This is a genomic window from uncultured Halovibrio sp. (genome assembly GCF_913056445.1).
Lineage (GTDB): Bacteria > Pseudomonadota > Gammaproteobacteria > Pseudomonadales > Oleiphilaceae > Halospina > Halospina utahensis_B.
Map to the genome: position 1 here is coordinate 1 of NZ_CAJXMA010000012.1, position 50,862 is coordinate 50,862.

Sequence of the window (50,862 nt, forward strand, 5' to 3'; positions counted from 1 at the left end):
GGACCACATGTAACGCTCCATATTGCCGGTCAGGTGCAGTTCCACCTCGCGCTGGGGTTCACGCTCATCCGGCCAGGCGTGCAGCCCCCGGAGCTGGTCATAGGTCAACACCCTGTGCTCCACGTGTTCAAAGCCCACGCCGGGGTCATCGAGTCTCGGTCCCGGGTTCATTGCCACCATAGCGGCACCGGCGCCGTGGTTGTCCGGGCCATGCGAGATGTGGCGGTCCGCCACCGGAGGCTGGCCCCCGTTGCCGTGCATCATCCCATCCATGGAACCGTGATCCATGGCGCCATCACTGCCATGATCCGCCATGCCCATGGCTGCCATGCCACGCTCGGTACGCGGATAGAGTTCCGGCACCGGCGCCGTCATGCCCTCACGCACGGCCAGGGTGCCGCGAGTGAATCCGGAGCGGTCCTGGGACTGGGCAAACAGGGTATAGGCCTCGTCCTGCGGCTCGATGATGACATCGTAGGTCTCAGCCACACCGATGCGGAACTCATCCGTCTCCACAGGCTCGACCTTCTGGCCATCCGCCTCGACAACCGTCATCGGGAGCTCAGGAATGCGCACATCGAAAATGGACATGGCCGAGGCGTTGATCACGCGCAGACGTACCTTCTCGCCCGGCTCAAACAGACCGGTCCAGTTGTCATCCGGCGACATGCCATTCATCAGGTAGGTGTACTCGGCGCCGGTCACATCCAGTATGTCCCGGGGTGTCATGCGCATGCGGCCCCACATGCCCGCCTTCTCCCAGGCAGCACTCCACCCCATGGTCGCAACGTCCTCGAAGAAATCGGAAACCGTGCGCCGGTTGTAGTTGTAATAGCCTTCCGCCACCTTCAGGTTGCGCATGACCTCCGACGGGTCATTGAAGGTCCAGTCGGAGAGGACAACGGCATACTCCCGGTCGTATTCGAACGGCTCCGGTTCCTCCGGGTCCACGATCAGCGGCCCGTAGTGGCCCAGCTGCTCCTGCAAGCCGGAATGGCTGTGATACCAGTAGGTGCCGCTCTGGCGTACCGGGTAGCGGTATTCGAAGGTCTCACCCGGGGCGATCCCCGGGAAGCTCACGCCCGGCACCCCATCCATCTCGAACGGCAGCAGGATGCCGTGCCAGTGGATGGATGTGGGCTCGTCAAGCCGGTTGGCCACACGTAGCACCGCTTCGCGGCCCTCGCGCAGCCGGATCAACGGCGCCGGTACCGAACCATTCACCGTGATCGGCTGCACGCTCCGGCGGCCATCGATGGTCAGCGGGGTGCGATCAATGGTCAGCTCATAGATGTCCGAGTTGCCCTCTGTACGTCGTGTCAGCTCCCGGTTACCGGTCAGGCCCAGGGCATAGCCCGGCAGGAGGCTGCCAAGCCCAAGCATCAGGCCCATTGTGGAGCCCGTTCTGAGAATGTCACGGCGCGACAGGGGGCGTGGCTTCTGGTGGTTGCTCATGCTCAAACTCCCTCAATCTCCGGATCGTCGGCCCGGTCGACGAGAATGGAAGAATGAGCCTGGCACAAAAAGCTGACATGAAACTGACGGCCCGCAAAACGGCTCTGTCAGCCCCGGTTCAGCTTCTGTCATTATGGTCAGCAGGATAGTGTTCATACGCCGACCAGGGAGATTCCATGCCATCAGACCATGACCGAACCCCCAGGTACGCCCGGAACAGCCTGACACTGCCCGGCGCCGTGATGCTCGGCACCGGTGTAATGATCGGCGCCGGCATATTCGCGCTCACCGGCCAGATGGCGGAGATGACGGGCACCCTGTTCCCTCTTGCTTTCCTGTCGGCTGCCGTGATCGTGGCGTTCAGCGCCTACTCCTACATCAAGATGTCCAATACCTACCCCTCGGCCGGGGGGATCGGCATGTATCTGCACAAGGCCTATGGCAGCACCCTGCCCACGGCATTCAATGCCCTGCTGATGTACTTCTCGATGGTCATCGCCCAGAGTTTCCTGGCCCGGACATTCGGTGCCTATACCCTCCAGCTGTTCGAGATCGGCGACCAGAGCCAGCTGGTGCCGCTGCTGGGTGTCGGACTGCTCCTGCTGGCCTTTCTTATCAACCTGTCGGGGAATCGCCTGATTGAGGGCACGGCATCGGCCATCGGGGTGATCAAGATCGGCGGGATCATTGGGTTTTGACTCGTCGGCGTTGCACTCGCGGACAGCATCGCGGTGGACTTTGCGCGCTCCGAGCCACAACCGACCTACGCCGGCTTCCTGGGCGCCACTGCACTGGGCATACTTGCCTTCAAGGGCTTCACCACCATCACCAACAGTGGCTCCGAGCTCACGGACCCCCACCGCAATGTGGGCCGCGCCATCATCATTTCCATAGCGCTCTGTGTCGTGATCTACACGCTGGTGGGCTTCGCGGTGGCAAGCAACCTGTCACTGCCCGCGATCATCGAGACCCGGAACTATTCCCTGGCCGCGGCCGCCCGGCCAGCGCTCGGTGACTACGGCCTCTGGTTCACGGTCATCCTGGCGATGACGGCTACTGCCGGCGGCATCATCGCGAGCATTTTCGCCGTCTCGCGCATGCTTGCCATGCTCACCGAAATGAAGCTCGTTCCCCACAGCCATTTCGGAATGCCGGGCGACATCCAGAAGCATACCCTGGTCTATACCGTGGTTCTGGGCCTGATCCTGACCGCGTTTTTTGATCTGACCAGAATCGCCGCGCTGGGCATCATTTTCTATCTGATCATGGACATCGCCATTCACTGGGGCGTGCTGCGCTACCTCAGGCATACGGTCGGCGCCCATCCCGCCATCCTGGTGACGGCCATCCTGCTTGATGTCATAGTCCTGGGTGGTTTTATCTGGGTTAAGATCACCAGTGACCCCATTGTCATTGGCGTGGCGGCGCTGGCCATGGTTGTCATACTGTTCGTGGAGAGTGTCTTTCTCGCCAACAACCCTGTGCACTCCGGGAACAGCCACCATCATCACGGTAACTGAGCAAGGAGCATCCTATGGAACTCAAGACCTTCAAAGACCTGATCGACTGGACCCGCACCCTCCACCACCACATGGCCGCGTGCCTGGCACACTGCGCCAGCGAGCACCAGGAAGAGCGTGCGCGGATACTGCTCGACTACCTCGCAACCCACGAGACAGAACTGGAGAAACTGGTTACAGACTTTGAGAGGGAAGGTGACGCCCGGGCCCTGAAGACCTGGATCTATGACTTCCTCTCCCACAAACCGATCGAGACGCACCGGACCTGTGATCTCCCCTACACCCGTATGGGATTCGATGACATCTGCCACGAGATCTTTGATTTCCACGACCAGATCATCGATCTCTACCAGAACCTCAAGGATCGCGCCGAGATTCCAGAGGCCCGGGAAATGGTGGAAAACCTGCTGAACCTGGAACGTCACGAAGCCATGCGGATCGCCCGGGAAATCGGACGCATGCAGGACGTGTGAGAGGCGTGTTTCAGAAGATGGTCCGGGAGGTGGGACTCGAACCCACAAGGCACAAGGCCACTCGATTTTGAGTCGAGCGCGTCTACCAGTTCCGCCACTCCCGGTCAGGCTGGCTCACTGCAATGGGCAGTGACCGCCGGATTATACGCGCGGCCAGTGCCGCGTCAATCACAGAGCGTCGAACAGCGACAGACGTGAGATCCGGGCGAACGACTGCTGGGCCGCCTGGAGCGTGAAGTTCTGCTGGGTCAGACGGCTGATGGCCTCGGCATAATCCACATCTTCCAGGTCTGACAAAGTCTCCTGAGCCAGAAGATCGCTGTCCTTCAGGAACTCTTTGGTGCTTTCCACGGTATTCAGGCGTGTACCCACGCCGGCCTGGATTTCCGTGGCCCGGTCCTCGGCGTTCTGCAGGTTGGCCAGACCCTGGTCGATGGTATCCTCAAGCGCTTCGCGCCCTTCCGGGGTATTGGGGTGTGTCTCAAGCCCCTCGATCATCTTCTCCATGGTGCCGAAGATGCTCTGCTGGTCGCCACTGGTCACCGTAAAGCTATCATCCTTTTTCGGCTCACCGCTGACCTCAAACCGCATTCCATTCACTTCGATGGGATTGCCGCTCACATAGTCCTCACCCGAAATGAACTCCTCACCCGTTCTCTGGGATTTGACGGTGTATTCGGTGTTCCCGCTAACCTCGTCGAAAGTAACCACCAGGTCGTCTGGGTAGAATTGCTCGAACTCCTCCCGGTCGGTTACAACGCCGCTGCTGATCCGGCCGCTGCCCTCGTTATTCTGGGCCGCACGGGTATTGAACGTGGGCCGGTCGCTGGGAATGGCCTCGAACGTCTCCCGGCCATTGTCGTTCACCTTGATCGTGACCCCGTCATCGATCTGCACTGAACGCTCGCCGGAATCGCCCCGGTACTCAATGTTGCCGGACACATCCTCGCCAAACGGCTTTTCCCCGCCCTGGAAACCGGCAAACAGGAACTCGCCTTCCGGGCCCTTGGTGTTGGCCAGGCTGACCATCTGCCCCTTCACCTGCCGCAGCTCCTGGGCGATGGACTCACGATCCGACTCACTCAGAGAACCACTGCCCGCCTGGACCATCAGTTCGCGGGTGCGCGCCAGCGCATCCGTATAGCTGGACAGCGTCCCGTCTTCCCGTTCCAGGCGGGTCTGTGTCATGTCCAGAGTATCCTGGTACTGCTCGCTGCGCGCCAGGTCATCCTTGAGCTGAACGATACGGGTGGACGCCACCGGGTCATCAGAGGGGCTGAGCACCTCCTTGCCAGTGGCCACCTGCTCCTGGGTACGCGCCTGCTGGGCGTTAAGGTTCTGGAACTGCTGGATCCCCTGGTTGAAGATCTGGCTGGTGGAAACACGCATGATCCGCCTCCCTTAGTTGAAGGTGCCGAGCAGGGTATTGAACAGGTCCCGGGCTACGGAGACCACCTGCGATGAGGCGCTGTAGGCGTTCTGGAACTGGATGAGCCTGCCGGCTTCTTCGTCCAGATTAACGCCGGACTGCTCCTCCCACTGTTTCTGGGACTGCTCCATGAGCGTCCCCGCTGCTTCCTTGTCGACCTGGGCAGTCTGGGTGCGCGAGCCCACATCCTCGACCACGGAGCCATAGGCGTCCGTGAAGCTGAAATTGCCGTTATCGAGATAGTTCTTGGCGTTCAGGTCGCCCAGCGCCAGGCCGTTACGGTTGTCCGACGTGCCGCCCTCGTTGGTTTCAAGGCGGAAACTGTCGCCGGCCTCAGGGTTCCCGCTGAGTTCGAACTGGAAGCCTTTGTAGGCCGGGTCGCTGCTGGGAGCAGGATCAAAGAAATTCTCCGGAGATGGATTATCAGTCGCCGTTAGACGCACGCCATCGGCAAGCGTGGTATCCACATAGCCGCCAACGGTTGCCTGTTCACCATCGCTGAGCGTCTCCGATCCAGTAGTCCCCCCATCCCCATAGGGATTCGGTTTCCCAACACCGAGCTCAGCGCCATTGGTTGCGTCGAGCGAGATGCGGATATCTTCACCACGGTCCGACCGCAGCTTCACACTGTCTCCATCGTTTGTAACCGAGAGCCCCAGCGACTGGAAGTCTGAGTTCTCTTGAATAGCTTGGTTAAGGCTATCCGCCGTCAGCGGTCCATTGACATTCAGAGTTACATCTTTGACATCCCCACCTTCCACAAGAGCAACCTCGATATCAGGGTTGTTCCCCTGATTTGAAGGATCTGGAGTCAGCGTTGCTTCCGTGTAAGCCGTCGCCTCTACGCCACGCTGGTTATTGAGCTTGTCGGCAATCGACCGAGCTGATTCTTTATCACCGCCCTCGTTGATAGTGATTGGTGACTGGGTTGATACCACTCCTGTTTCGGGATCGCGGGTCCGTATGGTGATGTTTTGCTCGCCGTAAACAGAATCAGGATCAGCGGTAGGGCCATTTTCCGCTGGCCCTGAAGCCGTTAAGGTCCGACTACCCGGATCCCCACTGAACACGGTATTCGTCTTCCCCGGCTCAAACCGCACATTGTTCATGGGCGGATCCAGTGGCTTGGGGTTGGCAGGGTCGGAAACGTCCACCACCTCATAGCGGTTCTCCGAAAGGAACCGGATCTCCATGGGCGGATCAAGGTTGCCGTTCTCGTCCAGGGCATCCAGCCGGCGGCCGGTCTCCGGATCGCGGATGTTGAGCATGGTTCCCTGGGTGATCTGCCCGGTCCCCTGGTTGCCACTGCTGGCCTCGGCGCGGATGGGGGCTGCCAGGGCGATCTGTTCACCGGCCACAATTTCCGTCGCCATATCCCGGGCGCCATTGTAGGTGGGCCGGATGGTGAACTCATCGCCCTGCTGGAAATCGCCGGACTCCAGTTCGATCTCAAAGCCTTCCATGGAGATGGTCGAGGGCCGGCTGTCACTGATGCTGCCGGTTTTAACCAGTTCCCCGCTGGTGGCATCGCGGATGCGGTACTGCTGGTCATCCGGGCCGGTGAATTCCAGCGTGTAGGAGCGGGTATCCAGCTTGCTGCTGTCGGTGATGTTCACACGGGCCTGGCGGTCGCCGCTTTCGGCGGTTTCAGCGGAGGGCGTGATCCGCCCACGGGCCAGGCTTTCCGAGTTGATATCGCGAAAGAAGTTGCCCCCCAGGTTGCCATTAAGATCCTGGCCCAGCTGGTGCTGCTCGTTCATGCGCTCGGACAGCCCAATGGCGATCCGCCCGATCCCATTCAGGGTCGGCTCCAGGATCTCGTCCCGGAAGGTCAGGTTGCCACCCAAGGCACCACCCGTAATCTCATGGGTGATGGCCCGATCGCGACCAACGCCCTCCAGCAGCACTTCCCGACGGCCCGCCTGCTCGGTGCTGCCTGACAGACGCAGCGTGGCGCTGTTGCCCTTGCTGACAATGCCCTGGCCCTTGCCGATGCTCACATCAACGGTGCCGTCGTTGTTCTCATTGGTCTGGACCTGCACCAGCTCCGAAAGCTGCCGCAGCTTCTCGTCCCGCTTGTCCAGAAGCTCGTTGGCATCGCGCCCACTGGCACGCCCCGGTGACTCCGCGATCTTGAGATTGAGCTCCGCGATACCATCCGCTAGCGAGTTGATCTCGTTAAGATTCGCGGAAATGCGGTCATCCACGGTCTGCTCTCGGGAACGCAGCTGACTGTCCACGGACTTGAACCGTGCCACCAGATTATCAGCCTGGTTCAGCGCCTGCTCGCGCAGCGAGCTGGAGGCCGGGCTCTCTGCTGCATCCTGGAGGGTGCCGAAGAACTGGGTCAGGGCCTGGTTAAGACCGGTTTTCTCGTTCCCCAGGAGATCGTCCATGCCATTCAGGTTCTCGACCAGGGCGGTCTGTTCCGAGTGAAGGGTGGTGTCTGAACGCAGCTGGGTATTGATGAATTCATCGTTGAGGCGCTGTATGTCGGCAACGTTAACGCCCTGTCCAATGTAACCACTCCCCGTAGCCTGGGAGGGATTGGAGACGAAATCCGCCCGCTGCCGGCTGTAGCCGGGCGTATTGGCGTTGGTGATGTTGTTACTGGTGGTCTCCAGTGCCTTCTGGTTGGACAGGATCCCGGTCAGGCCCGTATTCAGCAGACTCATGGCAGCTTACTCCCCTTCCGTCCCGTCATCGATCACGGCACCCAGCGTGGGCCGCTCCATGATGTTCTGGATCTTGTCGGCATAGGCCGGGTCCGTGGCGTAACCGGCATCCTGGAGCGCCTGGGCGAAGGCCTGCGGGTCATCCGCCTGCTGCAGTACCTTCTGGTAGCGCGGGTTCTCGTTCAGGAAGCTGGCGTAGTCCTCGAAGCTGCTGGCGTAATCCGGATAGGCGCGGAAATCCGCCTTTTCCTTCAGCGGCAGCCCATCCCGGTATTCGGTGGTGGTGATCTCGACCTTATCCCCGTTCCAGCGCTCATCCGCCTTGATGCCGAACAGGTTGCGACTGGGTTCCTGCTCACCGCCGATCATGTTGCGCCCCCAGCCGGTTTCCAGCGCGGCCTGCGCGATCATCACCTGCGCCGGCACACCGGTCTGCTCACTGACATCACGGGCGATGGGGCTGAGCTCCTGAACGAAGTGCTCCGGCCCTTTAAACTGTTCCGGCAGCTCGTTGCCGCTGCCCGCAGCAGAGCCCGAGCTGGCATTCCCCTCTTCCGGCATCATCTGGCGGACTTCGTCCACACGCTCTGCCAGCTGCGGATCCGGAGCCGGCATCTGACGGCTGTAATCAGTGATGCTCGTCCTTGCATCCGGGCGGCCTGCGCCCTGCTGTCCTCCGCCCAGCTGGCGCACCAACTGATCGGCGATGCCGATGCTGCGCTCCTGGGTCAGGCTCAGGGTCAGCTGCTTGTCGAACATGTCCTGGTACTGCTCGGTCTCCTGGCTGTTCAGGTAGTTACCCTCGCTGAACACCTCGTTAGCCGAACGCATGGACTTCATCATCTGCTGCAGGAACAGCGCCTCGAACTGCTTGGCAACCTTTTCGAGCGCCTTGTCCCGATCGGTATCGGCCAGACGCTTGAGATCGCTCATGGCACTCATGTCGGTATAGATGTGCGCGTCGCTGGTGCCGCCTGCAGATGACTGGATCATAGCTTCAACCTCAGATGACGATCAGTTCCGCGCGCAGGGCGCCGGACTGTTTGAGAGCCTCGAGCACCGCCATGATGTCGCCCGGGGCCGCGCCCACCTGGTTCACGGACTGCACGATCTCGTTCAGCGTAACCGCCGGCCCGAACTTGAACATGCGGGCCTCCTCCTGCTCGATGGCCACATCCGTCTGCGGAACAACGACCGGGTCGCCCTCGCCGAAAAGGCCCGGAGCCACCGCTTCCGGGTTCTCGGTAATAGTCACGCTGAGATTGCCGTGCGTGACCGCTGCCGGGCTCACCTTGACGTTCTGACCCACCACGATGGTGCCGGTGCGTGAGTTGATCACCACCTTGGCGGCTTCCTCCGCCGGCGAGACCTCAATGTTCTCCACGATGGAGAGGAAGCTGACGCGCTGTGAGGCATCCCGGGGCGCCCGCACCCGCACGGACGAGGCATTCTTCGCATACGCCGTCTCCGCGCCGAGCTTGTTGTTGATCGCCTCAACCACCCGGCGCGCCGTGGTGAAATCCGGATTACGCAGGTTCAGGGTGATGGTGTCCCCTTCCGAAAAGGCGGTAGGTACGCGGCGTTCAACGGTCGCGCCCTGGGGAATACGCCCGACACTGGGAATGTTCACGGAAATCGAAGAGCCGTCCTGACCCTCGGCGCCGAAGCCCCCGACCACGAGACTTCCCTGGGCCATGGCATAGGTCTTTCCGTCCGCCCCCTGCAGCGGTGTCATCAGAAGCGTGCCGCCGCGCAGGCTGTCCGCATCGCCAACCGAGGAGACGGTGACGTCAATTTCCTGGCCGGGGCTGGCAAAGGGCTGCAGATCCGCCGTGACCATGACGGCCGCGACGTTGTCCGCACCGGGGTCAACGCCCGGCGGAATAGTGATGCCGAACTGATCCATCATGTTGCGCAGGCTCTGGTTCGTGAACGGCGCTCCATCCCCGCTGCCATCAAGTCCCACCACCAGGCCGTAACCGACCAGCTGGTTGTCGCGCACGCCCTTGACCGAGGTCAGGTCCTTGAGCCGGTCCGCCTGGACCGGTGTGGCGACCATCACTGCCAGCATCAATACCGCGGCAATCCGGTTCCACATGGCAAACCCTCCTGTACGAAACCTCAAAGCGGCCACCATTCACTGTTGAAGAAGCGGGTCAGCCAGCCCATGCGGTTGGCCTGATCAAAGTCGCCGGTCCCGCCATAGGAAATCCGCGCGTCCGCGATCCGGCGGGAACTCACCCGGTTATCCGAACCGATGTCCTGCTGGCGGATCAGACCGGACACCCGCACGTATTCCTTGCCCTGGGTCAGCTCCAGCCATTTCTCACCGCGCACCCGCAACACACCATTGGGCATGACCTCCACCACGGTGACCGTGATGCTGCCAGTGATCTGGTTGCTCTGATCTGCCTCGGCCTCGCCGTCGAACTGCCGGTCCTGCCCCACATCGGTCCCGATATCCAAACCGGTCTGACCCAGCACCGATGGCGCTTCAAGGCCTGTTTCACTGTCCTTCGCGATGCTCGTGTTGGATGTCTTGGAGGCCGATGTGCTTTCCTGTAGCTGCACCGTCACAACATCCCCGACATTCAGCGCCTTGCTGTCGCTGAACAGGTTATGCCTGCGGGAGTTCTGGTAAATGGAGCCGTTGACCGGCTGATCCGCCATCATGGCCTCTGGCTCCACCGGCGCGAACGCGGGATCACCTGGCTTGGCCCGCTCACGGGTCATCGCCTGGCAGCCCGCCAGCGTCACCATCAGGATCAGCAACGCGGCCCTTTTGAGCAGTATGGACGGCTTGGTCATAACGGTTCTCCCCCTACCCGACGCGTTACAGGTTCTGGGTAATGAACTGGAGCATCTGATCCGAGGAGGAGACGACCTTGGAGTTCATCTCGTAGGCCCGCTGGGTGGTGATCATGTTCACCATTTCCTCGACCACCTCCACATTGGAGCCCTCCAGCATGCCCTGCTCGATGGTGCCGATGCCGTCAATGCCGGCCTCCCCGATCAACGGGTCCCCGCTGGCCGCGGTCTCCTGATAGAGGTTGCTGCCTATGGCCTGAAGCCCCTGGGGGTTCACGAAATCCGCCAGCTCGATCTGGCCCAGCTGCTGCGGTTCCGGCTCGTTGGCAATCTTGGCGCTGACAGTGCCGTCACGTCCGATGGTCACGGAAGTGGCATCTTCGGGAACGTTGATGTTGGGTTCCAGCGGGTTGCCGTTGGGCGTGACAATATCGCCCTCGGAATTGAGCTGGAATTCACCATTGCGGGTGTAGGCGATCTCACCATCCGGCTTGAGCACCTGGAAGAAGCCATCGCCGTCAATGGCCAGGTCCAGGGACTGGTCCGTGACCTTCATGTCCCCCTGGGTATGCTCCTTGCTGGTGGCCGCAACGCGTACACCAGTACCCAGCTGCAGCCCGGAAGGCAATTCCGTATTCTGGGAAGACAGGCCGCCGGGCTGGCGCTCCGTCTGGTACATCAGATCCTGGAAATTGGCCCGGTCACGCTTGAATCCGGTGGTATTGACGTTCGCCAGGTTGTTGGAGATGGTGCTCAGCTGCTTGTCCTGAGCGGCGAGGCCGGTCTTGCTGACCCAAAGTGCTGGATGCATTGTTCTGTCCTCCGATCGCGTGGGTGAGGCGCCCTTCCGGGCGGGCGGCATCGGGTTGCCGCTTTTCCGTCACCCATGACGTTTCCATCAGAGGTCTTGCAACAAGCGTGCCACGCTCTGGCTGTTCTCGTCGGCGGTCTGCATGGCCTTGACCTGCATCTCGTACTGGCGGGAAAGCTGCAGGTTCTGGATCATGGATTCCACGGCGGAGACGTTGGAGCCCTCCAGAAACCCGCTGACCACCTGGACATCGCCGTCCGGCTGCAGGGGGCCCTGCTGGTCGGCATCCGGTTTAAGACGGAAAAGACCGTCATCCCCCTTCTGGATCTGGTCCTCCCCCGGGTCCACCAGCTTGAGCCGGTCCACTTCCACCAGCTGGTCACTGGGCGCCCCGGCCGGAACGACTGAAAGCGTGCCATCCGAGCCGATCTCGATCTTATCCGCCGGCGGCACGGCAACCGGGCCTCCGTTACCCATGACCGGCAGCCCTTCGCCGTTACGCAGAATGCCATTGGCATCAACCTGAAGGCTTCCGGCACGGGTATAGGCCTCATCACCGGGTTCCGGCTCCACCGCCAGCCAACCGTCACCCTTGATGGCGATATCCAGGGAGCGACCGGTCTGCTTCATGGGGCCATGGCTCAGGTCCGCCCCGGGGTTCTCCGTCATGGCATAGGCCCGGGACGGATGATGCTCGCCGTATACCGGCATGCTGCGGGCATTGGCGAAGTCCTGCTTGAACCCGGTAGTGTCCGCGTTCGCCAGGTTGTTGGCGTTGACCTGCTGCGCGTACATGTTCTGCTTGGCGCCGGTCATCGAAATGTAGAGCGAGCGGTCCATGGAACCCTCCTGTGCTCATTCAGCCTCAACCTGTGGGATTACCGCAGGTTGATGATGGTCTGGGTGATCTGGTCCGAGGTCTCAATGGTCTTGGAGTTGGCCTGGAAGTTCCGCTGGGCGGTAATCAGACCCACGAGCTGCTCGGAGAGATCGACGTTGGATTCCTCAACGGAGCTGGACTGGATTGCGCCCAGGGGACCGGTATTGGGGCGGCTGATCACCGCATCGCCGGAGTCGATGGTTTCAACCCAGGCGGTATCCCCAACCGGAGCAAGCCCTTCGTTGTTCCGGAAATTGGCCAGAGCGATCTGGCCCAGCGCCTCGGACTCGCCATTGCTGAAACGCGCCTGGATCACGCCTTCTTCGCTCACATCCAGGCCCGTCAGCCGGCCGGTCGCGAAGCCATTCTGCTGGAGGTCATTGACGGCGAATCCGGAGCCGACCTGGGTAGTGTTGCTGTAATCGATGACGAAGTTGGAGCTGTTCGAATCCGGGTCTAACGGAAGAGTATCTTCGGTCGTATCCGGTCTTTCAGCACCGTTATAGTTGCCGTCCTCATCCTTGGGCACCCAGTTATTGATCAGAACATCTTCCGATTCCGCAGTATCCAGGCTGCCATTTTCCTCAAAGACCAGTTCGAATCCGTCTTCTCCGTCAGGGCCATTCCCGTCTTTACCTACTCGCTCACCGTCAATCTCGACATAGCTTTTCCAGGCATTGTTTGCCGGATCCTCCTTCACGAAGTACTGGGTCATTTCATGAGGGTTGCCCAGGCTGTCGTAAATCGTTGTGGAGGTTGAATGATTATAGGTATTCGAATCATCACGGTTGAATGCATTCTGGGGGTCATCGGTTCCTGTCTCACTACCGCTCAGAACTTCAGTGCCGCCATTTTCGGTAAGATCATACCCCTCGCGCACGGTAAAGGTGAGATTGCCGAGTACCGAGTAGGAAGCATTATTACCGCTTTCGAGCGTTTGCGGGCCGGTGTTGTCGTCATCAGAATCGACTTCAAGCTGTGAACCGTTGCTGCCAGTTAGCCCAAATTCAAGATTGCGTCCTTCGTTGTCGTTGACCTTAAGGTTGCCGCCATTAATAGAAGCGTTCAGTGCGACTGAGCCATCCGCATTGATTGCGTCGGCCACGTTCTGAAGAGTGTCCCCCGCACCAATGGGGTAACCGAAGCTCTCTCCGTCAGAAAGAGTAATCTCAAACTGATCCCCATCCTGCAGGCCGACGCCCGTCTCAGAAACCGTAGCCGCAGAGCCTGCCGTTGCGTCGACTCCATCCACATTGGCGAAGCGCGCAGCAATACTGGCCCCGGATTCACCAGCGTTCGTCGGAATTGGCGTTGTACCCCCATCCGGGTCGGTAACCGTGAACTCGGTCGCATCAAAGCCGGCCGCCCCGTTGCGTAACGCGTCAATGCCGTCACCTGCAGCCTCGTAGACTGTCTGATCCACTCTAAGAACCGACTCCCTAGAATCCAGGTTCAGATTCGCCGCAACATTGGTGGTGGACTTGGGCGCCAGGTTCTCAGTGTTCACCTCAAGATCGCCACGAACATCACCAACCTGCCCGCTTTCATTGGCCTGGAACCCCTGAACCCGGGCCCCCTGGTTATTGGTGACAAAACCCTCCTCATCCACACCGAACTGGCCGGCCCGCGAGAACTGGCGTTCGCCATTGGCGCCCTCCAGAACGAAGAACCCCTCCCCATCAATGGCCATGTCCAGGCCATTACTGGTGGCGGTGATGTTGCCCTGCTGGAAAAGCTGCCGGGTGTTCTGAACGCTGACCCCGTCACCCGCGGACGTATCGCCCAGGTTCTGAAGGCCGGAGCTGTAGAGGTCACCAAACTCCGTCCGCGAGCGCTTGAAGCCCGTGGTGCTGGCGTTGGCGATGTTGTTGCCTTTCACGTCCAGATCCGTCTGGGCCGCATTGAGTCCGCTGAGTGCGATATTGAACGCCATGGTAAACCTCGCCCACTACTTGTTATCAGTTGATCTGTTTGACCTGGTCCAGCGGCACTGAGCCGCGCCCTGCCAAGTTCAGCGTCACGCCCCCGTTCTCCAGGTTGACGCTGTCCACGTTCGCATTGAGCCGGGTAGCCAGCTCCTGGGTCTCGCCGTCGTACTGGGCTTCCGCCTGGACCCGGTAATCGCCCGGCTCCATCAGATCGCCGTCGCCATTCTCACCGTCCCAGCTGAAATCCACTGTGCCGCTGCCCTGCTGGCCCATGTCCATCTGGCGAACCAGTTCCCCGGAAGGGTTGTACACGTTGACCCGCAGATTCGAGGTAGCCGAAGGCACTTCCACCGCTCCTTTCACCTCGCCCTCAGGGCCAAGGTTGGCGATGTTGCCCTCCACCTGAACCTGCTGCCCTACCATGGCGGAGGCCTGCAGCGCCTGGGTCGAGCGGAACTGACCCATGGCATCCTCAACCGAGGTATTCAGGCTCTGCATCTCCTCCAGGGAGGAGAACTGGGCCAGCTGGGCCACAAAATCCTCGTTCTTCTGCGGGTCCAGTGGGTTCTGGTTCTGCATCTGGGCCATCATGAGATCCATGAACTCATTGCGGCCCATATCCGAGGCCTTGTTGCCGCCCTCGCTCTTGCCGCCCTGATTCTGGTTCCGGTACTCCTTGAGGATGTCCGAAGCCGAATTGGTTGAGCTGTTAACGCCGTCCATCGTCGCTACCCCCGTTCCCGCTTACTGGCCCTGACCCAGCGTCATGACGCGCTGCATCATGCTCTTGGCCGTGTTCATCACCTCAACGTTGGTCTGGAAGGAGCGCGACGCCGACATCATGTCCGCCATCTCCTCCACCACGTTGACGTTCGGGTAATACACATAGCCGTTGTCATCCGCCTTGGGATGATCCGGCTGATAACGCTGCTCCAGCTCAACATCGCTTTCCACGATGGCATCCACCTGAACCCCGGCGGATTCCAGTTCGTTGCGCGAAAAACCCGCGTCCTGCACGCCGCCGCCCTGGCCCATCATGTCCGCCTGGATGGCGGAAAAAACGGGCTTGCGCGCACGGTAAACGTCATCCGTACTGGAACTGGCCGTCTCGGCGTTCGCCAGGTTGCTGGAGGTTGTGTTCAGCCGGATCGACTGGGCCGACATGGCAGAGCCGGCAATATCAAAGACCTGATTGAGTGACATGGTTTACTGCCCCGCGAGTGCGTCTTTGAGTCCCTTAATACTGCTGTTCAGGAACTGGAAACTGGACTGGAACTCCATGGAGTTGCGCATGTACTTGGACATCTCCGTCTGGGTATCCACGGTATTACCATCGATCGACGGCTGGATCGGGTTGCGGTACATCAGCTCCGGATTGCCGCCACCGCCACCCTCGCCGGTCATATGCCCGGAGTCCGAGGCCGTCATCGCCAGGCCTTCCTGCTGGCCCTGGGCCTGCTGAAGGGCCGCCTGGAAGTCGATGTCACGCGCCTTGTAGCCGGGCGTATCGGCATTGGCGAGGTTGTTGGCGAGCACTTCGGAGCGCTGGGAGCGCAACCGCAGAGCGTCATCGTGAATGCCGAATGCGTTGTCAAAGCTGATCGTGGTCATGACTGGCCCCTTTTTGCCGGGTAATCGGGCTTTGTCGGTATTAAGCAATAGCGGTGCCAAAGTGCTACACTCCTTTGTATTCAGGCATTAACGCCGCAACGGCAACAATACGGGTGCCATAGCGGCAAACCTGTGCCAGTGCCGGAAACCGCTGTCTTCGGGGTCAATTGTGAGCCCAGGAGTTTGCTGGTAACGTTCCCTCAACATGGATGCGATCGTTGGACAATGATGAACGTACCCCTCATGCCTTCGAGCCTGACGGCCATGGACCCCAAGCAGAAACCGAACGCCATCCCGCCCATGCCGGATTACCATGCGCGGGTGCTCGGCTACATGGCCGGTGCTGCCATTCTCGGCACAGGGGTGTTTCTCGATCACTTCCATGACTACCTGATCTGGTTCGTGCCGCTGGCTCTGATCTGGCCGCACGTTCTCTACTTCCTGTCCCGGGCGATATTCCCCAGGCGCACGCCACAGATCCGCGAGCGCATACTGCTGCTCGACGGCTTCCTGATCGGCTCCCTGACGGTCTATATCGAGTTCAGCGTCATCCCCTCGCTGATGCTGCTGCTGATGATCAGCTTCAGCGGCATCATTGTCGGGGGGCTGAGAGCCTGGGCGCTGAACGTTGCCGCACTGGCGGTTGGGGTGACTACGTCACTGCCGATTGCCGGCGTCAGCTTCGAGCCCTGGGCTCCGCCCACCCTCACCGTGGTGAGCGGCGTGGTGACCACGCTCTATGTATGCGTCATGGCCTTCTACACCTATCTCCAGGCGCGCGCGCTGGTGGCGGCCAAGTCCCAGATCCAGTACCAGCGTGAACAGTCCATCGCCCTATCCCACAAGCTGGCCAAATACCTCTCGCCACAGGTGTGGCAGTCCATCTTCACCGGTGAACGCGACGTGCGGCTGGAAACCCAGCGCAAGAAGCTGGCCGTCTTCTTCTCCGACATCCAGGGTTTCACCGAGCTTTCCGAGGAGATGGAACCGGAAGGGCTGACGGAGCTGCTCAACACCTACTTCACCGAGATGTCCCAGATCGCGCTGAAGTACGGCGGCACCATCGACAAGTTCGTGGGTGACAGCATCATGATCTTCTTCGGCGACCCCACCAGCCAGGGCGCGAAGAAGGACACACAGGCCTGTGTCTCGATGGCCATCGAGATGCGCAAGCACATGACGGTGCTGCGCCAGAAATGGAAGAGCCAGGGCATCCGCACGCCCCTGGAGATACGGATGGGCATAAGCACCGGGTTCTGCACCGTCGGCAACTTCGGCGCGGACAACCGTATGGATTACACCATCATCGGCAAGGAAGTGAACCTGGCAAGCCGTCTGGAGGAACTGGCGGATCCGGGCGAGATCCTGGTTTCCTACGAGACCTTCTCACTGATCAAGGACAGCATCCTGTGCCGGGACAAGGGCGAAATCACCGTAAAAGGGTTCGCACGGCCGGTACCCATCTACCAGGTGATCGACTTCCGCCAGGACGTGGGCGACCAGCGCAGCTTCCTGGAGCATGAGGGGGACGGCTTCGCGATGTATCTGGATTCCGAGAAAGTCGACGAGCGTGAACGCGAACACATCATACAGGCGCTGGACCGGGCGGCCCGACGCCTGCGTGACGAATAGCGCCTACTGGCGCAGCAACCTTGATGCTGGCGCATCGCCCTGGTGGGTCGAGCGCCAGGGGTTGATGTCGAGCCCGCCACGGCGTGTATAGAACGCCCCCACACTCAGCCGCTCCGGCGTCAGGGCATCCCTCAGATCCGTGAAAATCCGCTCCACACAGGCCTCGTGGAAGTCCCGTGCCTCACGGTAGCTGATGACATAGCCCAGCAGCGCCTCCGGCCGCATGCGGGCCCCCGTATAGTGGACCACAAGCGTGGCCCAGTCCGGCTGGCCCGTCACCGGGCAGAGGCTGCGCAGCAGGTGCGAACACAGGCTCTCGGTGACCACGTCGCCGTCCAGCGAACGCAGTGAGGCCAGAGGGCCATCGGCGGGCATGATCACACCTTCCACGTCATCAATCAGGTGTGCCCCTTCCGGCCGTGCCACCAGTCCGGCATCCGCGTCCACATCCCCCAGCACCACGGACACTGCAGCGCCCGCGGCCTCGGACAGATCCCGCTCGATGGTGGTGCGCACCGACTCCACGCCTTCGAACACTGTGCTGTTGAAGGCATTGAGATACAGCTTGAGCGACTTTGATTCGATCAGATTGGGCGAATCCGCGGGCACCCGGAACTCGGCGGTGGCCACCCGGGGCACCCCGTCCGGGCGCAGCCAGCTCAATTCCCAGGCCTGCCAGCGGTCCTCGCCCTGCCAGGGCCAGCCGTCAGCCAGCCCCAGGGAGTCCCGTGCCTGTGCCCGGGCCACAGGATACAGGAGCGCCGGATCATAGTGCTCAGGGTAGGCGCTGGTCCGGCCCAGTGGTGCATCATCCAGTTCCATGTCGCCTCCTCAGCTGCGGATGCCCTTGCCCCGGTCAAGCAGGCGCAGGCTCACCGTGAACAGCACCACTGCAAACACCACCAGCATGGCGATCGCCCACACCGGCCCCACATCCGAGGCGCCCAGGACACCATAGCGGAAGGCGTTCACCATATAGAGAATGGGATTGGCCATGGAGAGCCCCTGCCAGAACGGATCCAGCAGGTTGATGGAATAGAACACGCCCCCGAGGTAGGTCAGTGGCGTCAGCACAAAGGTCGGCACAATCGAGATGTCATCGAACTTGGTGGCGAACATCGCGTTGATGAATCCGCCCAGAGAGAACACCAGTGAGGTGAGCAGCGCCGTGGTAACCACCAGGACCGGGCTGTAGAACTCCAGGGTGGTGAACGCCAGCGACACCAGCATGACCACGAAACCCACGATCAGTCCGCGCGCCATGCCACCCGCAAGGTAGCCGGTCAGGATCACCCAGTTGGGCGTGGGCGAGACCAGCAGTTCCTCAATGCTGCGCTGGAACTTCATGCTGAAGAACGAGGACACCACATTGGCGTAGGAGCTGGTGATCACCGACATCATGATCAGCCCCGGCACAATGAACTCCATGTAGTCATAGCCTTCCATGGGCCCGATGCGGCTTCCGATCAGGTTGCCGAAGATCACGAAGTACAGAGTCATGGTCACCGCCGGCGGCAACAGGGTCTGCGGCCAGATGCGGGTGAAGCGCCGCACCTCGCGCACGACAATGGTCATGAAGGCGATCCAGATCTGGTACGGCGTCATGCGCTCTCCTCCTCTTCGGATGCCGGCAGCGAGCGGCCCACCAGGCTCATGAACAGCTCCTCCAGCCGGTTGGAACGGTTGCGCATGCTGGTCACCTCCCAGCCCTGTTCACCGAGCTGGCGGAAGACGTCGTTCAGTCCGTCCTCCTTTTCAACCTCGACGACCAGTGCCCCCTCATCATTGCGGAAGCAGTGGTAGCCCTCCAGCTGCGGCAGGGTTCCGGGATCGTTGCGGATATCGAGAATAAAATGCTCCATGCTCAGCTGCTGCAGCAGTGCCTGCTTGGAGGTGTGCTGAAGAATGCGGCCACCGTCGATGATCGCGATGTTGCGGCACAACGCTTCCGCCTCCTCCAGATAGTGAGTGGTCAGGATGATCGTGACCCCCTCGCGGTTGATGCGCTCAAGAAAGCCCCACATGGAACGCCGCAGCTCAATGTCCACGCCCGCCGTGGGTTCGTCCAGGATCAGCACCCGGGGCTCATGCACCAGAGCCCGGGCGATGAGCAGCCGGCGCTTCATGCCTCCCGACAGCATACGCGCCGGTGAATTGCGCTTATCCCACAGGCCCAGCTCACGCAGGTAACGCTCGGCATTGAGCGCCGCCCGGGCCGGCGCCATACCGTAATAACCGGCCTGGGTGCGCACGATGTCGCCCACTTTCTCGAACTGATTGAAGTTGAACTCCTGGGGCACAAAGCCGAGCCATGTCTTGAGGCGGGCGGGATCGGTATCCAGATCGGCATCGAAAACCCGCACCTGCCCGGCCGTCTTGCGCACCAGTGAGGCAAGCACGCCGAGCGTGGTGGATTTACCGGCCCCGTTCGGCCCCAGCAGGGCAAAGAAATCACCAGCTTCGACCTGCATATCAATCCCCTTCAGCGCCTCAAGGCCACCGGGAAAGGTCTTGCGCAATCCGCGAATATCCAGTGCGTATTCCATAGAGATCTCTTATCGAATCAACGTCGCTGATTATGGGGATCACGTGCCCTGATGCAAGGGCATTGCCCAATCTGCGACCTGTGTCAGATCAGAATCGGCTGCAGCTTCCTACAATGCCAAAACGCAACAGTTCAGGGCCTATGGACGAGCAATGACCACCCAGACCCCGCGAAACGCAGTACGGATGGTAACCGCTTTCCTCACCACGGGGTGCCTGCTGGCACTTGCCGGCTGCGGCGGCAGTGATGGCGACGGGGACGGCGACCTGCGCACGGGCACCCTTTTCACTGAGGGCGTCGAAAACATCCATTATGAAACGCGCAGCCAGTCCGGGACCACCGGTGAGAACGGTGAATTCCGTTACCACCCCGGCGAAACACTGACCTTCCGGCTGGGTAACCTCGTTCTCGCCGAAAACGTCCCTGCTGCCCCCTTCCTCACGCCCATCGATTTCACGGCGGAGGCCCGCAGGCAGCTGCACAGGGGCAAAACCGATGACGAAGAGCTGCAAACCCACCGCGGGATCGAAGAGGATCTGGCCGAGAATAACGCGATCGCCATCAACATCACCCGTTTGCTGAGCGCCCTGGCTGAACAGGACAGTCCGGCCTCATCGGAGGAAACGCTTGAAATCACGCAGCGGACCATCGATCAACTGAACAGCTACCTGGCCGATGACAGCAATCCCCGCATTGATTTCAGTGTCTCCACGGAGTCGTTCTCAAGACCCGACAACATCTCGGAGGACAGCCGGGAGGATGACACGGGTGACCTGATCGACCCGTCACCGGCCAACCGCCTGCTGGACAGTATCTGCTTCGCTCCCGAGGGCGATGAGCTCTGTGAAGCCCCGCCCACTGAATCCGAGATCGAGAATGCGACCGGTGACCGCGTGGAAGAACTGGAGGATGAACGGCGCAATATCCTCAATGCCCGCCGCACCCTGGATCGAGCCCCCACCGGCAATATCATTGAGTTTCTTTCCCAGGACACGCTCGATTTCAGGAACGACCTGGCGACCGCCTTCTACCTGGAGCCCGGCACCCTGACCATTGGCCCTTCAGACGGCAGCATCAGAACAGTGGCCATAAAACGCACCGGTTCATCCGGCTTCTCACTGAAACGACTGGAGGCGAAAGCGGAAGGCTCGGGCTGGGCGACCCACAGCGTGGATCGTCAGGAAGGCACAGTGGAATTCTACCGGAATACCAGCAGGCCCGCGGAAAGCGGCACGATACTCGTCAACTTCAAGGTGGATTACCCGGGTTTCGACAACTACCGCTGGGTCCGCAAGAACCTGCTGGTGGAAGTCAACTGAACAGCCCCTTGAGACTCCAGCGGGAGCGCTGGCGTGCCGCCGCGCCGGTCACCTCGTACTGCGAGGGATCAATGCCCCCGTAACCGAAGGGTTTGCAGTCCACAATGCGGGCGTTGGCGTCCGCCGCCTCCTCATTCTGTTTGGCCAGATCCACGATGTGGCCCTGCTGGAGGGGCTTCTTGTCGGTATCGGTCAGCACCATAACGCTGGGCCAGAGGCGGCGTTTCGGCGTGTGTGACACCACCACGGCCACCTCACGGGTCGCCAGCTCCACGATCGTGCCCGTCGGGTAAACACCCACCGCCTGAATGAACTGCTCAACCAGATCCTCCTGGAACTGGCTGTTGCGGCATTCAAAGAGCCGCGAAACCGCTTGGGCCGGCGTCAGCTGGCTGCGCCTTTCCCTAGGCTCGATCAGGTATTCATAGTAATCCACCAGTCCTACCAGCTTAGCCAGCAGGGGAATATGCTCACCGTTGACCCGCTGCGGGAAACCCGTGCCGTTATGGCGCTCCCGGTGGTAACGGATCACGTTCACCACCACACGCGGCAGACCGGAGGCCGCAGCAAGGCGGGCCCCAATCTCCGGATAGCGGGAGTAGGTCTGCCACTGCTCGGTGGTCAGCTCACTCTCGGCTATCTGCATGCCCTCGGGCAGACGCGCTGTACCGATGTGGGAAAGCAGCGCCCCCATTGAAAGCTTGTGCAGCACATCCGGATCCAACCCAAGCTGGCGCCCCAGGAGAAGGGCCCAGATGCTGATGTTGAGGGAATGACGATAGGTATAATCATCGCGGCTCTGGACGCGACTGAGCCACAGCAGCGCATCGGGGTTGCGTGCCACGCTCTCCGCCATCGTGCGGGCAACGGAGGAAACCTCCTCAACGTCGACCTCATTATGGCCGGCAGCCAGCATCTCATTAACCCGACCCAGGGCTTTTTCAACGTTATCCAGAACCGGCTGAACGTTCCGGATTTCCTTGCGCAACGGGCGTGTGGTCTCGTAATGGTGGGGGTTGCGCACCTTGACGGCAGGCAGTTTGATCACCTTGCCATCACCACCGTCACGGCGGGCCGTGGTACCCGTGGACTCGGCGGCCCTACTCTCGCGCTTTTCCGCGACATCCACGTGAACATGGCGGCAGTGCCGGATCAGCTCATCCACTTCCTTCTGGTTGCGGATGTAGAACCCCTGGATGGGGAACGGCGTCTCATGCCACGGCCGATCCAGATCCGCAACGAACATGCCGATTTCAAGTTCCTTTACGGAGATCTTTCGCCGCTGTACACCCATGGATTCATCCTCGACGCCCGATATGACTTCTTCGTTCTACTTCTTCTTTTTTGCATTGTTTCAAAATTGAAAGAAGAAGCAACGCGCCGACTGTGACGATTCGTTCCGCAAATGCGGCGAAATGTTACAGGAGTTTTCCCGGCGGAGGTTCAACCGTCATCGCAGACATGGTCACCCAGCTGCGGCGGCCGTTGAGTAAGGCTGCCGGTGGGTACAGTGCGCACCCGGAAGGTATAGGGCACGGAGGAAGCGCGCAGATAGTCAACGTTGACCACCTTGTCTCCCATGTCCACACCCGTCTGGCGGGGGGAACAGCTGACGCGGAGCTCGAGGCGGCTACCCAGATCCCGTACCCGCGTGCTGCCGTCAGCATCGGTCAGCTGCATGCACACCTGCCCCGCCTCGACCGGCTTACCGCTGTTCGTGGCATCCAGCCGCGGGTCACCACAGGCAGCAATCGCGTCTTCCGAGCAGGCGCCATCCATTCCGGGATCGCGCAGTTGCCACTCGCGCCGGCTGCACTGGGTTTTCACGGTGACCGGGGTGGCGCTGTCCTGGCGCCAGTGCCAGGCCGGGTAGCGTGCGGTTTTCCATTTCAGCAGCACACGCCGTTCCTCACCGGCGGAGTTTTCGGCGGTCATGGCGGAATAGTGGGTCCGCTGTGTGCTACAGCCTGAAAGGCCCATGGCCAGCAGCAGAACCAGCACAACGCCTGTCACAGTTCTCAATGGCCTTCTCCCTGCTCGGTCTGCGTATCCATGAACGCCAGGCCGTAACCATCACTGGCCTCGCGCACGACCCGCATCCGGCGCACAGGCGCGGGTACGGGCAACCCCTGGACCTGGACCTCCACCTCACTGCCAATCCCGGGGAAAGGCTCATTATCCACAAGAACGAAGATACCGCCGTCGGACAGATCACGCATTGTGAATACATGCTCGCCAATCTCACTGTGGCGCACCATGATGCGTACACTCATGCTGGTCCGGATGTAACGCCGCTGCTCAGGCATGCTCCCTGTCCACCCTTGATACTGTCCGGAGCAAGCATAGCAGCTTCCGCCATGCATGCAGCCTGAAAGCTGCTAATGCCGCTTGCACTGATGATGCAGCCACCGGGGTTGTGCTGTCGCGCCTGAAAGGCTATACAGTCAGTCACTCATGCAATCTGCCGGAGACCAAGCCGCATGCTGGTGTGCACGAACTGCCGACAGGGGCTTATGGATCCCATCCGGAACGAAGACGAGCCGGAGTACACGGACCGCTACCAGTGCGGCCACTGCGGTCACGCCGCGACCATTCCCTCGCTACTGATCATCTTCAGCCAGTTCATCTCCGCGATACTCGGGGGCGGGATCACGTTCTATCTGCTCCAGCACCACGGGGTTCGGGCGTTTGCGCTCCTGGTTTCGGAAGGGAACAGCAACCTGCTGCTGCGGGAAGGCGGGCTGGCACTGGGCGCGCTGACCCTGGTACTCGCCTTTATCTACCTGCTCTACCTTTCGTTCCGTGGCATCAGCAAGCGCATGCGCTACCGTCTGCCGCCGCAGAACGCCCAGTAGGCCTTCACAGGCCCACGCCCTCGCCGCTCAACAGCCACCGCTTGCGCCGTTCACCACCGCCGTAGTTGCCGGTTCCGCCGGAAGCCGGCAGCACACGATGGCATGGAACCAGAACAGGCACCGGGTTGGCGCCCACAGCAGCGCCCACCGCCCGGGCGGCCCCGGGCTGGCCGATGTGACGGGCGACTTCGCCATAGGTGAGGCACTGCCCCGGGTCGAGCCGCAACAGATAACGCCAGACCCGTTGCTGGAACGCGGACCCCACCATCTCAAGCGTCGGCATGGAGACCGCCGCCTGGTTGGGCCAGGCGTGGAGGATGGCGGCGAGGCTGGAGAGCCGATCGTCGTCCTCCGGTATTGGTTCCGGTTCCCGGCGCCAGACCTTCGCCGCCCGGCGAAAACGCGCTTCCACATCAGAAGGGCTGTCCACAAACGCTAGCTGGGTCAGCGCATCCTCATGCCACAGAGACCAGACCCGCCCCCAGGGCGAATCAACCTCGCCATACACCAGATCCCCTGCGGGCTCCGGGCGCTGCAGCCAGATCACGTTCATTGGTTCCCCTTCCCCATTACCAGAGCGTCAGTGCGGTTCACATCCTCGGGCCCGAAAGTCAGTTCATCGCCTTCCCGCTGGTAACTCAGGCGCCGCAGCAATGCCCGGCCGGAAAAATGCTCAAGGTGAGCCACCACCATGTTGCTGCGGTCGCGGCTGTCGAGGAGCTCGCCCTTACCGGTGGCATAGACCACCAGTGCCACAACGTCGTCTCCCCGCAGAATGGCTTTCAGACTCTCGAAGATCAGCTCAATACGCTCAGTGTCATCCGCCCCCGAAGCGGGATCAATATGCACCCCCCGGACCCCACCGCGGCGGGACAGCACAAACGCCCGCGGGCGGAAACGATCGCCTTCGGCAGCCAGTTCCGTCTTCACCACCGGCAGCGTCTCCCGCATCAACCGGTTCCAGCTCGGCAGGGGTCTGTCGTCAGTGACTGGCTCGGGAGCAACCTGCTGCTCCATCGCCACGTCCGTGGTTGTGCAACCGGCCGCAAGCAGTGCAGCAGCGGCCAGAACGAGCAATAGCAGAAGCCTGATCCGCATGAGGGCATCCATCTCCGAAAACCGCAGGATAACCCATTGCTCCGGAGTCTTCACCCAATACTATATCTAGTATATCGCATACTACAGTTTTCGGACCGCAGCGACCGCCCCCTTCCTAAATCCCTGCCATGGGCGGATTCTGCCGCACCCACCCCCATCTGGCCGCCATGTTCACTTGACACCCCAGAGGCCAAAACCACAAGATACGGGCATCAACAACAAGAAAAAGTCGATATATTGGGGGTTAATCAAAAATGACAGTGCATGTCAACAGGCCAGAGGCATTGCCCCGGCCTGCTCTCCTGTTAAGCCCTGCAGCCGGGAAGATGCCCCGCTTTACCCTCTCCGCGGGGTCCGGCTGAGCCACGGGCTGCTCAAAACCTAAACACAAGATATGGTGGTTGCATTGCGCAACCGGTATCCAAGTAACAACCAGGGACAACGCCACTCATGAACGCCAAGACTCAGGATCTGACCAACAACATTCCCTTCCAGGAAACCTCGGTCGACATCTGGGCCAGCAAGTACCAGCTCAAGACCAAGGCCGGCGAGCCTGTCGACCGTGAAATCGAGGACACCTACAAGCGCGTCGCGGAGTCCCTGGCCTCCGTGGAGACCGCCAAGAAGCGCAAGGCCGTGCACGAAGACTTCGTCTGGGCCCTGCGCAACGGCGCGATACCGGCCGGGCGCATCACCTCCAACGCGGGCGCGGAAGCGCACAAGCCGGCCACCTCCACCATCAACTGCACCGTCTCCGGCACCGTCTATGACTCCATGGACAACATCCTGGTGAAGAACCACGAAGCAGGCCTCACCCTCAAGGCCGGCTGCGGCATCGGCTACGAGTTCTCCACCCTGCGGCCCAAGGGCGCCTATGTGGCGGGCGCCGGCGCCACCACCTCCGGTCCCCTGTCCTTCATGGATATCTTCGACCGCATGTGCTTCACCGTCTCCTCAGCGGGCGGGCGCCGTGGCGCGCAGATGGCAACCTTCGATGTGCACCACCCGGACATCATCGACTTCATCGAAGCCAAGCGCGAAGACGCGCGCCTGCGCCAGTTCAACCTGTCACTGCTGATCACCGAAGACTTCATCGAGGCAGTGAAGAACGACGCGGACTGGCAACTCTCCTTCCCCGTCTCCAGCGAGGAAGCCGAGAAGGAAGGCCTGGACCTGAACGACCCGGAACAGTTCGTCTACCGTGACTTCCCGGTCAAGGACGGCTACGTGACCGACGGCAAGGGCAATGTCGCCTGCCGGATCTACCGCACGCTCAAGGCGCGCGCGATCTGGGACAAGATCATGTCCTCCACCTACGACTACGCCGAGCCGGGCTTCATCCTGATCGACAAGGTCAACCGGATGAACAACAACTGGTTCTGCGAGAACATCCGCGCCACCAACCCCTGCGGTGAGCAGCCCCTGCCGCCCTACGGCAGCTGCCTGCTGGGCTCGATCAACCTGACCCGCTTCGTGGAGTTCCCCTTCACCGAGAAGGCGCGCTTCAACTACGACAAGTACCGCAAGGTCGTGGGCATCTTCACCCGCATGCTGGACAACGTGGTCGAGCTCAACGGCCTGCCGCTGGACAAGCAGCGCCACGAGATCGAATACAAGCGCCGCCACGGCATGGGCATCCTGGGGCTGGGCTCCACGCTCGCCATGCTGCGCATGCCCTACGGCTCTGCGGACTCCGTCGCCTTCACCGAGGAAGTGACCAAGGAGATGGCGCTGGAAGGCTGGCGCGAAGGCGTCCGCCTCGCCGAAGAAAAAGGCCCCGCCCCGATCATGAACGACGAGTTCGAAGTGACCGAGGAAATGCTCGAACTGCGCCCCGAGATGCGTGAAGACGGCTACACCGCCGGCGACAAGGTGCCCGGGCGCATCCTGCACGCGCGCTACAGCCGCTACATGCAGAAGATCGCCGAGGCGGAGCCGGAGGTCGTGCAGCAGATCGCCGAGAAAGGCGTGCGCTTCACGCACCACACCTCCATCGCGCCCACGGGCACCATCTCGCTGTCGCTGGCCAACAACGCCAGCAACGGCATCGAGCCCAGCTTCTCTCACCACTACTCACGCAACGTGATCCGCGAGGGGCGCAAGTCCAAGGAAAAAGTGGACGTGTTCTCCTTCGAGCTGCTCGCCTACCGCGAGCTGGTGAACGAGAAGGCCATGCCCGACTCCGAGAACCCCGAGGAGCAGCTGCCGAGCTACTTCACCGTGGCGGACGACGTGAGCCCGAAGCAGCACGTGGACATCCAGGGCGCGGCCCAGAAGTGGGTGGACTCCTCCATTTCCAAGACCGCGAACGTGCCCACGGACTTCGCGTACGACGACTTCAAGGACATCTACATGTACGCCTACGAGCAGGGGCTGAAGGGCTGCACCACCTTCCGCTTCAACCCCGAGGCCTTCCAGGGCGTGCTGGTGAAGCAGAAGGACCTTGAAGGCACCCAATACGAGTTCACGCTGGAGGATGGCAGTACCGTCCAGGTCAGTGGCGACGAGGAAATCGAATACGACGGCGAATTCCACAACGCCGCCAACCTCTTCGATGCCCTCAAGGAAGGTACCTACGGCAAGTACTGAACCGAATCCAGACTACGGAGACCCGAGAAAATGACCGTCCGAATCGAGAAGAAAATCGTCGACCAGCGCGTTCTCAAGGAAGAGAACGCCGCCAATGAGGCGCAGCAGACCAGCACCGAGAACCAGCCGCTGGTGATGAACGAGCACATCGAGCGGCCCGAGTTCCTGCTCGGCACCACCTACAAGATCAAGCCGCCGATCGATGACCACGCGATGTACATCACCATCAACGACATCATCCTCAACGAGGGCACGGACCATGAAACCCGCCGCCCCTACGAGGTGTTCATCAACTCCAAGAACATGGAGCACTTCCAGTGGGTGATCGCCCTCACCCGCGTGCTCTCCGCCGTGTTCCGCAAGGGCGGCGACGTCACCTTCCTGGTGGAAGAGCTGCGCTCCGTGCACGACCCGAGCGGCGGCTACTTCAAGAAAGGCGGCGTCTTCATGCCCTCGCTGGTGGCCGAGATCGGCTACGTGATCGAGAAGCACATGAAGGCCATCGGCCTGATCGAGACCGAAGAGATGAGCGAGCTCACCCAGCGGATGATCGCCGAGAAGAAAGCCGCCTTTGAGAGCAACGGCGAACCGGCCACCAACGCCGAGGGCAGCTACCCGCCCAACGCCACGGTCTGCGGCAAATGCCACACCAAGGCCATGGTGATGATGGATGGGTGTGAAACCTGCCTTGCCTGCGGCGAAAGTAAGTGCGGCTAACGCCGGATACCAAGCCCCCTGCGGTTCACGCCCCAGGGGGCTTTTTGGTTGGGGTTGATTGAATGCGGGTAAACGGGAATTCAGGATATTACATCGCGGTCTACGCCTGCGTGGTAGACCCCTGATTTTATGGATAGATTCCGGATAAACTCAGCAAAGCAAGCTGGCGCTATACCGAATTCAGGGATATCAATAACGCAGAATTCCTATCATTACCTGTTAAATGCTTATGAAAACGTTCCTGCTAAACAACGATGAAGGGCAGCTCACTGGATTCGAAGTTTCGAATTTGTTCCTGTCGTCGGGTGGTATCGCAAAGTATGTTCGTCGAATCAAGGGGTGCGAGGTCACTGGGAAACGTCGATGGTTCTCGGCTGATGAGGTTCACGTTCGCTTTTCATTTTCTGGGAAACGTTTTATTGTCTGGGAACCCTTTGGAGATAACAGCCGTTTGTGGGTTGGCCCCGAAGATGGAGAGGTAGTTCCGCCAGAGACTATTGATGCTCTGAGGGAGAAGTTTGAGAGTACAGGTAGGTTGGGCCTCTCACGTTGAGCCGGGTCGCATCTAACCATGCCATTAAATTCGCTCCCTTCGGTCGCCGGACCTCGTTTCACTCGGCCGTTTATGGCGGGCGTTATACGTTTTGGCTAGCCCCCTCGGCACAATTAATAGGAAGGTGATTTCTTTGGTTACGTTTAGTCTTTCTGTGCTTGCTTCTACGGCCGCTTCGCTTGTTGTGGCATATCTGACGGCTCGGATCACGATCGGTAGAAGATATGGTGAAGCAACCCAACGGCTATTCGTTGCGATAATGCGGTACTACTTTTCCTACAAAGCGCTTGTGACTGATGAGCGCCTTGAGCAGACCGAAGGTGGTTTGATGTTTAAAGACAGACGTGACCACGACATTTATTTGGAGACATTAAGGGATGTCCATAACTCCGTTTGCTCGATATTAGATTCACCAGCGTCGTCGGAGCTCTTATCAAAGAACCTACAAGTGGCATCGCTACCAATCGCTTTAAGCGTAGAAATATACAACTTCCAACAGTCGTCCTTGATCTCTAACAAGAGCTGCCTGAAGAGCATGTTTGAAATTATGGATTTTCTCCTAGAACAAAAACCTATTAAAAAGCTTAACGGTCAGAAAATTCATGACGAGGTAGTAGCTATTCAAAACGAGATAAACGACTCGGAGCTGGAAAGGCTCCTCGGGTTCAACCCGAACGCTGGCCTGTGAAGCGTATAACAAGTGGCTGTTGTCGGACGTACCTGCGCTCCGCTCCGGCACGCCGCAAAGCCAAGCGTTAGAGTTCCGGGGGACATGAATGTCTAGTGGCATACACGATGAGTGCTTGTCCTTGGTCAGGGACGCGCTGCACGCGATTCAAGAGGGGAAGCCCGGCTCCGTTTCCTTCTCGATCCGTAAGATGGAGCTCGCTGCCGATCTGATCGACGACAAGCGGCTGAAAAAGTGGTGCGCCTTCCAGTTAGGTCAGTACGAGGCGCGTCTCCCGTATCCGGAAACCGTCGATGACGAGTACGTCGAGTCTCTTGCTGCGAAGGTGCAGGAATTGGATCTCCCGATCACAAACGAGGAGATACAGCCCCGTGTAGCGGTCGCGGGTGGTGCTTTCAAGAGCATTGAATTTATTGAGCAAGTCTTAGCACGGCTCAACAAAGACAAAATGGGGAACGACGGGGTCTACTATCGGACAAATCTGCAAGCCACGATTTCTGCTGCCTCAAACGCTACATACGCTCAGGCTAAAAAACTATACAAGACATTAAGCTTCGGAGAAATTCCCAGCAGGCAGTTCAACGCGATTCGAGATAGAGTCGATTCCCTTCTTTTGGAGATCTGTCCGAGCGCAATCGAAAAATTTATGTCGGCCTATGAGCGGCTGGGGTCAAGTTCGTCAGAGGATTGGTCTCATGCGTTGACAGCAGCCAGACGGGTGATTAAAGAAGTGGCTGACTCAATATATCCGCCGACCGAAACAGCCAAAGGGGAGCGTAAGCTCGGAGAAGAGCAGTATATAAACAGGCTTTGGGCGTTCTTGGACGAAAACGCGCAGTCGGGATCCGACAAGGAGCTCGCTAAGGCACACGTGAACTATCTCGGCTCATTTCTGCAGCGGATTAACGACAAAGCATCCAAGGGAGTTCATTCAGAGGTAACGTACTCCGAGGCGGTCAGGGCAGTTTTGTATACGTATCTGACTTTGGGGGACATACTCGAAACCGCTGGCGGTGCTCTTGAGCAGAAGGCGCGTGCGGAAGGGCGAATTAATTTGAATACTGCCGAAATTGCGGAGATCAAAGAACTGCCAGGTATTTCCGACGCTCTCGCTAAAGAAATTGTAAAAAGACGTGCTAAAAAGCGATACCAATCGGTAGATGAACTAGGTGAGTTCAAGGGCGTCGGGCCGAAGACCATAGAGCGGGTTCGTGAAAAGTGCGTCGTACATTAGCTCTAACAATTCGCTCCAGAGCGACAGAAAAGAGCGTGGCTCTTTTCTGCGCCTGAGCGTTTTCGTTAAGAAAAATCGAATACAAAAATGCCGAAGATGCCAATGGCGAGGAAAGTACCCGCTGCGACAACAAACGCCAGGCCCAGTTTGCGGTCCACAGGTCTGGCGTACTGTCGTAGCAGGGGCACATCGACCAAGGGGTCATTAACCGGATTCCAGGGGCCGATGGGCAGACCAATGGCACAGGCATACCACACGACTCGACCTCCTACCCCATCCCAAGGGCAGGGGCGATCCAGACCATCCCGTTTCATGGCCTTTTCGATACGGGCCATGGAAACTCGCGCGAAGGTGACCCACGCCACCGCAAGGGGTATGAAAGAGCATCCCAGGATCAAAAGAAACAGGTTTTTGGCGGACTCCAGAAAGATCATCTCGATTACCAGTCCCAGAGCAAATCGGCTAGATTTTTCCCCATCTGATCGAAATAGTATCCAATCCCGATACCGACCAGAGCTCCGGATACAATAATAACTCCCACTACTGCCAGACCTACGGGCCCGGCAGCTGTCAAACCGATGCTAGCCGCGAGTGTAGTTCCGCCCATCACGGTAGCCTTGCCTGCGGCTATCCCTGCCGCACCGCCAAACCCAAAACCGGTCATCTGCCGGGAACTCTCTTTCAGCCAATTACCACCTGCATCATAGGTCGCCTTAACCTTGCCGACACGGAAGGCACCATCCACTGCCACCGCCGCGTTTCCAAGATAATTGAAACCTTTCGCCAGTTTCGCCATACGGTCAGCTTGAATGGTGTCTGCCACATTCAGGCGGGGATCGGGCGTGGCCGGGCTGGCACTGCGTTCGGCAAGCCGGATCCCCCGCCCGGCACTACTCAGGGCACCCCCTTTGTTCTTGGCCCGGAACGCTTCCGGCGCAAAGCGGTTCAACTCCGCACGGTACTGGCTTTCAAGATTCTGGTAGGCCTGACCTATCTGTTGGCGAATCTTCGCAAGGTAGGCTCCTCGTCCAGGTCCGGAATGACGGCGATAGGAGTCCTGAAGTTCCATCAGCTTTTTCTGATAGTCGGCAACTGCTTTCTGGAAACCGCTCAACCGCGCATAGGCGGCACCGGAGCCTCCATTAACAGCGCTGTTGATGGCCTTCAGGTCGAAAAAGGAAAGATGTTCTTCGGCAAAGGCCGATAGCGTATGGACGCCATCGCCCATAGAAGCGGTGGCGTTGGCGGCGTTCTTGCGCTCGGCGAGCGGCAGACTGTTGATGCTTCGCACAATAGACCGTGTCTTGGCATCCCCGGCATCCAACGAATAAGCGCGCCCTTCAGCAAGGAATGCGTGCTCCCCCACCCCATTGGCAACGCAGAACTGTTTCAGGGTATCGGGGTCATCGCCAACGATGTCACTGGGACGGCGGGTTGAACGGGCAAATCTGATTTCCGGCATGAATACTCTCTCCCTAGAGGTGGCTTCAAACTCCTTCTCTTGGGCAGAATGCTACCCAGAGCAACAGAGCGCTGTCCAGCGAACGATTACGTTGGTTCAGAATGGGCCTGTGCCGACATGGGCTGTGGCGGTGCCGGTATCCTGGGCCCAATGTCGCGCCGTGCGGGTAACTCCGGATCGGTCCTGGGCTTTGACTCCGATCCGGATCTTCTGGAGCAAACATTCGCTTTGCGTGGCGACATCAACATCGGTCGCCGGACGGTCCATATGTTCAGGGCGTGTGGCCTGGAGGATGTGCAGATCCGGACATCTGTCCAGGCGGTGCAGGACCGGCACCCGTATATGCGCATGCCCCTGATTGGCGCCAGGGCAATGCGCGAGAGAATGCTCGACGCGGGACTCACAACGGCGCGAGAGCTTGATCGCTTGATCAGCGGCGTCGAGCAGGCGGTGAATGATCCGGACCGCGTTCAGTTCACATTTACCCTTGTACAGGTCTGGGGAAGCAAGCCCCTCACGCTACAGTCCAGGGAGAGTCCGACTTGGAATTAGCCAATGTAGTCCCATGGGGCCAGTCTTTTATGAGTACCGGGCGATGTTCGGATTATCGGAAGACGACCTGAACCGTCGAATACTCGGTTGTGGTGGCGGCCATGTCGAGGTTTCTTTCTGACTTTGATGACGGTTACCAGCAGGGCCGGTATCTTCCAGCCTCATTGCCGTCGCTGCCCTTCCCTGACGCCAGCTTCGGTCTGGCACTCTACTCCCATAACCACTGGCTGTTGGCAGCCGCACCTACGCTGCGCTCCGGTACGCCGCAAAGCCAAAACGTTATTACGAGAGAGAGTTCGCTAGCATAGTTGCTGGTGATACAGCACCAATCCGCATTCGTACATTTCCTTAGATTAACCAAAATGGCTCGAAGAGCCTAAGGTACTGTATGAGTGATCCCAAAGAAGCCCTGCACTTCCCTCTTTTCAGAGCCCTTGCCGACATCAGCTTTGATTCGGTGATGGTAACGGAAGCCGCCAATGACCATAAGGATTCAGTGGTGGTGTATGTCAACGAGGCGTTCACGGAACTGACGGGCTATTCGGCCGAGGAGGTTCTGGGGAAGACGCCGGGCCTGCTGCAGGGTTCGGAAACGGAAAAGGCGGTTACGGATCGCCTGGCCGATGACCTGAAGAACTACCGGACCTTCCACGGCAGTACGATCAACTACCGTAAGGACGGTTCGCCATTCACCATCGAATGGATCGTGACGCCGGTACTGGATGGAGGAGAAGTCACCCATTACGTCGCGGTACAGCGAGCCGCAAAGTAACTGCGGTTTTGACCGCGACCTGTATTTCCTCCGGAAGTTCCTTCAAAAGTAACGCCGGAACCTCTCGGTTCCGGCGTTCCTCGCAGCTCTTCTACACCTCCCGGTGCCGATCAATCAGCTCACAGAGTGCATCCAGCCCATCCGTGAGCGCAGCAGGCCCCGGCTGCAGAATCAATGGTGACTTCACTTCGTAAAGCGCGTTGTTGGCAACGGCGGGAATGGCATCCCAGCCCGGTCGTTCCGCCACCTGTTCCGGGCGGAATTTGCGGCCACACCAGGAGCCGATAATGAGGTCCGGCTGGCACGCCACAACCTCATTGGGGTCTTCGATAATACGCTCCCTGGCACCTGGCTCCGCGGCCCGCTCGGGAAAGACGTCTTCGCCACCGGCGATATGGATGAGCTCCGAGACCCAGCCAATGCCCGTAATCATCGGGTCGCCCCACTCTTCGAAATAAACACGCGGACGTGGCCCCTGAGCCTGCTTCGCCCGTATCGCCTCCACTCGTGACGCCAGTTCATCCGCGTAGGGTTCGGTGTGGTCATGCAGGCCGAGCATGCCGCCGAGGGTGCGGATCATGGAGAAAATGCCGGCGACAGTGCGGTGGTTGAAGATGTGTACGGCGACCCCGGCGCGTACCAGTTCGGCGGCGATATCCGCCTGCATGTCCGAAAATCCCAGCACCAGATCCGGCTCCAGCTCAAGAATCCGCCCAATCTTGGCGGAAGTGAAAGCGGAGACTTTTGGTTTCTCCTGCCGCGCCCGTTCGGGGCGCACGGTAAAGCCGGATATACCAACAATGCGGTCTTCGGCACCAATGGCGTAGAGCGTTTCAGTGGTTTCCTCAGTCAGGCAGACAATGCGCTTTGGGTAATCCATAGGCTCAGTTCCGGCGCTCCATCACAATAGTTTGCATGTAACGAACTCCTGTTGTTCACTCGCTTTGAATGCGCCTCAAACTACACTTATGGGGACTTCCTGAACACCCGGTTGAAGACAAGGAATGGCAAGAACCCAAAACCCCTCTACGGCAATGGCTTTGATCCTCACTGCAGTTCTGGCCGGATGCACGTCTGATGCTGTAAACGAGCGGTCCGATTCGCCTCAGGCCGAAGCTGAGCAAGGTGCCGCCCAAGCTTCAGAGTGGACGGCTGGCATTATCGACCGGCCGCAGGCCGAAGCGCCCGCCGCGACCCTTGTCGCCGTCCGTACAGGCACCCATGACGGCTTCGACCGGGTTGTTTTCGAGTTCGACGAGCGGGTACCGGGCTACCACCTGGAGTACATCGACCAACCGGTAAGAAAGTGCGGGTCCGGCAGGACCACACAGATGGCCGGCGATGGCTGGCTCGAGATCCGGATGTACCCGGCAAATGCGCACACCAGCGAAGGCGAGCCCACGATTGCCGAGCGGGAGCGTATGCTGAACCTGCCCGTGCTCTCCGAGCTGGAGCTGACGTGCGACTTTGAGGCTGTCGTGACATGGGTCCTGGGCGTCGAGTCGCCGAACCGCTATCGGGTCAGTGAGCTGAGTGGTCCACCGCAGCTCATCATCGACATACGACACTGAGACAGCGCGTGATATCGCTTATGAGCACGCACCGGAGCGATGGCTGAGCCGGTTCAGCGCATTCCCCTTTGGCGCATTGGCATTGTGTCGATCAACGCAAAGATCCCGGCAACATCCAGACCCTGGCTCCGCTGCTTAATCCCGCCATCCTTGCCGATCAGAACAACGCTTACGTTTTCCGGCTGTGCGTCGAGCGTTTTGCGGACATCCCGCTGCAGATCCCTGCCCGGCTCCTCCAGATTCGACTGGATGCCCTGATCCCCGACGACCAACCAAACGATGTCCCGATCATCGATACCTGCAGCATAGCGCCTTAGGGTCTCAACACGCTGATCGGGCTCATTGGCACCTTCAACGAGAATCAGCCGGTTACGCCATTGGAAATCCGAAAGTGAACGCATCCCCTGTTCTCCCGCAATGACTGGGCCAAACCAGAGTAAACTGAGAGCCAGAACGGCCGGCCGACTGATCACCTCGTTTAACCATTTCATCCCGCTATTTCCCTCTGCAAACCTCTTCAGTTATACGCTTGGAGGAGATTCAGGTTTACGATAGGCTCATGCGAAGGAGGCTTCATGAAGAAAGGACTTGAACTGACAATCCCTCCACCCCTGATTGCTCTGACCGTCGCTGTGCTGATGTGGGGTGTCGCGCGACTGGTGCCCGGCGCTGCCCTGCCATTCCCGCGTTCAGCGACGCTGGCGATTGTGGTGGCAGCGGTTGGTTTCGGCATTGCCCTGATTGGTGTCCTGCAGTTCTGGCGTGCCAGTACCACGATCAATCCGCATACGCCCCAGAAATCCGCCCAGCTGGTGGAGCACGGGATCTACCGCTTCAGCCGCAACCCGATGTACCTGGGGCTTGTTGTGGTGCTGCTGGCCTGGGCCCTGTACCTGACCAATGCCCTGTCGCTGCTTCTTATCCCGGGATTCATTGTCTACATCAACCGGTTCCAGATCCTGCCGGAGGAACGCCACATGCGGGCGCTGTTCGGCCAGCCCTTTGACGAGTACGCCGCCCGGGTAAGGCGCTGGATCTGATGTAAAACCTGGTTGCTCGAGAAGGGGGTTAATGGTCCGCGTTTCCTGGCCGACCCGGAGTGGTCAATCTGGCGGACCAACTGGTTCGTTAACAAGGTTTTTGTCCTGGCCTGCTTTGTCCTCGTGCTGTATGCGGCCCTGAGGCGCCCGGAGGGTTTCAGGGCATCCCGTTGATATGACCATAGAAGGTAGGGGCCGATGCTTGTGACGATTGCAAGCTACAGCTTTCCATTCGAAGCTCAGATCGTGCGCTCACGCCTTGAACCAGAGGCGATCTCGGCCTGTGTCGGGAAGCTTCGACCCTTGAGACGTTCCGTCGTGCCTTCGATGTCATCGACAAGAAGCAGCAGGAAATCCCCCTCCTCCGCCTCGGCAATGGCCTTTGCCACTGCCTCCTGTTCACTCAGGATCGTTTCCACCTGAACGGACGAATCGGCATCCGTGGCACCACTGTGAATGAGCTTCGCCGTCTCGCCGGTCTCGCGCCCACGGGCGTCCGTCTCATAGACATAGAGAAGATCGCACATACTGGCGAGCTGCCCACCCAGGGCCCGTAGATCGTCGTCCCGCCGGTTGCCCGGTGCCGTGGCGACACCGATCCGGCGCTTGGTGGCCAGCCCCCTGACCAGGGATTCAAGCGCCTCCAGCGCCGGGACGTTGTGACCGTAGTCGATCAGGCATTTCACACCATCCGCCTCGAAATAATTCGTGCGGCCCGGCATCTGCGCCGGTGTCGGATGGAAGGTCAGAAGCCCCGCACGAACGTCATCGATCTCTACCCCGTGGCCGATGGCGGCCCCGGCCGCGGCCATCGCGTTCTGTACGTTGAATAGGGCATGGCCCTCGAAGGCGATCGGCACATCGTTGACGTCGACGATGTCGACCGTGACCTTGCCTTTCAGCAGAACGATCTTCCCGTTCTTCACGGACAGCACCATGCGGTGGTCACTGAGGTGCTCGCCCAGCTCCGGATGATCGGGATCCATGGTGAAGTATATGATTTCACCGCGCGCCCAATAGGTGCCGTGCTCCATCACCAGTGGATCGTCGGCGTTGAGAACGCAGTACCCGCCCTCCTTCTTTACCGAATCGACAACGACGGTCTTGCAGCGGGCGAGTTCATCCAGGGTATGGATATCGCGCTCGCCCAGGTGGTCGGAGGCGATATTCAACAGGACGCCGACATCGCTCTCGTCAAAGCCCAGCCCGCGCCGCATGATGCCGCCACGCGCGACTTCGAGCACGGCATGCTCGACGGTCGGCTCCTGAAGCACGGCCTGTGCTGCCCCGGGACCGGAATAGTCACCACGCAGGATGACATGGTTGTCGATCTCGACCGTACCGGTACACCCCATGCCAACGGAATGCCCTGCCTGGCGGAGAATATGCGTGGTCAGGCGCGTCGTCGTTGTCTTGCCGTTGGTACCGGTGATCGCGGTTATCGGAATCCGGCCGTTGTTTGTCGGGTCGGGGAATAGCATATCCACCACATGCTCGCCGACGGGACGGGGCGTGCCATGGGTCGGCGCCATGTGCATGCGGAAACCCGGGCCGGCATTGACTTCGACGACACCGGCCGACTGCTGGTCCAGCGGCAAGACCAGGTTTTCGGCCAGAAGATCGATGCCGATCACGTCGAGCCCGACAAGCCGGGCCACCCGTTCCATCGTGAACCGCACTTCCGGGTGTACGTCGTCGGTCAGATCCGTCGCAGTACCGCCCGTTGACAGATTGGCGGTCGATTTCAGAAACGCAATCCCGCCTTCCGGCAGCACGGTATCCAGTGTATAGCCCGCCTGCTCGAGCATCCGGTGGGTCTGTTCGTCCACATGGATCTGGGTCAGCAGGTTTTCATGACCCACGCCACGGCGCGGATCCGAATTCTCGATATCAATGAGTTGCTGGATGGTGTTCGTTCTATCGCCCGTCACATGAGCGGGTCGACGGCGGGCCGCGGCCACGAGTTTGCCGCCGATCACCAGAATCCGGTGGTCCTCGCCCTTGATGTAGCGTTCCACAAGCACGGTTTCATGATGCGCATAGGCCGCTTCATATCCGGCTTTCAGGTCTTCGATGGAGGTAATGTCGGTCGTCACGCCGCGTCCATGATTGCCCGACAGTGGTTTGGTGACGACCGGCCACCCGATCCAGTCCGCCGCGCTTCGCGCCTCCTCGAAGGAATAACAGGCTTGCCCGCGCGGCACCGGGACTCCGGCGTTGTCCAGTATCTGCTTGGTCCACTGCTTGTCATCCGCGATCGAGTGGCCGATGATTCCGGATGAATCCGTCACCGTCGCCTGGAACCGCCGCTGTTTGACGCCATGGCCTAGCTGCGTGTAGCTGGTGCCTTCGGTAAGGTTATAGGCCGGAATGCTTCGAGCCCTGGCGGCATTGACGATCGATCCGGTGGAGGGTCCGAGTGCATTGGCGTCGCGAACCTCTTTCAGACGATCGATAGTGGGATCGAGGTCCACGTCCTCGCCGTCGTAGAGCTTCTGGGCGATCTCGACCGCAGCCTCGCCCGCGGCGAGGCCTGTGGCTTCGTCCCGGTAGCGATAGACTACGTTGTAGATTCCGGGGTCATAGCTATCTATGGTTTTTCCGTAGCCGACCGAAAAGCCAACCAGATTTTGCAACTCGATCGCCAGATGCTCGACCAGATGCCCAGCCCAGGTACCATCCCTGAGCCGCTTCAGGAAGCCCCCTGGTTCCCCGACCGAGCAACGATGATCGTGGATGCTGGGAATCAGCCTCTCAAGCTTGTCAGCTATCCCTGGAACCTTGTCGCTCGGCCGCTCTTCCAGTTCGTCGATAGCGAGCCGCATATAGATGGTTTTATAGCGGCTGTAGTAATTCGGCCCGCGCAGAGCGCGGTGTTCAAGAATTCGCAATCCAGTGCTCCAGACCTGCCGCCCTGAGCTCGTCAGGGCCCAGGACCCGCCGGTCTTTCAGGTTAAACCCATAACCATCGACCAGCGCGTGCATGATGACGTTGTGTACGGTAACTGCTTCACCATCCGAAAGCTCGAACACATTCGAGCCTGATATCTGGGAACTGTCTACGATAATGACATGGCCGGGCCCGAAAGCCCGCATGACATCGCCCTCGAACAGGACCGCCGCATCCTCGCCCAGGCCGACGCCCAGGTATTCGGGGTTGGTGGCGCCGACTTCCATCAATCTCGAAAAGCGTCCACGCTCAAGGAAGTGGGTATCAATGATGATGCCATCAACCAGACCGAAGCCGGCGGCCATCTGTACCGCACCCTTGCGCAGGGAATCGGTGGCCGGTCCGCCATAGACCATCGTCTGGGACTGACAGGCCGCCCCCGCGCTCGTCCCCGCGATCACGGTGCCCGATTGACGCTGCGCACGGATCGTCTCCAAAACCGGAGAACCGCCGAGAATGTTCGTCAGCCGCATCTGGTCGCCGCCGGAGATGAAAACAATGTCCGAGTTCCGGATCATTTCAACGAATTGTTCCGACGCCGCGTCGCTGCGCTCGCGGATCCGGATGTCCAGAACCTCCGACGCGCCCAGGCCCGAAAACACCTCGTGATACTCACCGAATACATCGTCGGGAACGCTGCTCGCCGTCGTGATGACGCCAACCACAGGCGCATCCTTTTTCGACAACGACAGGACACGGCGCAGTATCTCCGCCTCGGAGGTCTTATCCTCCGCGCCGCCAATTGCGACAAGCGGCCCTCCAGGGGTACTCTTGGCGGGTGTACTCATTGACTGCACTCCAAACCCCAAAATGACGATGTCCGCCGAATCTTACATCTCTATGTATAGCACACTGGTTGCCGGCGGTGCTTGAATCTCATTGTCGCTGCAGCCCCGACACAGACTGGGAATCATCCAATCCCGGGGCTTCCGTGTGTCGAGTGCGCAACAGGTAACCTGAACCTTCTGGAGAATCGACATGATGGGCGGCTTCAGTCTCGCAGTTCACGGCGGCGCGGGCGTTTTGCATCGCGATCAAATGACGCCAGAGCGTGAGGCCGACTATCACGCCGCCCTGGAGCGGGTGTTGAGCGCGGGTGAAGCCGTTCTCGACGCCGATGGCTCCGCGCTCGACGCCGTGACGCAGGCGGTGTGCGCCCTTGAAAACGAACCGCTTTTCAATGCGGGTCGCGGCGCCGTCTTCACGCGCAATGAGCAGCAGGAAATGGATGCCGCCCTGATGGACGGCCGCAATCGCCAGGCGGGTGCCGTCGCCGGAATATTCGGGCCGAAGAACCCAGTATTGGCTGCCCGTAGCGTTCTCGAACACACCGATCACGTTCTCATGATTGGCGAGGGCGCACTTGCCGTCGCACGCACCGCCGGGCTCGATTTCGAAGAGCAGGACTATTTCTTCACGCAGCAACGGTGGGACGCATTGCAGGAAACGCTGAAGATGGAAGCGGAAGGGACGCTCGACGATGACCCCTCCCGCCGTCACGGTACCGTCGGCGCTGTCGCACGCGACCGGAACGGCCATCTTGCAGCGGCGACCTCCACCGGCGGCATGACGGCGAAGCGATCCGGTCGTGTCGGCGACAGCCCGGTCATCGGTGCCGGGACCTATGCCGACGACGCCACCTGTGCGGTATCCGCAACCGGCGATGGCGAAGCCTTTTTACGCCTGTGTGCCGCCCATGAGATCGACGCCCGCATGCGGCTCACCAGCGTGTCACTGGAACGCGCCGCCGAGGACGTCATCATGACCGAGCTCACAGCCCTCAACGGAACCGGAGGCATCATCGCGCTGGACCGCAACGGTGCCATCACGACGCCCTTCAACTGCGAGGGCATGTATCGCGGCTGGAGCGTCGAAGGGGACGGTCGAAAAACAGCCATTTACTGAGGTTCCCGGCCATATCAGCTATAGTTTCCCCATCTTCCCCCAATTCCAGAGGAACCCCCGTGGCTGAAAACGACAACGACCGCCTCGCCGTGATGATTGATGCGGACAACGCCCAAGCCTCGCTCTGCCCCGAACTGCTGGCGGAAGTGGCGCGGTTCGGCGTTGCCAGCGTGAAGCGCGCCTACGGCGACTGGACCACCACCAACCTCAAGGGCTGGAAGGAACACCTGCACAAGCACGCGATCCAGCCGGTTCAGCAGTTCAGCTACACCACGGGCAAGAACGCGACGGACTCCGCGCTGATCATTGATGCCATGGACCTGCTCCACGAAGGCAAGCTGGATGGCTTCTGCCTGGTCTCATCGGACAGCGATTTCACGCGCCTCGCCACACGGATCCGAGAATCGGGGCTGACCGTGTACGGGTTCGGTGAGCGCAAAACGCCGGAGCCTTTCGTCTCGGCCTGCGACAAGTTCATCTACACGGAGATCCTGAAAAACCGGACCGATGTGGATGAGCCGCAACCAGTCGATGCCGAGCAGACCAGCGACCTGCGGGATATCCTGATTCCGGCCGTGAACACGGTCTCGAAGGACGATGGCTGGGCGCCGCTTTCCGGAGTGGGCGATTACCTCAACAAGAAATACCCATCGTTCGACTCGCGCAACTATGGGTACCAGAAGCTCGGGCAACTGATGAAGTCACTCGACTACATTTCGGTGGATGAGCGAAGGCCCCAGCCGGACTCTCCGATCACCCACATCTTCGTGAAGGCCACCGCCTGACGCTACGCCCATCTTCAGGCGGTAAGCGGTGTGGAGGAAAGGTGCAGCCCGTCCGACGTGCGACCCACGGAGACCTGGTTGCGACTCTGGACTTCGTCCGGGTTTCCGCCTCCGTTGTTTCCTGCAACAACAGTATGAATTCCTCCCCCCAACGCGCCAGGAGATCGCCATGGCGACGGGATCGGCCAGCGCCCCCCACCATCAAGGGTCGACTTTGCCCCTCAGAGCCTTGGTTTTGCCTTTCCGCGTCTTACTGTCAACGCGGCGTCGCCGCGCTGACCTGGTCGGTCTGGTGGGCCGGCGCACCTTCTGTTGCTTCACGGCGCCCTGGATCAGCGTCTTCAGGCGCTGCATCGCGTCGTCTTTATTCAGCTCAAGGGTGCGGTGGGACTGTGCCTTGATGATCACCACGCCCTCCTTACTGATGCGCTGGTCGGAGAGCGCCATCAGCCGTTCCTTATAGAACGGCGGCAGGCTGGAGTTGGGGATGTCAAAACGCAGGTGCACCGCCGAGGCAACCTTGTTGACGTTCTGGCCACCCGCCCCCTGGGCACGGATCTGGGTGAATTCGATCTCCCAGTCAGCGATTTCAACGGTGTTCGATATTCTGAGCATAACAACATCATCTGCCGCGGGCGCTGACCGGCGTCCGGCCGTGGCCATCTACGAGGAAATCCAGGAGCTTGTGGCATAATGCGTTGACTGGAAGCACCACCCATTCAGACAACCGTCATCAGTGGTTGCCACAACGCCGTTCATTGTAAGCAAAGATGCCCAGAACCAGTACCCATCACAGACAGCTGCAGAAACAACTGGCCCGCGCTGAAACCTACGACCAATGGTTCGCCGCCGCGGAGGCCCTGGACGAAGCCGAGGGCCTGCTGGACTGGCGTGAAGGGCCGGGCTCGGATCTTCTGCATGAAAAGCTGATCCGCGAGCACCTCTACGCCATGCGCGTTCACCGTAAAAAAGGCGATGTGGCGGCGCTGAACCGGGTTCTCCAGGAAAGTCTTTACCGGCATCTGGGGGAACTGTCCAACCCCGAGCTCTATAGCGTGGCCCGCACGGGCACCACAAAACTGGCCACGGAATTCCTGGATGAAGTGGAAAACGCCATGAACTTCATCTGCGACCACCCCATGCCGGGCGTTTCCGAGGCGCACAAGCTGCAGCTTTTCCAGGAGGCCGAGCGGGTATTCGGGCGGCCGGCGCTGCTGCTCAGTGGCGGTGCTGCTTTCGGCATCTATCACATCGGCGTTGCACGTGCCCTCTGGGAACAGGGCCTTCTCCCTGGAGTTATTGCGGGCTCGAGCATGGGCGCGATTGTTGCCGGTGGCGTGTGCTCCCGGAACAATCAGGAGCTGGAACGGCTGTTCTATGAGCCCGGCTACATCCACCTGGAGGCCTTCCGGTGGCTGGAACCCGGTCAGATCTGGCGACACCGCCATCTCATGGACCCGCAGCAGCTGCTGCACCACATCCGGAGCAATGTCGGCGACATGAGTTTCCGGGAAGCGGCCGAACACAGCGGGCGCACTCTGAATATTTCCGTCTCACCCACCCGCACCCGGCAGAAGCCACGACTTCTCAATGCACTGGCGGCTCCGGACGTACTGGTTTCCTCCGCCGTTCTGGCCTCCTGTGCGGTGCCGGGGATCTATCCGCCGGTAACACTCCGGGCGCGGGATCCCAACGGCGAGCGCAGCGCGGAAAAGCCCTACATGGGCACCGAGCGCTGGATTGACGGCAGTGTTCACGGGGACCTGCCGCTGATGCGCATGGCGCGGCTGAACAACGTCAATCGCACCATTGTCAGCCAGGCCAATCCCCATGTACTGCCTTTCATCAACCATCATGAGAACAGTGGCGCCAGGGCCTCGCTCAAGCAGGCGACCACGTCCGTGCTGAAGGCACAACTGGCCACATCCCTTCAGGTCAGCCGCAATGTATGGTCCCGTTCACTGTTGCGGCCGTTGCTGGATCAGGCCCACTCGGTGGCCACTCAGCCCTACCTGGGCGATATCAATATCCAGTTCCCCGCTCAGCCCGGCCTTTACCGCAAGGTGTTGTCCAACCCGGATGAACAGGATCTGGCCCTGTACATCCGGATGGGCGAGCGCGCCACCTGGCCACGCATCCCGATGATCCGCGACCAGACCCGGGTCAGCCGGATATTCACCGACTGCATAGCGCGGCTTCAGGCAAAGTTGCGACAACAGTAGATCAGCACTCCCTGCCGGATGCTATGATCCGCGCAACTATCCTTCGTTCCAATGGACACACCTTACCAGGACCGCCAATGGCTGATACCGAAAACCAGCGCCTCGCTGTCATGATCGACGCGGACAACGCCCAGGCCTCCCTTTGCGCCGAACTGCTCGCGGAAGTCGCACGTTTCGGCGTTGCCAGCGTTAAGCGCGCCTACGGCGACTGGACCACAACCAACCTCAAGGGCTGGAAGGAGCATCTGCACAAGCATGCCATCCAGCCGGTCCAGCAGTTCAGTTACACGGTAGGTAAGAATGCGACGGACTCCGCACTGATCATCGACGCCATGGACCTGCTGCATGAAGGCAAGCTCGACGGGTTCTGCCTGATCTCATCGGACAGTGATTTCACAAGGCTGGCAACACGGATCCGGGAGTCAGGGCTCACGGTGTACGGCTTTGGTGAACGCAAGACGCCGGAACCCTTCGTCTCCGCCTGCGACAAGTTCATCTACACCGAGATACTGAAAAGCCGCAACAGCGCTGACGAGCCGCAGCCCGTCGATGCGGAACAGACCAGTGATCTCCGGAACATTCTCATTCCGGCGGTAAACACCGTTTCAAAGGACGATGGCTGGGCACCGCTTTCCGGGGTGGGCTCCTACCTCAACAAGAAGTACCCCTCGTTCGACTCACGCAATTACGGGTATGAAAAGCTGGGGCAGCTCATGAAGTCACTGGACTATATTACCGTGGATGAGAGGAAGCCACAGCCGGACTCCCCGATCACCCACATTTACGTGAAGGCCACCGCCTGACGCCCGTCCGGGGCCCACTCCGTCGCCAGAGCCAACGGAGCGGTATCACTTGAGATTCGGGGTGGCATGGCTCTGCCCCATGTTGCCGAAACTCTGTTCATAGAGCTCTTGAAAGCTTTCAACGAAGTACCGCACGACCCGATTCGGTGCATGCACCATGTTGTCATCCGAGATGAGGCCGAACTGCACGGTTCCAGCGTAGCTGAGGATACTGAGCCCCACCCCGAGGTGGCCGGACTGGGGCACCCAGACAAGCGGTTGCAGGATTCGAGCCCCGGCAATGCTGAGAGGCGACCGCGGGCCCGGCACATTGGTCAAAACCAGTGACGATTTGTCGCTGAGCGTGTTGAGAGCGAATTTCTCCAGAGCCGCGGGACCGTAGCCAAACAGTTCCAGCAGGCCAAAAGTTGCCCGTGGCTGCTGGGAATTCTTGATCTCCGACAGTGCCTTTTTCACCTTTTTGAAACGCTTTATGGCATCCGGCTCATCAAGGGGTAACTCAACCAGCACAAGACCAAAGTGGTTGCCCAGAGACTTAACGGGCTGATCTTTCGGGCGCAGGTTGAAGGGAATAGTGACATGGATATTCCCTTTGATGTATCGGTCCGCCTCGCTCAGATACCGCCTGAGCGCACCGGTAACAGCAGCCACCAGAACATCGTTGACCGTGCCCTCCAGCTGATGCGCAAGCTCCTTGACCCGCGCCAGCGGCAGGGGATCAGCCCAGGCTACGCGCTTACGCCCCGACAGTTCGGCATGCAGGTGAGTGCTCGGGTCCCGCGGCATCAGTCCAAGATGAGCCACTTCCCCGACAATCGCCCGGCCTTCCTCGAACCAGTGCGTGACATGCTCAGGGTGGCGAGCGAGCTCCATACCCTCCTCGAACAGTTCATGACCCAGGTGAACGCCCTGCTGAGCTATTCGTCGCATGGATCCGGTCAGGGATCTGACCAGACCACCAGCGGGCAGCTGGTCCACATGTTCTGCTTCAGGAAGCCTTCCTTCACTGGCCAGGGACATGAGCACCTGGACCAGCGCGAGCCCGTCCGCGATGCAGTGGTGCAGACGTGCCACAATGGCCGCGCCATCCTCGTAATGGTCCACAAGATGGAACTGCCAGAGGGGATGCCGGACGTCCAGTGGGGTGCTGGCGAGGTCCCCCACGAGATCCTGGAGTGCCTGCTGATCACACGGCTCCGCGAGCGCTATATGATGGAGATGGTTATCCAGGGAAAAATGCGGATCCTCTTCCCAGAAAGCCCTGCCGTCATCCTCAGTAACACGCTGGGAAAACCGGCTGTAGCGCAGCAGCCGCTGTTCCAGCAGTTCCCGGAACGCCTGGATGTCCACCTGGCGATCCAGAACCAGTACCCCCGTGATCATCATGGGGTTATCTTCACTCTCCATGTGCCACCAGGCCGTATCAACCGCCGTCATCTGTTCCCGTGCTTCACCCATCACCAACGCTCCCGCTGCGCTGTAACCGATGCGCTTCACCGGCTCCCTGGCTTCGATTATAGGCCTGTTGATGGCGGCAAATGTTGAGCTGGCTCAATCATCGAGAAAATGACCGCGCCCGATTTATGATGGCCCATCTGACCGACACAGCCGAATAAGGATGACACCTCATGAATGAGTGGTTCGCAAGTACGCCTGTGCCCCTGCTGGGCGTCGTACTCAGTTCAACCGGGATGTACGTCACCATCCTGCTCCTCGCCCGCTGGTCCGGCGTGCGCAGCTTTGCCCAGATGTCCGCCTTCGACGTGGCGGTCACCATCGCCATCGGCTCATTGCTCGCAACATCTGTCGTCTCCACCGATCCGCCCCTGCTGCAGGGAATGACGGCGGCAGCCACGCTCTACGGCCTGCAACTGGTCGTGTCACGGCTGCGCCGCCGTAACGAGGCAACCCGCAGGACCTTCGATAATGACCCGATCCTGCTGATGGGCCCGGGCGGAGAGCTTCTACACGAGAATATGCAAGTGGCCCGTGTGACGGAGGACGACCTGCGCTGCCAGCTGCGCAAGGCCAACGTGATTGATCCCGCCGATGTGGAAGCGGTGATCATGGAGGGCACCGGGACGGTCCATGTCCTGCGGGGCCACGGAACCGCCCCGGCGCCCGATTCCTGGATTCTTGGGAATGTGCGGGACTATTCCGGATCGAGGCTCGAGGGGAGGACCTGACGATCAGCCTCCCTTGATGACCTCGCGCTCAAGCCCCAGAAGCAACGCCAGCCCGACTGCGGCCGAAAGCCGGATCAGCATTTCCAAGGGGGGAATCTCAGAATCAAACACGGCACACCTCCTCTTCTGTTGCTGTTTTCCGATTACGCACCAGCGCTTTGCCTTACAATGCAGATTACATCGTTCTGCTACGCTGACCGAAATGTCTGCCATTAAGGTATCTCAATGTCCGAAGATCCCCTCAAGACCCTGTCCGACCTGGCCAGCGAGGCCCATGCCCGGATCCAGCAGGCGCATGAACACATCAACCCGGTCGTGGAAGTCCGCCAGGGCATGCGCAACAGCGGCATCCCTGCGGACGTGATGACCATTGACTGCCTGCGCACACGCCGGCGGATTGTGCTGATCCTTCACGATGAGCAGCCCGGCACCCTGCTGTTTGAGTTCATTGGACTGGACGAGGAGCCCGGCGGTCCCTTCCGGAGTATCCCCCTGACCGAAGTGGGCGCGGATACATTATTTGACTGGATGCAGGACTATTTCTCTGATTAAGTATCCATTCCCTTCACAATCTTACCGTCTGTAGCGAATTGTATTTCGTAATCAACGATCTCCGGGATATAGTTTATACTCTCTCTAACTTTGTTGGCTCGATGCCAGCCCACTTCCCGGTCGCTGCGCGCTGTTGATGATACGGAAAACCACAGCCACAACCCTGATCGCGCTCCTGATGGTGGCCACGGCTTTTGCGTGGGCCGGGGAGCCAAGAGAGCTGAACCTCAATGCCTCGCACGGCGATCTGGGGCTGGGCGGCCTCAAGCAATGGAACTTCAGCTTGACGATGGATGGGGCGCTGGACCCGGCAGATGCGCCGGATAAGGGCCACGCCCAGACAGAATCCAGAACAAAGCTGAACCTTGATCGTTTCCTTTTCTCAAGCCGCATGGACAACCTGAGTATCCAGTTTGGTCACCACCAGGCGGCCAGACAGGGACTTCTCTTTGACGGGGATACGGACTGGGGGCTCTCCGCCACAAGCGAACTGGAGCCGCTGAACAGCAATCTTTCGGTTTTTGCTGTCAGCGCTGGCGAAGCACCCGATACCGTCCGTGAGATGCAGCTTTCCGGCGATACTCCCTGGTATACCGGGGGTGTCTGGGAAGCGACACTGCCCATCGCCGGCTCCGATACAACCTTCTGGGCGGGCTATGTGGCCGGCTCCCGGAATTCCCGGGCGATGCACCAGCAGGGGTACTCGGTCGGCATTCAGAGTGGCTGGGACGACAACCGGCTGCGCCTGACCCTGGAACGGGCCATCAGCCGGCGCTCCGCTCTTGACCAGCGCCCGGACCACAAGGTCTCGGATACCGCACACACGGTAGCCCTCCGGTACCGTCCGGAGACGCACCTGCCGTTCCTTGGCTGGGAGTTCGGTGCGGAGGCAAAGCACGTGGGCGACGCTTTCCATACGCCTGGTAACCTGTCCATGACAGGCGCCCGCTCCTCCCGGCGGGTATTTCTCAACCTGACCCCCTTTGACAACGGTTCCCTGGGCTACAGCTACCGTCAGCTCAAGGAGAGCTATGGCCCGCACAGGGTCACCAGCCATGGCAACGAACTCTTTGCGGGTCTCACCCTTTCCCCCTGGGGCTGGCTCAGCCTGCAGCCTTACGGTGAGTTCGAGCACCGGGAATACGGGAGTCTGGATATGACGGGCCAACAGAGTCTGTTCCGCCTCACTGCGGACGCCTGGCTGATCCCGGACGAACTCGTGTACCGCAACACGTTCAAGCTGAGCCGCACCCGTGAACCGGTGGACTCCCTGCAGATCCGGGACAGGCGTCGGCAGTACCTGGGCGGTGAACTGCAGTGGCAGGCGCTCGCCCCCACCCACAACCGTACGGGCCTGGATGTTAACCTCAGCTTCAGCGCTGACCGGTACGAATCCCGCCTCAATCGCGGCGGTTCCCTGGATGATTACCAGGTGCTGCTTTCCATCAGTTCCGGCGGTGAGGGCGGTAGCCGGATCTGGTAGCGCCGGTTACATTTTGTGATCCGTTTAACGGTTGATAGACTGCAAAGGCATCATTCAACCATAGGACACAGATACCGATGAAAAAAGCCATTGCCGGCCTCATGCTGATGACAGCTACCGGAGCAGTAGCAGCGACCCCGGAGCTGCCAGAAGAATACGCCTACCTGGGCATCCATGGCACCCAGTTCTTCCATGACACCAACGGCCAGCGCCAGGACAGCTCGGATCTCGACAGTGCCCTGCTGCCCGGTCTCCAGATCGGCTACCGCTTCCAGTCCGACTGGTCCGTACAGGCACTGTATGAGACTGGCGAGCTGGACGCGGAACAGGGCAGCGGTGAGACAGATCTCGACACCGCAGTGATCGAGGGCCGCCGCCATTTTGGCAGCTTTGACCTGGCCGGGTTCGAGCCCTATGCCGGGATTGCCGTCGGGCACCATGAGTTTTCCGCCAATGGCAGCGACGACACTGAAACCCTGACCGGCATCGGTGTGGGCGTTCAGCGTGCGGTCGCAAGCAATGTTTTCATCGATGTGGGCGCGCGCCACGACTTCATCCTTGATAACAGCCGCCAGGATACGCAGGTCTATCTGGGTGTGAACTACGCCTTTGGCACCGGCGGTGACGAACCGGCTCCGACCCCGCAGCAGGAGCCCGCCAAGCCGCAGGACTCGGACAATGACGGCGTCCCCGACAGCCGTGACGACTGCCCTGACACACCCGCCGGCACCCCGGTGAATGACGCGGGCTGCGCCATTGAGCGCGACTCCGACAATGACGGCGTAACCAACCGCAACGATCAGTGCCCGGACACGCCGGAAGGCGCGAAGGTCAATGATCAGGGCTGCCACGAAACGCTCAAGGAAAGCGTGCGCGAGACTCTCAATGTGCGCTTTGAGACCGCCAGCGCCAACGTCACTGAGGGTTCCCTGCCGGAGATCCGCGACGTGGCCGAAGCCATGCGTGAGTTCCCTGAAAGTACCCTGGTACTGGAAGGCCACACAGACAGTGTTGGCAACGCAGAGTCCAACCGGGCCCTTTCCCAGCGCCGCGCGGAAGCCGTCAAGCAGATCCTCGTGGAGGAAATGGGCATCGACGCGGAGCGGGTGAGTGCTGAAGGCTACGGTGAATCGCAGCCGGTTGCTGACAACGACACCGCTGAAGGCCGTGCCAGGAATCGCCGTGTGGAATCCGTTCTGGAAGCCAGCCGGGAAGTCCAGCAGTAAGCGGCGTTTCCACCGCATCCCTGGATGACCCCCGGGAGCCGGCCCAGCCGGCTCCCGTTCCTGCTCCCTCCTCCTCGTCCCTTCCTTCTGACCATTCTCTACCACCAGCAGACGACGCCGTGATGACCTCTGGACGGCATGCGTTCGTACGCGTTACACAGAAGGTGCACGGAGCTGCCCTGAAACCCAGAGAAGAAGAGAGGATTACCATGACCCAACCCGTTGTTGCGGATAACAAGCCGATGAAGGTCAGCCTTACGGCTGGCGAGAGCTACATGTTCTGCGCCTGTGGCCGGTCTGAAAGCCAGCCATTCTGCGATGGTTCCCACAAAGGCACAGGCATTACACCCGAGAAGTTCACCCCTAAGGAAAGTGGTGATGCGGCGCTGTGCTGCTGCAAGCACACCAGCAACGCGCCCTACTGCGATGGCACCCACAAGCGGTTTGGTCCGGAGGATGTAGGCGCCGAAGCGCCCTGACCGGGGGCCCTGAAACAGAAAAGCCGGGGGCGGCTCATGCCACCCCCGGCTTTT

At 60.2% G+C, this 50,862-nt stretch carries 49 protein-coding genes, 1 tRNA gene and 1 pseudogene; 22 read left to right on the forward strand and 29 right to left on the reverse strand.

Annotated features, from left to right (window positions below; genetic code table 11):
- Window positions 1–1,455 (reverse strand): copper resistance system multicopper oxidase (locus QZ501_RS04275; RefSeq protein ID WP_295717472.1); only part of this gene is annotated, 1,455 nt, incomplete at its 3' end.
- Between the two features lie 176 nt (window positions 1,456–1,631).
- On the opposite strand from QZ501_RS04275, the pseudogene QZ501_RS04280 reads away from it, so the two are divergent.
- Together QZ501_RS04280 and QZ501_RS04285 are read left to right on the forward strand one after the other, a co-directional pair.
- A pseudogene (locus tag QZ501_RS04280) lies at window positions 1,632–2,975 on the forward strand (APC family permease).
- 14 nt (window positions 2,976–2,989) lie between these two features.
- Window positions 2,990–3,448, forward strand: a complete 459-nt coding sequence (locus QZ501_RS04285) for an ATPase (protein WP_295717474.1) — start codon at window positions 2,990–2,992, stop codon at window positions 3,446–3,448.
- 18 nt (window positions 3,449–3,466) lie between these two features.
- Here QZ501_RS04285 and QZ501_RS04290 read toward each other — a convergent pair.
- The 12 genes from QZ501_RS04290 to flgB all read right to left on the reverse strand — a co-directional run bounded on the left by QZ501_RS04290 (window position 3,467) and on the right by flgB (window position 15,590).
- Window positions 3,467–3,552 (reverse strand) — tRNA-Leu (locus QZ501_RS04290).
- A 64-nt stretch (window positions 3,553–3,616) separates the two neighbouring features.
- Window positions 3,617–4,837 (reverse strand): flagellar hook-associated protein FlgL, encoded by a 1,221-nt coding sequence (flgL, locus tag QZ501_RS04295; protein ID WP_295717476.1) that lies wholly within the window; start codon window positions 4,835–4,837, stop codon window positions 3,617–3,619.
- A gap of 12 nt (window positions 4,838–4,849) precedes the next feature.
- The gene (gene flgK, locus QZ501_RS04300; RefSeq protein ID WP_295717478.1) at window positions 4,850–7,552 is read right to left on the reverse strand and encodes a flagellar hook-associated protein FlgK; all 2,703 of its coding nucleotides are present in this window, start codon (window positions 7,550–7,552) and stop codon (window positions 4,850–4,852) included.
- A gap of 6 nt (window positions 7,553–7,558) precedes the next feature.
- Window positions 7,559–8,545 carry a flagellar assembly peptidoglycan hydrolase FlgJ gene (gene flgJ, locus QZ501_RS04305; protein WP_295717480.1) on the reverse strand — a complete coding sequence of 329 codons (987 nt, stop codon included), beginning with the start codon at window positions 8,543–8,545 and terminating at the stop codon, window positions 7,559–7,561.
- Window positions 8,546–8,555: 10 nt separating this feature from the next.
- Entirely contained in the window at window positions 8,556–9,650 is a 1,095-nt protein-coding gene (locus QZ501_RS04310) for a flagellar basal body P-ring protein FlgI (RefSeq protein ID WP_160899117.1), read from the reverse strand.
- A gap of 23 nt (window positions 9,651–9,673) precedes the next feature.
- A complete protein-coding gene (gene flgH / locus QZ501_RS04315) occupies window positions 9,674–10,360 on the reverse strand; it encodes a flagellar basal body L-ring protein FlgH (protein ID WP_160899116.1) in 687 nt (228 codons plus the stop codon).
- Between the two features lie 25 nt (window positions 10,361–10,385).
- Entirely contained in the window at window positions 10,386–11,171 is a 786-nt protein-coding gene (gene flgG, locus QZ501_RS04320) for a flagellar basal-body rod protein FlgG (RefSeq protein WP_151440611.1), read from the reverse strand.
- Window positions 11,172–11,258: 87 nt separating this feature from the next.
- Complete coding sequence (gene flgF, locus QZ501_RS04325; protein WP_160899115.1) at window positions 11,259–12,011, reverse strand: flagellar basal-body rod protein FlgF; 753 nt, start codon at window positions 12,009–12,011, stop codon at window positions 11,259–11,261.
- A gap of 38 nt (window positions 12,012–12,049) precedes the next feature.
- Window positions 12,050–13,984: a flagellar hook protein FlgE gene (locus QZ501_RS04330; protein ID WP_295717487.1), complete on the reverse strand. Its 1,935-nt coding sequence runs from the start codon at window positions 13,982–13,984 to the stop codon at window positions 12,050–12,052.
- A gap of 25 nt (window positions 13,985–14,009) precedes the next feature.
- Window positions 14,010–14,702, reverse strand: coding sequence for a flagellar hook assembly protein FlgD (locus QZ501_RS04335; protein ID WP_295717490.1), 693 nt, complete (start codon window positions 14,700–14,702; stop codon window positions 14,010–14,012).
- A gap of 21 nt (window positions 14,703–14,723) precedes the next feature.
- Window positions 14,724–15,182, reverse strand: coding sequence for a flagellar basal body rod protein FlgC (flgC, locus tag QZ501_RS04340; RefSeq protein WP_160899112.1), 459 nt, complete (start codon window positions 15,180–15,182; stop codon window positions 14,724–14,726).
- Between the two features lie 3 nt (window positions 15,183–15,185).
- Window positions 15,186–15,590 carry a flagellar basal body rod protein FlgB gene (flgB, locus tag QZ501_RS04345; RefSeq protein WP_151440616.1) on the reverse strand — a complete coding sequence of 135 codons (405 nt, stop codon included), beginning with the start codon at window positions 15,588–15,590 and terminating at the stop codon, window positions 15,186–15,188.
- Between the two features lie 225 nt (window positions 15,591–15,815).
- Here flgB and QZ501_RS04350 point away from each other — a divergent pair, with 225 nt between their 5' ends.
- Complete coding sequence (locus QZ501_RS04350; protein WP_237416574.1) at window positions 15,816–17,222, forward strand: adenylate/guanylate cyclase domain-containing protein; 1,407 nt, start codon at window positions 15,816–15,818, stop codon at window positions 17,220–17,222.
- A 3-nt stretch (window positions 17,223–17,225) separates the two neighbouring features.
- Here the strand turns inward: QZ501_RS04350 and queF are convergent, their stop codons facing one another.
- Genes queF through QZ501_RS04365 form a run of 3 tightly spaced genes read right to left on the reverse strand, consistent with a single transcriptional unit; the run spans window position 17,226 to window position 19,768 of the window.
- Window positions 17,226–18,044: an NADPH-dependent 7-cyano-7-deazaguanine reductase QueF gene (gene queF, locus QZ501_RS04355; RefSeq protein ID WP_295717495.1), complete on the reverse strand. Its 819-nt coding sequence runs from the start codon at window positions 18,042–18,044 to the stop codon at window positions 17,226–17,228.
- Window positions 18,045–18,053: 9 nt separating this feature from the next.
- On the reverse strand, window positions 18,054–18,827 hold the full coding sequence (locus QZ501_RS04360; RefSeq protein ID WP_151440618.1) for an ABC transporter permease: 774 nt from the start codon (window positions 18,825–18,827) through the stop codon (window positions 18,054–18,056).
- Complete coding sequence (locus QZ501_RS04365) at window positions 18,824–19,768, reverse strand: ABC transporter ATP-binding protein (RefSeq protein ID WP_151440619.1); 945 nt, start codon at window positions 19,766–19,768, stop codon at window positions 18,824–18,826. Before QZ501_RS04365 ends, QZ501_RS04360 begins: the two co-directional genes overlap by 4 nt.
- Before the next feature lie 151 nt (window positions 19,769–19,919).
- On the opposite strand from QZ501_RS04365, the gene QZ501_RS04370 reads away from it, so the two are divergent.
- On the forward strand, window positions 19,920–21,086 hold the full coding sequence (locus QZ501_RS04370; RefSeq protein WP_295717499.1) for a hypothetical protein: 1,167 nt from the start codon (window positions 19,920–19,922) through the stop codon (window positions 21,084–21,086).
- Here the strand turns inward: QZ501_RS04370 and QZ501_RS04375 are convergent.
- The 3 genes from QZ501_RS04375 to QZ501_RS04385 form a co-directional block, all read right to left on the reverse strand.
- The gene (locus tag QZ501_RS04375; protein WP_295717502.1) at window positions 21,079–22,380 is read right to left on the reverse strand and encodes an HD-GYP domain-containing protein; all 1,302 of its coding nucleotides are present in this window, start codon (window positions 22,378–22,380) and stop codon (window positions 21,079–21,081) included. The two genes, QZ501_RS04370 and QZ501_RS04375, sit on opposite strands and share 8 nt — an antisense overlap.
- A gap of 149 nt (window positions 22,381–22,529) precedes the next feature.
- Window positions 22,530–23,108: a hypothetical protein gene (locus tag QZ501_RS04380; RefSeq protein WP_295717505.1), complete on the reverse strand. Its 579-nt coding sequence runs from the start codon at window positions 23,106–23,108 to the stop codon at window positions 22,530–22,532.
- Window positions 23,105–23,392, reverse strand: a complete 288-nt coding sequence (locus QZ501_RS04385) for a PilZ domain-containing protein (protein WP_151440623.1) — start codon at window positions 23,390–23,392, stop codon at window positions 23,105–23,107. Before QZ501_RS04385 ends, QZ501_RS04380 begins: the two co-directional genes overlap by 4 nt.
- A 174-nt stretch (window positions 23,393–23,566) precedes the next feature.
- Here QZ501_RS04385 and QZ501_RS04390 point away from each other — a divergent pair, with 174 nt between their 5' ends.
- On the forward strand, window positions 23,567–23,941 hold the full coding sequence (locus tag QZ501_RS04390; RefSeq protein ID WP_151440624.1) for a hypothetical protein: 375 nt from the start codon (window positions 23,567–23,569) through the stop codon (window positions 23,939–23,941).
- Window positions 23,942–23,945: 4 nt separating this feature from the next.
- Here QZ501_RS04390 and QZ501_RS04395 read toward each other — a convergent pair whose 3' ends face one another.
- Both QZ501_RS04395 and QZ501_RS04400 read right to left on the reverse strand, forming a co-directional pair.
- A complete protein-coding gene (locus QZ501_RS04395) occupies window positions 23,946–24,494 on the reverse strand; it encodes a methylated-DNA--[protein]-cysteine S-methyltransferase (protein ID WP_295717509.1) in 549 nt (182 codons plus the stop codon).
- Window positions 24,491–25,039 (reverse strand): hypothetical protein, encoded by a 549-nt coding sequence (locus QZ501_RS04400; RefSeq protein ID WP_151440626.1) that lies wholly within the window; start codon window positions 25,037–25,039, stop codon window positions 24,491–24,493. Before QZ501_RS04400 ends, QZ501_RS04395 begins: the two co-directional genes overlap by 4 nt.
- Before the next feature lie 450 nt (window positions 25,040–25,489).
- Between QZ501_RS04400 and QZ501_RS04405 the strand changes: the two genes are divergently transcribed.
- The 4 genes from QZ501_RS04405 (at window position 25,490) to QZ501_RS04420 (ending at window position 30,820) form a co-directional block, all read left to right on the forward strand.
- Window positions 25,490–27,628 carry an adenosylcobalamin-dependent ribonucleoside-diphosphate reductase gene (locus tag QZ501_RS04405; protein WP_160899107.1) on the forward strand — a complete coding sequence of 713 codons (2,139 nt, stop codon included), beginning with the start codon at window positions 25,490–25,492 and terminating at the stop codon, window positions 27,626–27,628.
- A 30-nt stretch (window positions 27,629–27,658) separates the two neighbouring features.
- Window positions 27,659–28,345 carry an NrdJb gene (locus QZ501_RS04410; RefSeq protein ID WP_160899106.1) on the forward strand — a complete coding sequence of 229 codons (687 nt, stop codon included), beginning with the start codon at window positions 27,659–27,661 and terminating at the stop codon, window positions 28,343–28,345.
- Between the two features lie 644 nt (window positions 28,346–28,989).
- Entirely contained in the window at window positions 28,990–29,586 is a 597-nt protein-coding gene (locus QZ501_RS04415; protein WP_295717512.1) for a hypothetical protein, read from the forward strand.
- 121 nt (window positions 29,587–29,707) lie between these two features.
- On the forward strand, window positions 29,708–30,820 hold the full coding sequence (locus QZ501_RS04420; RefSeq protein ID WP_295717514.1) for a helix-hairpin-helix domain-containing protein: 1,113 nt from the start codon (window positions 29,708–29,710) through the stop codon (window positions 30,818–30,820).
- 65 nt (window positions 30,821–30,885) lie between these two features.
- On the opposite strand, the gene QZ501_RS04425 is transcribed toward QZ501_RS04420, so the two are convergent.
- Together QZ501_RS04425 and QZ501_RS04430 are read right to left on the reverse strand one after the other, a co-directional pair.
- Window positions 30,886–31,254, reverse strand: coding sequence for a hypothetical protein (locus QZ501_RS04425; protein WP_160899494.1), 369 nt, complete (start codon window positions 31,252–31,254; stop codon window positions 30,886–30,888).
- 5 nt (window positions 31,255–31,259) lie between these two features.
- The gene (locus QZ501_RS04430; protein WP_295717518.1) at window positions 31,260–32,282 is read right to left on the reverse strand and encodes a hypothetical protein; all 1,023 of its coding nucleotides are present in this window, start codon (window positions 32,280–32,282) and stop codon (window positions 31,260–31,262) included.
- A 150-nt stretch (window positions 32,283–32,432) separates the two neighbouring features.
- Between QZ501_RS04430 and QZ501_RS04435 the strand changes: the two genes are divergently transcribed.
- Together QZ501_RS04435 and QZ501_RS04440 are read left to right on the forward strand one after the other, a co-directional pair.
- Window positions 32,433–32,834, forward strand: a complete 402-nt coding sequence (locus QZ501_RS04435; RefSeq protein WP_295717520.1) for a hypothetical protein — start codon at window positions 32,433–32,435, stop codon at window positions 32,832–32,834.
- A gap of 388 nt (window positions 32,835–33,222) precedes the next feature.
- Window positions 33,223–33,606 carry a PAS domain-containing protein gene (locus tag QZ501_RS04440; protein ID WP_295717522.1) on the forward strand — a complete coding sequence of 128 codons (384 nt, stop codon included), beginning with the start codon at window positions 33,223–33,225 and terminating at the stop codon, window positions 33,604–33,606.
- Window positions 33,607–33,697: 91 nt separating this feature from the next.
- Here QZ501_RS04440 and QZ501_RS04445 read toward each other — a convergent pair whose 3' ends face one another.
- The gene (locus QZ501_RS04445; protein WP_295717524.1) at window positions 33,698–34,486 is read right to left on the reverse strand and encodes a cobalamin-binding protein; all 789 of its coding nucleotides are present in this window, start codon (window positions 34,484–34,486) and stop codon (window positions 33,698–33,700) included.
- Window positions 34,487–34,610: 124 nt separating this feature from the next.
- Between QZ501_RS04445 and QZ501_RS04450 the strand changes: the two genes are divergently transcribed.
- On the forward strand, window positions 34,611–35,177 hold the full coding sequence (locus QZ501_RS04450; RefSeq protein WP_295717526.1) for a hypothetical protein: 567 nt from the start codon (window positions 34,611–34,613) through the stop codon (window positions 35,175–35,177).
- A 53-nt stretch (window positions 35,178–35,230) separates the two neighbouring features.
- Here QZ501_RS04450 and QZ501_RS04455 read toward each other — a convergent pair whose 3' ends face one another.
- Window positions 35,231–35,668, reverse strand: a complete 438-nt coding sequence (locus QZ501_RS04455) for a DUF4174 domain-containing protein (protein ID WP_295717527.1) — start codon at window positions 35,666–35,668, stop codon at window positions 35,231–35,233.
- An 84-nt stretch (window positions 35,669–35,752) separates the two neighbouring features.
- Here QZ501_RS04455 and QZ501_RS04460 point away from each other — a divergent pair, with 84 nt between their 5' ends.
- On the forward strand, window positions 35,753–36,217 hold the full coding sequence (locus QZ501_RS04460) for an isoprenylcysteine carboxylmethyltransferase family protein (protein ID WP_295717530.1): 465 nt from the start codon (window positions 35,753–35,755) through the stop codon (window positions 36,215–36,217).
- Window positions 36,218–36,456: 239 nt separating this feature from the next.
- Here the strand turns inward: QZ501_RS04460 and cphA are convergent, their stop codons facing one another.
- Complete coding sequence (gene cphA, locus QZ501_RS04465; RefSeq protein ID WP_295717532.1) at window positions 36,457–39,108, reverse strand: cyanophycin synthetase; 2,652 nt, start codon at window positions 39,106–39,108, stop codon at window positions 36,457–36,459.
- Window positions 39,095–39,955, reverse strand: a complete 861-nt coding sequence (locus QZ501_RS04470) for a cyanophycinase (RefSeq protein WP_151439230.1) — start codon at window positions 39,953–39,955, stop codon at window positions 39,095–39,097. The genes cphA and QZ501_RS04470 overlap by 14 nt, the downstream gene beginning before the upstream one ends.
- A gap of 190 nt (window positions 39,956–40,145) precedes the next feature.
- On the opposite strand from QZ501_RS04470, the gene QZ501_RS04475 reads away from it, so the two are divergent.
- Window positions 40,146–41,072: an isoaspartyl peptidase/L-asparaginase gene (locus QZ501_RS04475; RefSeq protein ID WP_295717537.1), complete on the forward strand. Its 927-nt coding sequence runs from the start codon at window positions 40,146–40,148 to the stop codon at window positions 41,070–41,072.
- Window positions 41,073–41,131: 59 nt separating this feature from the next.
- Entirely contained in the window at window positions 41,132–41,857 is a 726-nt protein-coding gene (locus tag QZ501_RS04480) for an NYN domain-containing protein (protein ID WP_160899503.1), read from the forward strand.
- A 201-nt stretch (window positions 41,858–42,058) separates the two neighbouring features.
- On the opposite strand, the gene arfB is transcribed toward QZ501_RS04480, so the two are convergent.
- Window positions 42,059–42,472, reverse strand: coding sequence for an alternative ribosome rescue aminoacyl-tRNA hydrolase ArfB (arfB, locus tag QZ501_RS04485; protein ID WP_160899504.1), 414 nt, complete (start codon window positions 42,470–42,472; stop codon window positions 42,059–42,061).
- A 155-nt stretch (window positions 42,473–42,627) separates the two neighbouring features.
- On the opposite strand from arfB, the gene QZ501_RS04490 reads away from it, so the two are divergent.
- On the forward strand, window positions 42,628–44,079 hold the full coding sequence (locus QZ501_RS04490) for a DUF3336 domain-containing protein (RefSeq protein WP_295717541.1): 1,452 nt from the start codon (window positions 42,628–42,630) through the stop codon (window positions 44,077–44,079).
- A 77-nt stretch (window positions 44,080–44,156) separates the two neighbouring features.
- Window positions 44,157–44,882 carry an NYN domain-containing protein gene (locus tag QZ501_RS04495; RefSeq protein WP_151439227.1) on the forward strand — a complete coding sequence of 242 codons (726 nt, stop codon included), beginning with the start codon at window positions 44,157–44,159 and terminating at the stop codon, window positions 44,880–44,882.
- A gap of 45 nt (window positions 44,883–44,927) precedes the next feature.
- Here QZ501_RS04495 and QZ501_RS04500 read toward each other — a convergent pair whose 3' ends face one another.
- Window positions 44,928–46,340 carry a wax ester/triacylglycerol synthase family O-acyltransferase gene (locus tag QZ501_RS04500; RefSeq protein WP_295717545.1) on the reverse strand — a complete coding sequence of 471 codons (1,413 nt, stop codon included), beginning with the start codon at window positions 46,338–46,340 and terminating at the stop codon, window positions 44,928–44,930.
- A gap of 170 nt (window positions 46,341–46,510) precedes the next feature.
- Between QZ501_RS04500 and QZ501_RS04505 the strand changes: the two genes are divergently transcribed.
- From QZ501_RS04505 to QZ501_RS04525, 5 genes are all read left to right on the forward strand, one after another.
- Window positions 46,511–47,068, forward strand: a complete 558-nt coding sequence (locus tag QZ501_RS04505) for a YetF domain-containing protein (protein WP_151439225.1) — start codon at window positions 46,511–46,513, stop codon at window positions 47,066–47,068.
- A 225-nt stretch (window positions 47,069–47,293) separates the two neighbouring features.
- Window positions 47,294–47,620 (forward strand): hypothetical protein, encoded by a 327-nt coding sequence (locus QZ501_RS04510; protein ID WP_151439224.1) that lies wholly within the window; start codon window positions 47,294–47,296, stop codon window positions 47,618–47,620.
- Between the two features lie 136 nt (window positions 47,621–47,756).
- Window positions 47,757–49,103, forward strand: a complete 1,347-nt coding sequence (locus tag QZ501_RS04515) for a hypothetical protein (RefSeq protein ID WP_295717551.1) — start codon at window positions 47,757–47,759, stop codon at window positions 49,101–49,103.
- A 77-nt stretch (window positions 49,104–49,180) separates the two neighbouring features.
- Complete coding sequence (locus QZ501_RS04520) at window positions 49,181–50,329, forward strand: OmpA family protein (protein WP_295717554.1); 1,149 nt, start codon at window positions 49,181–49,183, stop codon at window positions 50,327–50,329.
- Window positions 50,330–50,538: 209 nt separating this feature from the next.
- Window positions 50,539–50,808, forward strand: a complete 270-nt coding sequence (locus tag QZ501_RS04525) for a CDGSH iron-sulfur domain-containing protein (RefSeq protein WP_295717555.1) — start codon at window positions 50,539–50,541, stop codon at window positions 50,806–50,808.
- The last annotated feature ends 54 nt before the right edge of the window (window positions 50,809–50,862 follow it).

Coding starts and splice junctions, on each gene's coding strand:
- QZ501_RS04285 (WP_295717474.1), top strand. CDS start 2,990: ATGGAACTCAAGACCTTCAAAGACCTGATCGACTGGACCCGCACCCTC.
- flgL (WP_295717476.1), bottom strand. CDS start 4,837: ATGCGTGTTTCCACCAGCCAGATCTTCAACCAGGGGATCCAGCAGTTC.
- flgK (WP_295717478.1), bottom strand. CDS start 7,552: ATGAGTCTGCTGAATACGGGCCTGACCGGGATCCTGTCCAACCAGAAG.
- flgJ (WP_295717480.1), bottom strand. CDS start 8,545: ATGATCCAGTCATCTGCAGGCGGCACCAGCGACGCGCACATCTATACC.
- QZ501_RS04310 (WP_160899117.1), bottom strand. CDS start 9,650: ATGTGGAACCGGATTGCCGCGGTATTGATGCTGGCAGTGATGGTCGCC.
- flgH (WP_160899116.1), bottom strand. CDS start 10,360: ATGACCAAGCCGTCCATACTGCTCAAAAGGGCCGCGTTGCTGATCCTG.
- flgG (WP_151440611.1), bottom strand. CDS start 11,171: ATGCATCCAGCACTTTGGGTCAGCAAGACCGGCCTCGCCGCTCAGGAC.
- flgF (WP_160899115.1), bottom strand. CDS start 12,011: ATGGACCGCTCGCTCTACATTTCGATGACCGGCGCCAAGCAGAACATG.
- QZ501_RS04330 (WP_295717487.1), bottom strand. CDS start 13,984: ATGGCGTTCAATATCGCACTCAGCGGACTCAATGCGGCCCAGACGGAT.
- QZ501_RS04335 (WP_295717490.1), bottom strand. CDS start 14,702: ATGGACGGCGTTAACAGCTCAACCAATTCGGCTTCGGACATCCTCAAG.
- flgC (WP_160899112.1), bottom strand. CDS start 15,182: ATGTCACTCAATCAGGTCTTTGATATTGCCGGCTCTGCCATGTCGGCC.
- flgB (WP_151440616.1), bottom strand. CDS start 15,590: ATGACCACGATCAGCTTTGACAACGCATTCGGCATTCACGATGACGCT.
- QZ501_RS04350 (WP_237416574.1), top strand. CDS start 15,816: ATGATGAACGTACCCCTCATGCCTTCGAGCCTGACGGCCATGGACCCC.
- queF (WP_295717495.1), bottom strand. CDS start 18,044: ATGGAACTGGATGATGCACCACTGGGCCGGACCAGCGCCTACCCTGAG.
- QZ501_RS04360 (WP_151440618.1), bottom strand. CDS start 18,827: ATGACGCCGTACCAGATCTGGATCGCCTTCATGACCATTGTCGTGCGC.
- QZ501_RS04365 (WP_151440619.1), bottom strand. CDS start 19,768: ATGGAATACGCACTGGATATTCGCGGATTGCGCAAGACCTTTCCCGGT.
- QZ501_RS04370 (WP_295717499.1), top strand. CDS start 19,920: ATGACCACCCAGACCCCGCGAAACGCAGTACGGATGGTAACCGCTTTC.
- QZ501_RS04375 (WP_295717502.1), bottom strand. CDS start 22,380: ATGGGTGTACAGCGGCGAAAGATCTCCGTAAAGGAACTTGAAATCGGC.
- QZ501_RS04385 (WP_151440623.1), bottom strand. CDS start 23,392: ATGCCTGAGCAGCGGCGTTACATCCGGACCAGCATGAGTGTACGCATC.
- QZ501_RS04390 (WP_151440624.1), top strand. CDS start 23,567: ATGCTGGTGTGCACGAACTGCCGACAGGGGCTTATGGATCCCATCCGG.
- QZ501_RS04395 (WP_295717509.1), bottom strand. CDS start 24,494: ATGAACGTGATCTGGCTGCAGCGCCCGGAGCCCGCAGGGGATCTGGTG.
- QZ501_RS04400 (WP_151440626.1), bottom strand. CDS start 25,039: ATGCGGATCAGGCTTCTGCTATTGCTCGTTCTGGCCGCTGCTGCACTG.
- QZ501_RS04405 (WP_160899107.1), top strand. CDS start 25,490: ATGAACGCCAAGACTCAGGATCTGACCAACAACATTCCCTTCCAGGAA.
- QZ501_RS04410 (WP_160899106.1), top strand. CDS start 27,659: ATGACCGTCCGAATCGAGAAGAAAATCGTCGACCAGCGCGTTCTCAAG.
- QZ501_RS04425 (WP_160899494.1), bottom strand. CDS start 31,254: ATGATCTTTCTGGAGTCCGCCAAAAACCTGTTTCTTTTGATCCTGGGA.
- QZ501_RS04430 (WP_295717518.1), bottom strand. CDS start 32,282: ATGCCGGAAATCAGATTTGCCCGTTCAACCCGCCGTCCCAGTGACATC.
- QZ501_RS04435 (WP_295717520.1), top strand. CDS start 32,433: ATGTCGCGCCGTGCGGGTAACTCCGGATCGGTCCTGGGCTTTGACTCC.
- QZ501_RS04440 (WP_295717522.1), top strand. CDS start 33,223: ATGAGTGATCCCAAAGAAGCCCTGCACTTCCCTCTTTTCAGAGCCCTT.
- QZ501_RS04445 (WP_295717524.1), bottom strand. CDS start 34,486: ATGGATTACCCAAAGCGCATTGTCTGCCTGACTGAGGAAACCACTGAA.
- QZ501_RS04450 (WP_295717526.1), top strand. CDS start 34,611: ATGGCAAGAACCCAAAACCCCTCTACGGCAATGGCTTTGATCCTCACT.
- QZ501_RS04455 (WP_295717527.1), bottom strand. CDS start 35,668: ATGAAATGGTTAAACGAGGTGATCAGTCGGCCGGCCGTTCTGGCTCTC.
- QZ501_RS04460 (WP_295717530.1), top strand. CDS start 35,753: ATGAAGAAAGGACTTGAACTGACAATCCCTCCACCCCTGATTGCTCTG.
- QZ501_RS04470 (WP_151439230.1), bottom strand. CDS start 39,955: ATGAGTACACCCGCCAAGAGTACCCCTGGAGGGCCGCTTGTCGCAATT.
- QZ501_RS04475 (WP_295717537.1), top strand. CDS start 40,146: ATGATGGGCGGCTTCAGTCTCGCAGTTCACGGCGGCGCGGGCGTTTTG.
- arfB (WP_160899504.1), bottom strand. CDS start 42,472: ATGCTCAGAATATCGAACACCGTTGAAATCGCTGACTGGGAGATCGAA.
- QZ501_RS04490 (WP_295717541.1), top strand. CDS start 42,628: ATGCCCAGAACCAGTACCCATCACAGACAGCTGCAGAAACAACTGGCC.
- QZ501_RS04495 (WP_151439227.1), top strand. CDS start 44,157: ATGGCTGATACCGAAAACCAGCGCCTCGCTGTCATGATCGACGCGGAC.
- QZ501_RS04500 (WP_295717545.1), bottom strand. CDS start 46,340: ATGGGTGAAGCACGGGAACAGATGACGGCGGTTGATACGGCCTGGTGG.
- QZ501_RS04505 (WP_151439225.1), top strand. CDS start 46,511: ATGAATGAGTGGTTCGCAAGTACGCCTGTGCCCCTGCTGGGCGTCGTA.
- QZ501_RS04510 (WP_151439224.1), top strand. CDS start 47,294: ATGTCCGAAGATCCCCTCAAGACCCTGTCCGACCTGGCCAGCGAGGCC.
- QZ501_RS04515 (WP_295717551.1), top strand. CDS start 47,757: ATGATACGGAAAACCACAGCCACAACCCTGATCGCGCTCCTGATGGTG.
- QZ501_RS04520 (WP_295717554.1), top strand. CDS start 49,181: ATGAAAAAAGCCATTGCCGGCCTCATGCTGATGACAGCTACCGGAGCA.
- QZ501_RS04525 (WP_295717555.1), top strand. CDS start 50,539: ATGACCCAACCCGTTGTTGCGGATAACAAGCCGATGAAGGTCAGCCTT.